53 protein-coding genes, 10 tRNA genes, 1 rRNA gene and 1 other annotated feature (1 of these 65 running past the window's edge) are annotated in these 57,671 nt (G+C 49.4%); of the genes, 58 read left to right on the top strand and 6 right to left on the bottom strand.

The window, feature by feature from the left end; translation table 11 throughout:
* Positions 1–533: the 3' portion of a 16S rRNA (cytidine(1402)-2'-O)-methyltransferase gene (gene rsmI, locus EDM52_RS00315; protein ID WP_122907051.1), read on the top strand. 340 nt of this gene lie to the left of the window's left edge; 533 of the gene's 873 nt are visible here — the last part of the coding sequence; its start codon lies off the left edge, out of view; the stop codon is at positions 531–533.
* A gap of 112 nt (positions 534–645) precedes the next feature.
* Here rsmI and EDM52_RS00310 read toward each other — a convergent pair whose 3' ends face one another.
* Entirely contained in the window at positions 646–894 is a 249-nt protein-coding gene (locus EDM52_RS00310) for an AbrB/MazE/SpoVT family DNA-binding domain-containing protein (protein WP_007719913.1), read from the bottom strand.
* A gap of 142 nt (positions 895–1,036) precedes the next feature.
* Between EDM52_RS00310 and EDM52_RS00305 the strand changes: the two genes are divergently transcribed.
* From EDM52_RS00305 to spoVG, 12 genes are all read left to right on the top strand, one after another.
* Positions 1,037–1,300, top strand: coding sequence for a hypothetical protein (locus tag EDM52_RS00305; protein WP_122907050.1), 264 nt, complete (start codon positions 1,037–1,039; stop codon positions 1,298–1,300).
* Positions 1,301–1,326: 26 nt separating this feature from the next.
* Positions 1,327–1,584: a binding site (T-box leader), on the top strand.
* Positions 1,585–1,637: 53 nt separating this feature from the next.
* The gene (metG, locus tag EDM52_RS00300) at positions 1,638–3,668 is read left to right on the top strand and encodes a methionine--tRNA ligase (RefSeq protein WP_122907049.1); all 2,031 of its coding nucleotides are present in this window, start codon (positions 1,638–1,640) and stop codon (positions 3,666–3,668) included.
* 26 nt (positions 3,669–3,694) lie between these two features.
* Positions 3,695–4,465 carry a TatD family hydrolase gene (locus EDM52_RS00295; protein WP_122907048.1) on the top strand — a complete coding sequence of 257 codons (771 nt, stop codon included), beginning with the start codon at positions 3,695–3,697 and terminating at the stop codon, positions 4,463–4,465.
* A 388-nt stretch (positions 4,466–4,853) separates the two neighbouring features.
* Positions 4,854–5,945 carry a 3D domain-containing protein gene (locus EDM52_RS00290; protein ID WP_122907047.1) on the top strand — a complete coding sequence of 364 codons (1,092 nt, stop codon included), beginning with the start codon at positions 4,854–4,856 and terminating at the stop codon, positions 5,943–5,945.
* A 183-nt stretch (positions 5,946–6,128) separates the two neighbouring features.
* Complete coding sequence (rnmV, locus tag EDM52_RS00285) at positions 6,129–6,683, top strand: ribonuclease M5 (RefSeq protein ID WP_122907046.1); 555 nt, start codon at positions 6,129–6,131, stop codon at positions 6,681–6,683.
* Complete coding sequence (rsmA, locus tag EDM52_RS00280) at positions 6,680–7,576, top strand: 16S rRNA (adenine(1518)-N(6)/adenine(1519)-N(6))-dimethyltransferase RsmA (protein WP_122907045.1); 897 nt, start codon at positions 6,680–6,682, stop codon at positions 7,574–7,576. Before rnmV ends, rsmA begins: the two co-directional genes overlap by 4 nt.
* 212 nt (positions 7,577–7,788) lie before the next feature.
* Positions 7,789–8,061 (top strand): biofilm formation stimulator Veg, encoded by a 273-nt coding sequence (gene veg, locus EDM52_RS00275; RefSeq protein WP_057134130.1) that lies wholly within the window; start codon positions 7,789–7,791, stop codon positions 8,059–8,061.
* 73 nt (positions 8,062–8,134) lie between these two features.
* On the top strand, positions 8,135–8,317 hold the full coding sequence (locus EDM52_RS00270; protein WP_122907044.1) for a small, acid-soluble spore protein, alpha/beta type: 183 nt from the start codon (positions 8,135–8,137) through the stop codon (positions 8,315–8,317).
* Positions 8,318–9,070: 753 nt separating this feature from the next.
* Positions 9,071–9,958: a 4-(cytidine 5'-diphospho)-2-C-methyl-D-erythritol kinase gene (gene ispE / locus EDM52_RS00265; RefSeq protein ID WP_276330088.1), complete on the top strand. Its 888-nt coding sequence runs from the start codon at positions 9,071–9,073 to the stop codon at positions 9,956–9,958.
* Between the two features lie 55 nt (positions 9,959–10,013).
* Positions 10,014–10,862 (top strand): pur operon repressor, encoded by an 849-nt coding sequence (gene purR, locus EDM52_RS00260; protein WP_122907042.1) that lies wholly within the window; start codon positions 10,014–10,016, stop codon positions 10,860–10,862.
* 1 nt (position 10,863) lies between these two features.
* Positions 10,864–11,250, top strand: a complete 387-nt coding sequence (locus EDM52_RS00255) for a RidA family protein (RefSeq protein WP_122907041.1) — start codon at positions 10,864–10,866, stop codon at positions 11,248–11,250.
* A 184-nt stretch (positions 11,251–11,434) separates the two neighbouring features.
* Positions 11,435–11,722 carry a septation regulator SpoVG gene (gene spoVG / locus EDM52_RS00250; RefSeq protein ID WP_023558909.1) on the top strand — a complete coding sequence of 96 codons (288 nt, stop codon included), beginning with the start codon at positions 11,435–11,437 and terminating at the stop codon, positions 11,720–11,722.
* An 83-nt stretch (positions 11,723–11,805) separates the two neighbouring features.
* Here spoVG and EDM52_RS00245 read toward each other — a convergent pair whose 3' ends face one another.
* Positions 11,806–12,819: a CobW family GTP-binding protein gene (locus EDM52_RS00245; RefSeq protein ID WP_122907040.1), complete on the bottom strand. Its 1,014-nt coding sequence runs from the start codon at positions 12,817–12,819 to the stop codon at positions 11,806–11,808.
* Between the two features lie 185 nt (positions 12,820–13,004).
* Here EDM52_RS00245 and glmU point away from each other — a divergent pair, with 185 nt between their 5' ends.
* The 12 genes from glmU (at position 13,005) to EDM52_RS00185 (ending at position 28,615) form a co-directional block, all read left to right on the top strand.
* A complete protein-coding gene (glmU, locus tag EDM52_RS00240; RefSeq protein WP_122907039.1) occupies positions 13,005–14,390 on the top strand; it encodes a bifunctional UDP-N-acetylglucosamine diphosphorylase/glucosamine-1-phosphate N-acetyltransferase GlmU in 1,386 nt (461 codons plus the stop codon).
* 21 nt (positions 14,391–14,411) lie between these two features.
* Positions 14,412–15,362: a ribose-phosphate diphosphokinase gene (locus EDM52_RS00235; RefSeq protein WP_122907038.1), complete on the top strand. Its 951-nt coding sequence runs from the start codon at positions 14,412–14,414 to the stop codon at positions 15,360–15,362.
* Positions 15,363–15,456: 94 nt separating this feature from the next.
* On the top strand, positions 15,457–16,077 hold the full coding sequence (locus EDM52_RS00230; RefSeq protein ID WP_122907037.1) for a 50S ribosomal protein L25: 621 nt from the start codon (positions 15,457–15,459) through the stop codon (positions 16,075–16,077).
* Positions 16,078–16,200: 123 nt separating this feature from the next.
* The gene (gene pth, locus EDM52_RS00225) at positions 16,201–16,767 is read left to right on the top strand and encodes an aminoacyl-tRNA hydrolase (protein WP_122907036.1); all 567 of its coding nucleotides are present in this window, start codon (positions 16,201–16,203) and stop codon (positions 16,765–16,767) included.
* 72 nt (positions 16,768–16,839) lie between these two features.
* A complete protein-coding gene (locus EDM52_RS00220; RefSeq protein WP_122907035.1) occupies positions 16,840–17,070 on the top strand; it encodes an anti-sigma-F factor Fin in 231 nt (76 codons plus the stop codon).
* 163 nt (positions 17,071–17,233) lie between these two features.
* Positions 17,234–20,782: a transcription-repair coupling factor gene (mfd, locus tag EDM52_RS00215; RefSeq protein ID WP_122907034.1), complete on the top strand. Its 3,549-nt coding sequence runs from the start codon at positions 17,234–17,236 to the stop codon at positions 20,780–20,782.
* 45 nt (positions 20,783–20,827) lie between these two features.
* Positions 20,828–21,910, top strand: coding sequence for a peptidylprolyl isomerase (locus EDM52_RS00210; protein ID WP_122907063.1), 1,083 nt, complete (start codon positions 20,828–20,830; stop codon positions 21,908–21,910).
* A 240-nt stretch (positions 21,911–22,150) separates the two neighbouring features.
* The gene (spoVT, locus tag EDM52_RS00205; protein ID WP_122907033.1) at positions 22,151–22,693 is read left to right on the top strand and encodes a stage V sporulation protein T; all 543 of its coding nucleotides are present in this window, start codon (positions 22,151–22,153) and stop codon (positions 22,691–22,693) included.
* Between the two features lie 227 nt (positions 22,694–22,920).
* The gene (locus tag EDM52_RS00200; protein ID WP_122907032.1) at positions 22,921–24,582 is read left to right on the top strand and encodes a putative polysaccharide biosynthesis protein; all 1,662 of its coding nucleotides are present in this window, start codon (positions 22,921–22,923) and stop codon (positions 24,580–24,582) included.
* A 19-nt stretch (positions 24,583–24,601) separates the two neighbouring features.
* On the top strand, positions 24,602–26,089 hold the full coding sequence (yabN, locus tag EDM52_RS00195) for a bifunctional methyltransferase/pyrophosphohydrolase YabN (protein WP_183184732.1): 1,488 nt from the start codon (positions 24,602–24,604) through the stop codon (positions 26,087–26,089).
* Positions 26,086–26,379, top strand: coding sequence for an RNA-binding S4 domain-containing protein (locus EDM52_RS00190; RefSeq protein WP_122907030.1), 294 nt, complete (start codon positions 26,086–26,088; stop codon positions 26,377–26,379). Before yabN ends, EDM52_RS00190 begins: the two co-directional genes overlap by 4 nt.
* A gap of 103 nt (positions 26,380–26,482) precedes the next feature.
* The gene (locus EDM52_RS00185) at positions 26,483–28,615 is read left to right on the top strand and encodes a GDYXXLXY domain-containing protein (protein ID WP_122907029.1); all 2,133 of its coding nucleotides are present in this window, start codon (positions 26,483–26,485) and stop codon (positions 28,613–28,615) included.
* A 70-nt stretch (positions 28,616–28,685) separates the two neighbouring features.
* Here EDM52_RS00185 and EDM52_RS00180 read toward each other — a convergent pair whose 3' ends face one another.
* The gene (locus tag EDM52_RS00180; protein WP_122907028.1) at positions 28,686–29,966 is read right to left on the bottom strand and encodes an MDR family MFS transporter; all 1,281 of its coding nucleotides are present in this window, start codon (positions 29,964–29,966) and stop codon (positions 28,686–28,688) included.
* Positions 29,967–30,093: 127 nt separating this feature from the next.
* On the opposite strand from EDM52_RS00180, the gene EDM52_RS00175 reads away from it, so the two are divergent.
* The 16 genes from EDM52_RS00175 (at position 30,094) to nadA (ending at position 47,541) form a co-directional block, all read left to right on the top strand.
* Positions 30,094–31,854 (top strand): SgrR family transcriptional regulator, encoded by a 1,761-nt coding sequence (locus tag EDM52_RS00175; RefSeq protein ID WP_245996391.1) that lies wholly within the window; start codon positions 30,094–30,096, stop codon positions 31,852–31,854.
* Positions 31,855–31,955: 101 nt separating this feature from the next.
* On the top strand, positions 31,956–33,998 hold the full coding sequence (locus EDM52_RS00170) for a copper amine oxidase N-terminal domain-containing protein (protein WP_122907026.1): 2,043 nt from the start codon (positions 31,956–31,958) through the stop codon (positions 33,996–33,998).
* A 160-nt stretch (positions 33,999–34,158) separates the two neighbouring features.
* Positions 34,159–34,443, top strand: a complete 285-nt coding sequence (gene yabP, locus EDM52_RS00165) for a sporulation protein YabP (protein ID WP_023558893.1) — start codon at positions 34,159–34,161, stop codon at positions 34,441–34,443.
* Positions 34,440–35,012, top strand: coding sequence for a spore cortex biosynthesis protein YabQ (gene yabQ / locus EDM52_RS00160; protein WP_122907025.1), 573 nt, complete (start codon positions 34,440–34,442; stop codon positions 35,010–35,012). Before yabP ends, yabQ begins: the two co-directional genes overlap by 4 nt.
* An 89-nt stretch (positions 35,013–35,101) precedes the next feature.
* Complete coding sequence (locus EDM52_RS24420) at positions 35,102–35,344, top strand: FtsB family cell division protein (protein WP_245996390.1); 243 nt, start codon at positions 35,102–35,104, stop codon at positions 35,342–35,344.
* 42 nt (positions 35,345–35,386) lie between these two features.
* On the top strand, positions 35,387–35,752 hold the full coding sequence (locus EDM52_RS24415; RefSeq protein ID WP_183184730.1) for a S1 RNA-binding domain-containing protein: 366 nt from the start codon (positions 35,387–35,389) through the stop codon (positions 35,750–35,752).
* A 374-nt stretch (positions 35,753–36,126) separates the two neighbouring features.
* Entirely contained in the window at positions 36,127–38,601 is a 2,475-nt protein-coding gene (spoIIE, locus tag EDM52_RS00150) for a stage II sporulation protein E (RefSeq protein WP_122907024.1), read from the top strand.
* Positions 38,602–38,667: 66 nt separating this feature from the next.
* Positions 38,668–39,426 (top strand): vWA domain-containing protein, encoded by a 759-nt coding sequence (locus tag EDM52_RS00145; protein WP_122907023.1) that lies wholly within the window; start codon positions 38,668–38,670, stop codon positions 39,424–39,426.
* Positions 39,416–40,351, top strand: a complete 936-nt coding sequence (locus tag EDM52_RS00140) for a serine/threonine protein kinase (RefSeq protein ID WP_122907022.1) — start codon at positions 39,416–39,418, stop codon at positions 40,349–40,351. The genes EDM52_RS00145 and EDM52_RS00140 overlap by 11 nt, the downstream gene beginning before the upstream one ends.
* 15 nt (positions 40,352–40,366) lie before the next feature.
* Positions 40,367–41,116: a threonine/serine exporter family protein gene (locus EDM52_RS00135; protein WP_122907021.1), complete on the top strand. Its 750-nt coding sequence runs from the start codon at positions 40,367–40,369 to the stop codon at positions 41,114–41,116.
* Between the two features lie 5 nt (positions 41,117–41,121).
* Entirely contained in the window at positions 41,122–41,574 is a 453-nt protein-coding gene (locus tag EDM52_RS00130) for a threonine/serine exporter family protein (protein ID WP_122907020.1), read from the top strand.
* The gene (gene tilS, locus EDM52_RS00125; RefSeq protein ID WP_122907019.1) at positions 41,546–42,976 is read left to right on the top strand and encodes a tRNA lysidine(34) synthetase TilS; all 1,431 of its coding nucleotides are present in this window, start codon (positions 41,546–41,548) and stop codon (positions 42,974–42,976) included. Before EDM52_RS00130 ends, tilS begins: the two co-directional genes overlap by 29 nt.
* Complete coding sequence (gene hpt, locus EDM52_RS00120; protein ID WP_122907018.1) at positions 42,973–43,512, top strand: hypoxanthine phosphoribosyltransferase; 540 nt, start codon at positions 42,973–42,975, stop codon at positions 43,510–43,512. The genes tilS and hpt overlap by 4 nt, the downstream gene beginning before the upstream one ends.
* A gap of 69 nt (positions 43,513–43,581) precedes the next feature.
* A complete protein-coding gene (ftsH, locus tag EDM52_RS00115; protein WP_122907017.1) occupies positions 43,582–45,558 on the top strand; it encodes an ATP-dependent zinc metalloprotease FtsH in 1,977 nt (658 codons plus the stop codon).
* A gap of 81 nt (positions 45,559–45,639) precedes the next feature.
* Positions 45,640–46,503, top strand: coding sequence for an HAD family hydrolase (locus EDM52_RS00110; protein WP_122907016.1), 864 nt, complete (start codon positions 45,640–45,642; stop codon positions 46,501–46,503).
* Between the two features lie 90 nt (positions 46,504–46,593).
* Positions 46,594–47,541, top strand: a complete 948-nt coding sequence (nadA, locus tag EDM52_RS00105; RefSeq protein ID WP_122907015.1) for a quinolinate synthase NadA — start codon at positions 46,594–46,596, stop codon at positions 47,539–47,541.
* Positions 47,542–47,589: 48 nt separating this feature from the next.
* On the opposite strand, the gene EDM52_RS00100 is transcribed toward nadA, so the two are convergent.
* From EDM52_RS00100 to EDM52_RS00090, 3 genes are all read right to left on the bottom strand, one after another.
* Positions 47,590–48,918, bottom strand: a complete 1,329-nt coding sequence (locus EDM52_RS00100; protein ID WP_183184729.1) for an FtsW/RodA/SpoVE family cell cycle protein — start codon at positions 48,916–48,918, stop codon at positions 47,590–47,592.
* Entirely contained in the window at positions 48,915–49,250 is a 336-nt protein-coding gene (locus EDM52_RS00095; RefSeq protein WP_122907013.1) for a PadR family transcriptional regulator, read from the bottom strand. Before EDM52_RS00095 ends, EDM52_RS00100 begins: the two co-directional genes overlap by 4 nt.
* A 170-nt stretch (positions 49,251–49,420) precedes the next feature.
* Positions 49,421–49,924, bottom strand: coding sequence for a PCYCGC motif-containing (lipo)protein (locus EDM52_RS00090; RefSeq protein WP_122907012.1), 504 nt, complete (start codon positions 49,922–49,924; stop codon positions 49,421–49,423).
* 179 nt (positions 49,925–50,103) lie between these two features.
* Between EDM52_RS00090 and EDM52_RS00085 the strand changes: the two genes are divergently transcribed.
* From EDM52_RS00085 to EDM52_RS00005, 17 genes are all read left to right on the top strand, one after another.
* Complete coding sequence (locus EDM52_RS00085; protein WP_122907011.1) at positions 50,104–51,120, top strand: metal ABC transporter substrate-binding protein; 1,017 nt, start codon at positions 50,104–50,106, stop codon at positions 51,118–51,120.
* 143 nt (positions 51,121–51,263) lie between these two features.
* Positions 51,264–52,034 carry a metal ABC transporter ATP-binding protein gene (locus tag EDM52_RS00080; protein WP_122907010.1) on the top strand — a complete coding sequence of 257 codons (771 nt, stop codon included), beginning with the start codon at positions 51,264–51,266 and terminating at the stop codon, positions 52,032–52,034.
* 31 nt (positions 52,035–52,065) lie between these two features.
* Positions 52,066–52,905, top strand: coding sequence for a metal ABC transporter permease (locus EDM52_RS00075; protein ID WP_122907009.1), 840 nt, complete (start codon positions 52,066–52,068; stop codon positions 52,903–52,905).
* 36 nt (positions 52,906–52,941) lie between these two features.
* Entirely contained in the window at positions 52,942–53,367 is a 426-nt protein-coding gene (locus tag EDM52_RS00070) for a Fur family transcriptional regulator (protein ID WP_122907008.1), read from the top strand.
* Positions 53,368–53,418: 51 nt separating this feature from the next.
* On the top strand, positions 53,419–54,264 hold the full coding sequence (gene nadC, locus EDM52_RS00065) for a carboxylating nicotinate-nucleotide diphosphorylase (protein WP_122907007.1): 846 nt from the start codon (positions 53,419–53,421) through the stop codon (positions 54,262–54,264).
* 13 nt (positions 54,265–54,277) lie between these two features.
* Positions 54,278–55,042 carry a type III pantothenate kinase gene (locus tag EDM52_RS00060; protein ID WP_122907006.1) on the top strand — a complete coding sequence of 255 codons (765 nt, stop codon included), beginning with the start codon at positions 54,278–54,280 and terminating at the stop codon, positions 55,040–55,042.
* 777 nt (positions 55,043–55,819) lie between these two features.
* Positions 55,820–55,912: transfer RNA gene (locus EDM52_RS00055), tRNA-Ser, on the top strand.
* An 18-nt stretch (positions 55,913–55,930) separates the two neighbouring features.
* Positions 55,931–56,007 (top strand) — tRNA-Glu (locus tag EDM52_RS00050).
* A 77-nt stretch (positions 56,008–56,084) separates the two neighbouring features.
* Positions 56,085–56,160: transfer RNA gene (locus tag EDM52_RS00045), tRNA-Val, on the top strand.
* Positions 56,161–56,296: 136 nt separating this feature from the next.
* Positions 56,297–56,373 (top strand) — tRNA-Met (locus EDM52_RS00040).
* A 73-nt stretch (positions 56,374–56,446) separates the two neighbouring features.
* Positions 56,447–56,523: transfer RNA gene (locus EDM52_RS00035), tRNA-Asp, on the top strand.
* Between the two features lie 34 nt (positions 56,524–56,557).
* Positions 56,558–56,633, top strand: a tRNA-Lys gene (locus tag EDM52_RS00030).
* Positions 56,634–56,693: 60 nt separating this feature from the next.
* A tRNA-Leu gene (locus EDM52_RS00025) sits at positions 56,694–56,780 on the top strand.
* Positions 56,781–56,861: 81 nt separating this feature from the next.
* A tRNA-Gly gene (locus EDM52_RS00020) sits at positions 56,862–56,937 on the top strand.
* An 8-nt stretch (positions 56,938–56,945) separates the two neighbouring features.
* Positions 56,946–57,022, top strand: a tRNA-Arg gene (locus tag EDM52_RS00015).
* Between the two features lie 33 nt (positions 57,023–57,055).
* Positions 57,056–57,132 (top strand) — tRNA-Pro (locus EDM52_RS00010).
* A gap of 271 nt (positions 57,133–57,403) precedes the next feature.
* Positions 57,404–57,671, top strand: a 16S ribosomal RNA gene (locus EDM52_RS00005); the annotation flags it as partial.

The raw sequence follows: 57,671 nt of genomic DNA, 5'->3' as shown, positions 1-57,671 counted from the left end.
GTTTTCCGGTCATTCCTGTTCCAGGAGCCAATGCAGGTTTGACGGCGTTGATCGCGTCTGGGCTGCCGACGGACCGCTTCGTCTTTTGCGGCTTTCTGGGGCGAGAGAACAAGGAAAGACGGGAAGAGCTGGAGAGGCTGAAGCATTATCCGGAGACCCTTATTTTTTACGAAGCTCCGCATCGAATCGGAAAGACGCTGACTGCCATTCGGAAGGTATGGGGCAATCGACGTGCAGTGCTCGCGCGGGAGCTGACCAAACGATATGAGGAATTTGTCCGTGGAACCTTGGATGAATTGATCGAATGGCTGGAAGCCGGAGAGGTACGGGGGGAATTTTGCCTGATTGTCGAAGGCTTTACCGGTACAGCGGAAGCAGCAGCCGCGCTGGCGTGGTGGCAAGACAGGAGCCTGGTGGAGCATGTTGATCAATATGTCGAACAAGGCTTGAACAAAAAGGAGGCCATCAAGAAAGCAGCCGAGGATCGTGGAGTCTCCAAGCGAGACGTCTACAACGAATACCATCGCGAATAGCAAGCAGTAGTGGAAGCTGACTATTATGTAGAGTCAGCTTTTTTTGCATGAAAAAAAGCCCCACCAGAAACGGAGGCGCACTGGAAGAGGCTTTGTATGCGTTAAGTATCAATTAGCGTTTTACAGGCATTTCTGTGAGGCAATCTTGGCAAACGATTTTGCCTTTAAAGTGAGATACTTTGTCTGCGTTTCCACAGAAAATACATGCAGGCTCATATTTTTTCAGGATGATACGCTCGCCATCCACGTAAATTTCCAGTGCGTCTTTTTCAGCGATCCCCAAAGTGCGGCGCAATTCAATCGGAATGACTACGCGACCCAGCTCGTCCACTTTGCGTACAATACCTGTTGATTTCATCATCGTATGATCTCCTCCTAAAATCTGGCGATGTCTTGTCGATGCTATTGTGAATGTAAACTATTAATCGTCAATATTCGACATTTTCTATTGCGTTTATCATACCAGCGATTCCCAAAGGTGTCAACATCATTTTGTAATTTTTTTGAAAAACAAAGTGTTTTTTGAAAATCAAAAGATTGATGTACCAGTGTTTTGTGAAGGTGCAGGATTAATCCGGAAAAATTTATGGATAAAAATTACTGGAAGAATTAATCTTGATTTACAGTCGTTTCATGTCGAATACAATCAGATGATTCGACAAAAATTCCTTTTTATAACACTGCTCGCTTATTTTGTGCTCCAATCATATTTGAATGAAAAGAAAGGCGAAGAGATGTTTACAAAATGGGTCGCTCGTGTAAAATAGAGGATAAATTGAGTTGGATATATTGAGAGCAGACGTTGAAGGGAAGAGTAGGCTGACACTCCTTATGACAGAGAGCCGGGGTAGCTGCAAACCGGTATAAGCGAGCAAGCTGAAGATGGCCCCCGAGTCTCGCATATGAACAAACAGCTTGGCTTTGTACCAGCTGTAGTAGTTTGCGACGAATGCCCACGTTACGGGTGGAGTCAACCTTGACTCCTCAAGTCCGTTTTCCGTGAGGGAGCGGAATATTTGGGTGGTACCGCGAGATCAAGCTCGTCCCAATCTGGGGCGGGCTTTTCCTTATTTATCAACGCTATTTTTGGAGGGGTATTGGGCTATGAAACCAACGTATTACATTACAACACCGATTTACTACCCTAGTAACAAGCTGCATATCGGGAATGCATACACGACCATCGCCTGTGATGCGCTAGCTCGTTACAAACGCCTGCGCGGGTACGATGTTTACTACCTGACAGGAACCGATGAGCATGGGCAAAAGCTGCAGGAGCGTGCGGCCGAAGAAGGCAAGCAGCCGCTCGAATTCATCGACCCCATCGTCGGCTGGATTCGCGATCTGTGGGACAGACTGGATATCTCCTATGATGACTTCATTCGCACCACCCAACCGCGTCACAAGGAAGTCGTCGAAAAGATCTTCCAACTCCTGCTGGATAAAGGTGATATTTATCTGGGGGAATACGAAGGCTACTACTGTGTACCGTGTGAAGCGTTCTGGACCGAAACCCAGAGCAAGACCGATACAGGGCACAACTGTCCAGACTGTGGTCGTGAAGTGAAAATGGTGAAAGAGCAGAACTATTTCTTCCGCATGTCGAAATACCAGGACCGCCTGCTCAAGCATATTGAGGAGCACCCGGAGTTTATTCAGCCTGAAAGCCGTCGCAACGAAATGATCAACAACTTCCTGAAGCCAGGCTTGCAAGACCTGTCCGTCTCCCGCAGCACTTTTGACTGGGGAGTCAAAGTACCTAGCGATCCAAAACATGTCATCTACGTCTGGATCGATGCTTTGGCTAACTACATCACAGCATTGGGCTACCTGACAGATGACGATAGCAAATATCGCCGCTACTGGCCGGCAGATGTACACATGGTCGGTAAGGACATCCTGCGCTTCCATACGATTTATTGGCCGATTGTCCTGATGGCGCTGGATCTCCCGTTGCCTAAACAGGTATTTGGACACGGCTGGCTGTTGATGCCGGATGGAAAAATGTCCAAATCCAAAGGGAACGTCATCGATCCGAAGCTGTTGATCGAGCGCTACGGCTCTGACAGTGTACGTTACTTCCTATTGCGTGAAATCAACTTTGGTCAAGACGGCGTATTTACGCCTGAGTCGTTTGTCCAACGTTTGAACTACGATCTGGCTAATGACATCGGCAACCTGCTGAGCCGTACCGCGACCATGATCGAAAAATACTACGATGGTACTGTCCCAGCCCCACAGGATGCAGGAGAACCAGATGAAGACCTGATCAGCCTGGCAGTCAAAACCAAAGGGCTGGTAGAGGGTCATGTCGAGGAAATGCGCTTCAGCAACGCTCTCGCTCATATTTGGGAGCTGGTGGGTCGAACCAACAAGTATATCGATGAGACTATGCCTTGGAACCTGGCTAAGTCTGAAGAGACGAAAGGCCGCTTGGCTACCGTCATGTACAATCTGGCAGAAAGCATCCGGATCAGCTCCATTTTGATCCAGCCATTTATGACGAAAGCACCGGCAAAAATCTGGGATCAGCTAGGCATTCTGGATAATGAAGAAGCGACAAGCTGGGAGTCGGCAGGAGTCTGGGGTGGCTTGCCAGCGGGCAGCATCGTCAGCCGCAAGGAAATTCTTTTCCCGCGTCTGGATGTACAGGCTGAGCTGGATTTCATCGACGAATCTACTGCTGAGGCACGCCGCCAGGCAGAGGAGAACAAGAAGAAGCAAGAAGGACAGGCAGGAGGTAATAGCGTGAGCGAAACAACCAATCCGGATACAGCGGCAGCATCCGCAGAAAAACAAGCAGACACCAAGGAAGCGATCGGTATTGACGACTTTGCCAAGGTAGAGCTGCGAGTCGCCCAGGTCATGGAGTGTACCAAGCATCCAAACGCTGACAAATTGCTGGTACTCCAGCTAGATCTCGGTTATGAGAAGCGTCAGGTCGTGTCTGGCATCGCCAAATACTATAGCCCGGAAGATTTGGTGGGCAAAAAGGTGATTGTGGTAGCCAACCTGAAGCCAGTCAAGCTGCGTGGGGAAATGTCGCAAGGAATGATTCTGGCAGCATCTGAGGGAGATCAATTGACTTTGGCAACGGTTGATCCAAGCATGCCGAACGGAGCTATCGTCAAGTAAGCTGGCTGGAAAGGAAGGGTCATACCGTGTTATTCGAGACACATGCGCATCTGAATGCGAAAGAATTTGATGAGGATCGTGCAGAGGTTATTGCGCGCGCCAGGGAAAATGGCGTGGACACCATCGTCAACATCGGCTTCAATGCCGAGACGATCCCCACCTGCATGGAGCTGGCCGACAACTACGATTTTATCTATGCAGTGGTAGGCTGGCATCCCCAGGACGCCAAGGACATGACAGATGAACATCTGGAGTGGATCGCAGAGCTGAGTCGGCACCCGAAAGTAGTCGGGCTTGGAGAAATGGGCCTGGATTACTATTGGGATACGTCGCCTCGTGAGGTGCAGGCGGAGGTTTTTCGCAAGCAGATTCGCCTTGCACGCAAGCTGGATATGCCGATCATCATTCACAATCGGGATGCTCATCAGGATGTCATCTCGATTCTCAAAGAAGAGAAGGCAGCCGATGTAGGCGGGATCATGCACTGCTTTTCCGGTAGCTGGGAAACGGCCAAACTAGCTCTGGATATGAATTTTTATATTTCCTTTGGCGGTCCATTGACGTTCAAAAACGCCAAGCAGCCGAAAGAAGTGGCTACCAAAGTACCGCTGGATCGATTGCTCATTGAAACGGACTGCCCCTACCTGACTCCGCATCCGTTTCGCGGCAAGCGCAACGAGAGTGGCTATGTGCGCTATGTTTGTGAGGAAATGGCCAACTTGCACGGACTGTCCTATGAGGAAATGGCGAAAATCACTTCCGAGAATGCGAAAAAGCTGTTCCGCCTCCAACCCTAAAATCTTTCTTACGTCAAAAAAACCGGGGAATCACGGATTTGTTCGTGGGTTTCCCGGTTTTTTCTATGAAAAGCGCCAAAAAATCAGTAGTTCTACTCCCTTTTTAAGAGGCATACCATGTACATGTGTCGAACGATTCTTCTCTTATCGACACATAGGCTCGACAGAAATCTGCTTCCATTCGCCAGACTGTTTTTGCTAGTCTGTTACCATCATCGCTTCAGCAGCCATTGAAGGGAATTTGACAAAGCCGAAAAAGTAACTTACAATCAAATCCGACCTTGTTCAGTATCGGCCACTTCCAGAATATTAGTGCAATTACATCGACCCTTACCTGGCTAGACGAAGGAAGGCCCTCGGGTTTTCCTAGTAAAAAGGAGTGTGGGAAATGGAATTACGCAGGATGTGGGAAAGGTATAAGAATCGGGGACTTGTCCTCTTTGGCACCCTAGCGCTTATATTGGTTCCCATGATTGGCTATTTCTCTGCCCAGGCTACCCAGCCAAAAATGGTCACTTTTACGTTAGACGGAAAGAGCCAGACGGTAGGTACAAAAGCAGACACCGTCGAGCAATTTCTAGCCGAACGAAATGTAACGGTAACGGAAAGGGATTCCCTTCAACCTACACCTGAGACGAAACTTACGAGCGGAATATACATTACTTTAGATACAAGCTGGACGATTCCTGTCCAGGTTGACGGGCAGAAAAAAATGATACATACACTGAGTCGTGATGTTGCTGGTGTGTTGAAGGACGGCAACATCGCGTTAGGTGAGCTGGACCGGGTAGAACCGGCCCTAGGAACCGCTCTCAGCAAAGAGTCTGCGATTCAAGTAAAGCGTGTTGCTGTGCAGATGGTTCAAGAGGAAGAGCGTGTCACCTTCCAGGAAATTCGCAAGAACGATTCCACCTTGACAAAGGGGAATACCAAAGTACTGCAGAATGGGCAAGAAGGTAAGGCAATTGCACACTACAAGCTGGTCACGGAGGATGGAGTGGAAGTCTCTCGTGAACTGGTGAAACGAGATGTCATTACAGTAAAGAAAGACCATGTTGTGGCGGTCGGTACAGCGGCAGTCGCGCGTCTGGATGATGGGTCACAACCAGTCATGGTCGCATCAGCGGGAATGGTCTCCCGCGGTGGAAAAGCATTTAGGCCGAAGAAAGTATTGAATGGGGTTACCTTGACCGCTTACTCCCCTGCTGGGGGAGGAAAGCCCGTGAACTCACCTGGCTATGGTCGAACGGCTACAGGTGTAAAAGCACAGGCAGGTCATACCATCGCAGTCGATCCTAAAGTCATTCCTTTGGGATGGTGGGTTTTCATCGATGGAGTTGGGTACCGTCGAGCAGAAGACGTGGGTGGAGCCGTACGCGGCAACAAGATTGACGTATTTGTCAGCACCAATGCAGAGGCGGTTCAATTTGGTCGCAAGCGCAACCGAACAGTCTATGTGATTGGACCACAAAAACCTTAAGGGCAGGAGCGAATAGCTCCTGTCTTCTTTTTCGGTTTGGTTCCGGGAAAGAAGTCGTGGTAAGCTATTACATTATAAGACGTGACCAGACAGGGAACGTTTCAGTCTTTTTCTGTCTTTTTGCATGGTTTTTCGAGCAAACTAGTCTCAAACTTGAAACTGTACGAAAGTGGGAGTTCGTCCATGAAAATCAGAGAACTCATCGTAGTCGAGGGCAGAGATGATACCGCGGCAATTAAGCGTGCCGTCAATGCCGATACGATCGAGACAGGTGGGTCAGCTATACATGAAAGGACCATCGGAAAAATTCGCCTGGCACAGGAAAAGCGCGGGGTAATCATCTTTACGGATCCCGATTATCAGGGGGAGCGTATACGCCGGATTATCAGCCGTGCTGTGCCTGGCTGTAAGCATGCGTTCATCACACAAGAGGACGGAACGAAAAAGGGCGACATCGGGGTAGAGAACGCCTCTCCGGAGGTCATCATCCGCGCGTTGTCTGAAGTGCGTACGGAGATGGTGGAGACAGCTGGAGAAATTACGTCTGATGATCTCTTGGCCTGTGGCTTGACGTCAGGGGCGGATTCCAAGGAACGGAGAATACTGCTGGGAGAGCGATTGGGGATCGGCTATGCCAACGCCAAGCAGATGCTGCAGCGTCTCAATGCCTTCCAGATCAGCCGCGAGGAATTTGAGGCAGCCATGAAAGCCATAGATGGAGAGGGGAATGTGGGATGACGCAGACAACGCGCAAGGATATCGCGACTCCAACACGAACAAAAGAAATTCTGGAAAAGTACGGATTTTCTTTTAAGAAGAGCCTGGGACAAAACTTTCTGATCGACACCAACATCCTGCACAATATTATAGCTGCCGCAGACCTGACAAAAGAAAAGGCTGCCATCGAGATTGGGCCAGGGATTGGTGCACTAACCGAACAGCTGGGACGAGCTGCCGGGAAGGTGATGGCGATTGAGATCGACCAACGGCTTTTGCCGATTTTGTCCGACACCCTCTCTCCTTATGACAATGTTGATGTCGTTCACGGGGATGTACTGGAGCTCAATCTGCAAGAATTAATAGAAGACAAGCTGGCTGGGTTTGAAAAAATCAGTGTAGTAGCCAATCTTCCCTACTACGTGACGACTCCCATCCTAATGAAGCTGTTGGAAGAACGGCTGCCCTTGGAAAATATCGTCGTCATGATTCAAAAGGAAGTAGCGGAGCGCATTGCAGCCAAGCCAGGGACGAAAGAGTACGGTTCTCTTAGTGTAGCGGCCCAATTCTATGCGGACACGCAGGTCGCGATGATTGTCCCTGCTAGTGTGTTTGTGCCCAGACCGAATGTAGATTCGGCCGTGATTCGCTTGAAGGTTCGTGATCGGCCGGCTGTAGAGGTGGATGACGAGGACGTGTTTTTCCGCGTGGTAAAGAGCTCGTTTGCCCTTCGCAGAAAGACCCTTTTGAACAACCTGATGAACGGTCTGTTTCCTAAAGCGCAAAAAGATGCAGTAGTACAGATGCTTGAAGAAATTGGAATTGATCCTACAAGACGTGGCGAGACACTCAATATGGGGGAGTTTGCTCGGCTGGCAAACGAGAGCATTCGTCGCGGATATATCAATAAATAGCTTTATTATCGCCTCATTTTTGGACGATTTTCGTCAAAAGTGGGGCGTTTTTGTACCTTCTGCCATTTAAGAATATGCAATTGACAAATATCTACGTAATTCATGAAAAAAAGGCCGTTGACAAAATCTCGGGTGGGTTGCTATAATTTTTTATTTCTTTGACAAAATAAGCGTATGCTGTTATAATAGAACCAAGCGAGGTGGATGGAACAATGGCAAGAAATGCGTTGCTTGACATTAAGCGTAGTTTAGACGGACACATTGGTGAGCGCATTATGCTCAAGGCTAATGGGGGTCGCCGAAAAACCGTCGAACGAAGTGGCATCCTCGAAGAAACATACCCTTCGGTGTTTGTTGTAAAGCTGGATGACGATCAGCTTTTCGAGCGGGTTTCTTACAGCTATGCCGACATCTTGACAGAAACAGTAGAATTGACGGTGTGCCGGGAGAACGAGCACATTCGCATCACATTTGTACAACAGTAGAACCTTAGGGTTCTGCTGTTTTATTTTTGCCTATTGCGTACATACTAGCATTGTCAACGAAAGGGAGGATGTCATGGGTCGCAGACGAGGCATTATGTCGGATGCATTCAAGATGGAGCTGGCCAAGGAACTGGGTTTTTACGATACGGTGAAAGCCGAGGGCTGGGGCGCCATCACGACACGCGACGCGGGCAACATGGTAAAACGTGCTGTTCAGATTGCCGAGGAAGCGTTGGCTAAAAGAAATGGTCAATAACCGTTTCTAGCGTTCGAAGTGAGAGCGATGGCTTAAACGTTCACGCTAAAACGCTCGCATCCCATTTATGAAAAACGCCAAAACGTTTTTCACTAAACACCACATCAAATCGTTGACAGGGCCGGGAGTTTCCCGGCTTTTTTTTGTACTGTCGGAAAGTTTAAGTGCGCTAAAGCGCTAAAAAGATTAGCGGAAGATAGTATAAGTGCAACTAAGGCTCCGCCAAAAGCTTGGCGTAGCCAAGTTTTCTAAACGTATAGGAATATATAAGCGTCAAGCCTATCAATTTTGGAGCGCCCAATGGAAAGAGACTCATTCCCCCGTGTATATCTTTTATGGCTGCAAGTGGCATGGAAGAGAATCCCTATGCTACAATAAGAAAACCTCTATATCTGAGGTAATTCAAGGATGGGCGACCGCGAATTAGCGGAAGGTTATTCTTGCAGAACCGGGATGACAAATCAAGAGAAGTTGATTCAGTCCGATTCTGTAAGAAAACCTCTATATCTGAGGTAATTCAAGGATGGGCGACCGCGAATTAGCGGAAGGTTATTCTTGCAGAACCGGGATGACAAATCAAGAGAAGTTGATTCAGTCCGATCCTGTAAGAAAACCTCTATATCTGAGGTAATTCAAGGATGGGCGACCGCGAATTAGCGGAAGTATATTCTTGTTGTTCCTGAAAGAGAAAATGATGTAAAGTATATACTTTCTGATACTAAAAGAACGAGTCATTTAAGATCGTAGGCAGAGGTGAAAAACGTGCGTATCTCGGTCAAAGCGCCGGCCAAAATTAATTTAACTCTCGACGTACTTGCCAAAAGGCCGGATGGTTATCATGAAGTGGAAATGGTGATGACCACCGTAGACTTGGCAGATCGTGTAGACCTAACTCTGCGCGAGGATGGCCAAATCACGCTGGACTGCTCTGCCAGCTTCGTACCTGATGATATCCGTAACCACGCGTACAAGGCTGCCGTGCTCCTGAAAGAGCGCTATCAGGTGAGCCAAGGCGTTCATTTGTATATCGACAAGCAAATCCCTGTGGCAGCCGGCTTGGCAGGTGGGAGCAGCGATGCTGCAGCGACACTGCGCGGTTTGAACCAGCTCTGGAGATTGCAGCTTTCACAAGACCAACTGGCTGAGCTAGGAGCGGAGATCGGCTCTGATGTACCGTTCTGTGTTTATGGAGGCACGGCACTGGCCAAAGGTCGGGGTGAACAGATTGTGCACCTGGGGACGCCTGCAGCATGTTGGGTGATCCTGGCCAAACCGCCTGTAGGAGTCTCTACCGCCGATGTATACGGTCAATTACGTGTTGATGAAATCGTTTCACATCCCCCGACCGGGCAGATGCTGAAGGCGATCGAGGAACAAAATTTCTCCTTGATGTGCCAATCGCTAGGCAACGTTCTGGAAAACGTAACCCTCGACATGCAGCCGCAAGTGCGCCAAATCAAAGATTTGATGGTAGCTTCGGGAGCGGACGGCGTCTTGATGTCCGGAAGCGGTCCGACGGTATTTGCGCTGGTACAAAAAGAAGCGAAGGTGCATCGAATCTACAATGCCCTGCGAGGTTTTGTAAAAGATGTATTCGTAGCCCGAATGTTAGGGGCACAAGATGGGGAAATGCTTGCATGAACACGTATAAAAGTGATACATTAGCACCATAATATTCGGTTTTGGAGGAAGAGCCATGAAGAAATTGCGTAGAAGTGCTCGTCTGGTGGATATGACGCAGCACTTGCTTGCCCATCCTCATACGCTGATTCCGCTCACTCTTTTTGCCGAACAGTATGGTGCGGCGAAATCATCCATCAGCGAAGACTTGTCGATCATCAAGGAAGCGTTTGAAGTCCAGGGTGTAGGCTTGTTGAAGACGGTGGCAGGAGCGGCTGGCGGAGTGAAGTATATCCCCCAAATGAAGACGGAGGATGCGCTTGACTTCATGCGCGTATTGATTGGTCAATTGGCAAATCCGGAACGTCTTTTGCCGGGTGGCTATTTGTACATGTCTGATATTCTCGGAAATCCATCCACGATGGCGCAGATCGGCAAACTGTTTGCGACAGCATACGCGGACAAGAACGTAGACGTGGTGATGACTGTAGAAACCAAGGGAATCCCACTGGCTTATGCGACAGCGACGTTTTTGAATGTACCTGTGGTGATAGTCAGACGTGACAACAAGGTGACAGAGGGATCGGTTGTAAGCATCAACTACGTGTCAGGTTCGAGCAAGCGAATCCAGACAATGTCACTGGCTAGACGCGGTCTGGCAGAACAATCTCGTGTTCTGATCGTAGATGATTTCATGAAAGCGGGAGGAACCTTGCGAGGGATGATTGATCTGCTCCAAGAGTTCCGTGCGACGGTGGTTGGCTGCGGTGTCCTGGTAGAAACGACGGCGGACGTCTCTGAGCGGTTGATCGACGACTACGTCTCTCTGGCCAAGCTGCAGGATGTAGATATTAAAGGCAAGCAGATTGAGATTGAGCTGGGCAGTTTTTTTGAAAGAGAAAACGGTATAGAGGGGAGCAATTAATATGGCAATCCAATTCTTATCGACGGACAAGGCTCCGGCGGCGATCGGTCCCTACAGCCAGATGGCAAAGGTAGGCCCTTTCTTGTTTGCATCTGGTCAAATTCCACTTCGCGCAGACGGAACCCTGGTAGAAGGAGACATTGTTGCCCAAACGGAGCAGGTTCTCGCTAATATCAAAGCCGTATTGGCTGAGGCAGGCGGCAGCTTGTCCAACATCGCGAAGACAACAGTCTTTATCAAGGACATGAACGACTTTGCGCAAATGAACGAGGTGTATGGCAAGCATTTTGGCGATCACAAGCCTGCCCGTTCCACAGTCGAAGTAGCTCGTTTGCCGCGCGATGTAAAGGTAGAGATTGAATTTGTGGCTTATTTTGAAGAGAAATAGTTGATAAGATACAGGAGAAACAGCCCGATGTACGATCGTGCATGGGGCTGTTTTTGCAAAAAAATGCATGTCTTGTGTTGAATAATATATTTTTTTGAAAAATTTAAATAAAGTTAGCAGGAATATTTACCCAGAGGGTGGAAATACTCCTAAACGTTTTTTATAGATAAAGGGAGTGAACTCGATGGAAGTTACAGACGTTAGACTTCGCCGCGTGAATACGGATGGTAGGATGAAAGCGATTGCGTCCATTACAATTGACCATGAATTCGTGGTTCATGATATCCGTGTCATCGATGGAAACAACGGCATGTTCGTGGCGATGCCAAGCAAGCGTACACCCGATGGCGAATTCCGCGATATTGCCCACCCCATTTCTTCGACAACCCGCGAAAAAATTCAAGCAGCTGTTTTGAATGAGTACGATCGCGTAGGACAAGAAGAAGAAAGCACCATCGAAGCTGGTGCATAAGAAATAACAAACAAGCACCCTGTCACTTGGCAGGGTGCTTCACTGTCTTTCCCACGTAGCCTGTCTTTCCCACGTAGCCTGTCTTATTCCACGTAGCATTTCTCCAGATCCTGCTTGATTTTTTCCTGATCCATTCCTTCCCCGATGAACACGGCCACCATTTTTGGACCAAAATTCTCAAAAGGGAACATAAGAACCTGATTGTCCGTATGCTGAAAGGAAATCAGTTCTTTTTTGCCGTGAAACAGCACATATCCCTTGGCCCTGTACACGTTCTTGGGCAGGTCGTACAGGAAGTCCTCAAACTTCTCGCCGTCTACAGGCGCAGTGAAAGGATAGGCAAAGGTTTCGATGCTATTGTAGAGTGAGGGCTGGCTTGTTTTTATACCAAGTGACTGCTTGATTTTGTCCATCGGAGAAAGACGTCCGATGCTTTTTTGTACCGAAACCGTCTGGGGCTGCTCTTCTCGCTCTGGCGGGGTGATTCGTTTGACTGACAAAAGAAGGTTCAGATCGACTTCACTACGTATCGTTTCGTACAGAGGAGCGTGAGGGTTCAATTCTCTCAGCTTCGCCTGGACCTTTTGGAGGACGTCAGGAGTGGTCAAATCAGTCTTGTTGACCAAAAGCAGATCGGCATACCTCACCTGATTGCGGATGGTCTTCACCAAAGAGCCAGTCGATTGAAAACGGGAGTTCAGGTCCAGGAAGCGCGAGGCATCGATGACACTGATCGTGCCTTTTAAATCCAGCCGGTCGTAAAGCTCGGGGTGTGTCAGGCCGTCGATGACATCGATTGGATCCGCTACACCTGTGGTCTCGATGAGAATTTTATCTGGTTTTAGAGAAGCAAGTATTTCCTTTAATCCTTCGGTGAGTTCACCGCGGATCGAACAACAGATGCAGCCATCGAGCATCTTTTTTACAGGAAAGCCAAATCCCTGAAGCTGTTCTCCGTCAATATCTTCCTCTCCCATTTCATTCATCAATACGACAACTTCGCCATCCTGTTCTCGCAAGGATCCAAGCAAATTATGCAAGAGAGTCGTTTTTCCACTCCCCAAATAGCCAGTCAGCAAGTATACGTGCGTACTCATCGAATCTTGCCTCCTCCCGCATTACCCGTGTTTTTCAACAATATATCATAGTTTTGTCCGAATATTAAATGTTGTCGGATGTATGTCAATCTCTAGATATTCGAGGATATCCTGTACCGATTGTCTTGAAATCCACATATGATTAAGATATAGTCATTGTGGAACTTCTACGATGGAGGGTTGACATGTCTAAGATCCATGCCGTGGTCCTGGCTGCAGGTCAGGGGACGCGGATGAAATCGAAACTGCACAAGGTATTGCATCCTGTGTGCGGGAAGCCGATGGTCCAGCATGTAGTGGATACGCTGGCTGCCATGCAGGTTGAGGATATCGTTGTCGTCGTAGGTCATGGTGCTGATGCCGTCCAAGCTGAGCTAGGCGATGGTGTCACATATGCACGACAAGAAAAACAGTTGGGCACGGCACATGCTGTCCAACAGGCGGCGCCGTTTTTACTAGATAAAGAAGGTACTACATTTCTTCTGTACGGAGATGTTCCGCTTCTGTCTGTGGAAACACTGACAGCACTGCGCAGCTATCACGAAGAGCAGCAGGCAGCAGCTACGGTTTTGACTGCTGTACTTCCGAACCCGACTGGCTACGGACGGATAGTTCGCAATGAGACGGGCGAAGTATTGCGAATCGTGGAACACAAGGACGCCAGCTCTGAGGAACGGGCGATCCAGGAAATTAATACAGGCATATACTGTTTTGACAATCTGAAATTGTGGAAAGCCTTGAAGGAAGTGAAAAATGACAACGTTCAAGGTGAATACTATCTAACAGATTGTGTCGGTATACTGCGGAATCAAGGGGAAAAAGTGGTTGGCTTTGCCGCTGACGATCCGGATGAGACGATGGGGATTAATGATCGCGTGCAATTGTCAGAAGCGGAAGCCTATTTGCGCCGTCGAATTGTGGTCGGGCATATGCGCAATGGCGTGACAATCATCGATCCAAGCTCCACGTATATTGAAACGGATGTCAGCATCGGCGCCGATACCATAATCCAACCGGGAACCTTTCTGCGGGGACGGACAACCATTGGTACAGATTGTGTCATTGGTCCGCAAGCAGATCTGACAGATGTAAAAGTTGAAGACAATGTAAGCATTACGTATGCAGTAATGGTAGAGGCGAGTGTCGCTGCACAGGCAACAGTCGGCCCTTATGCTTATGTACGTCCAGGCTCCGAGATCGGACCTGGTGTGAAGATCGGCGATTTTGTGGAATTGAAAAATGCGAAAATCGGGGAAGGTAGCAAAATTCCTCATCTCAGCTATGTAGGAGACGCCGAGATCGGAGCAGGTGTCAACATCGGCTGTGGAACGATTACGGTCAATTATGACGGCGCTGTCAAGCACAAGACGGTGGTAGACGACGGCGCGTTCGTGGGGTGCAACACCAATCTGGTCGCACCTGTGAAGGTAGGAAAGAATGCGTATGTAGCAGCGGGTTCGACTATTCACCAGGATGTGCCGGACGATGCGCTCGCTATCGCACGGGAGAGACAAGTCAACAAACTGGATTACGCCAACAGAATGCCTCGCAAGGGCAAAAAGCAATCATAACGGGAGGTTCTTGAGAAGATCATGGCTAACTACCGCGACCCAAAACTGAAGGTATTTACGTGCAACGCCAACCCAGAGCTGGCAAAGGAAATTGCTGAACACATTGGTGTACCGCTCGGAAATGCACAGGCTGTGCAATTTAGCGATGGAGAGTGCCAAATTAAACTGAATGAAAGCGTTCGCGGTTGTGACGTATTTGTCATTCAGCCGACATCTGCTCCCGTTAACGAGCATTTGATGGAGCTTCTGGTAATGGTGGACGCATTGAAGCGTGCTTCCGCCAAAAGCATCAACGTAGTGATTCCATACTACGGCTATGCACGTCAAGATCGCAAGGCTCGTGCTCGCGATCCGATCACAGCGAAACTGGTTGCCAACCTGATTGAGACAGCAGGGGCTCAACGTGTCATCACGATGGACCTCCATGCTACCCAAATCCAGGGCTTCTTCGACATCCCGGTTGATCACCTGTTGGGTGTTCCAATCCTGGCGAAGCACTTTGCTGAAAAAGGCCTTCAAGACATCGTGGTGGTGTCTCCCGATCATGGTGGAGTTACGCGTGCCCGTAAATTGGCAGAGCGCTTGGAAGCACCCATTGCGATTATCGACAAGCGCCGTCCTGAACCGAACGTAGCAGAAGTGATGAACATTGTCGGTCACATCGAGGGCAAAACAGCCATCATCATTGACGATATTATTGATACAGCTGGAACGATTACACTGGCGGCTAATGCGCTGGTGGAAGCAGGCGCGCGCGAAGTGTACGCATGCTGTACACATCCGGTTCTCTCTGGCCCTGCCATCGAACGGATTACGAATTCCAAGATCAAGGAACTGATCGTAACCAACTCGATTCCTCTGAAAGAAGAGAAAATCACAGATAAAATTACCGTTCTGTCCGTAGCGCCAATCATCGGCGAAGCAATTATTCGCGTACACGAAGAGCTGTCTGTAAGCAAATTGTTCGACTAAAAACGACATGCCCCCTTTGCTTGGGGAATGAAATTACCTCCAATGGACAAGCTAGTGAGGAAACTTTTACTAGCTGCCTTAAGGAGGTTTTTTTGTGGAAGCGATACAGGCTCAAGTGCGTGCCAAAGAATCAGGCAACTATGTCAGACAGCTTCGGCGCAACGGCTGGGTACCTGCTGTAGTATACGGCACAAATTTCAACAATCAGACGATCCAGATAAAAGGCCGGGAGCTGGATGCGGCATTGCGCAATCAGGCGACCAACAAACCGTTCCGTTTGGAAGTAGCTGGTCAGACACAAGATGTGATGGTGTACGAGTTGCAACGCCATCCCTTGTTTGGGAATATTTTGCATGCTGATTTTAAACGAATCAGCATGAATGAAAAAATCGACACGACGGTTCCTGTTCTGATGACGGGTGATCCTGAGCTAGGTGTGGCCACGCTGGTTCGTCACAGTGTGGAGGTGAGCTGTCTGCCTGGCAATATCCCAGCGTCCTTTACAGTCGATGTCGATGGGCTCAACATTGGAGACGTCATCCTCGTTCAGGATCTGGAAATACCGGCTGGAGTAGAAGTAGGGCTGGATGGTACGGAAGTGCTGATCAGCATTCTGCCAGTAAAAGCGGCATCGGAAGAGTCGCTCGAAGCGCAGGATGAAGCAGAGGCTGTAGCCGAGAAGGCTGGAACGACAGAAGAAGCGAAAAAAGTGTAGGTGAAGCACCCCGGTCTCGCCACCGGGGGTTTTTTGCTTCTCTTTTGCCAGGAACCGCTTTGTCCGAGGCTTGATAATCGGGCTTTTTCCGGTACAATGGGGAAAGAGTAGGAGGGAAACGGCGTGAAAGTAATCATCGGACTGGGTAACCCAGGGAAAAAATATGAGGAAACGAGACATAATGCTGGTTTTATGACCATAGATACAATTAGCGAGAAGTGGGGTATTCCCGTTACGCAGAACAAGTTTCGTGCGCTTGTGGGAGAAGGCCGACTGGAGGGAGAAAAGGTACTGCTTGTCAAACCGCAGACCTATATGAACCTCTCGGGTGAATCGGTCGCAGAGATCCTCCATTTTTATAAGCTGATTCCAGATGAACTGGTGGTTATTTTTGACGACCTGGATTTGCCTACTGGACAGCTGCGCCTGCGGGAAAAGGGCAGTGCAGGCGGTCACAACGGAATCAAATCGATGATTCAGCATCTGGGCACACAAGAGTTCAAACGCATCAAGGTAGGAATTGGACGACCGGAGCCAGGTAGAAGCGTGAGTGATTATGTGCTGCAAACCTTCCCTGCTGCCGAGCGAAAAGCGATTGACGAGGCGGTCAGCCTGGCTGCCGAAGCAGCTGCGATGTGGGTCAAAGAGCCCTTTCTCAAGGTGATGAACCATTACAATAGTTTGAAGTAGCGTGTGCCCTCTAGTATGATTTTCCACTCTCACGACCATACTATCGATAAATGGTGTGGGGGTGGCATATACATGAGCATACGCTACACGTGTCGTTGTTGCGGTATGAAAATTGCCGAATTTGATGAATCACAGGTAACGGAAAATCAGCTCGGGTTTGATTCCTTGACCGAAGAAGAACGGGCTCTTATAATATCGAGAGAACAAAGTGGAGATACGGTGGTCCGCATTACATGCGACTACTGCCGTGAAGCACTGAATTGGAACCCGGAGCTTTCACTCGTCGGAAATCCGCTGCAATAACCTGAGGCGGATGTACAGGGATAGGAAGAAGGCTTGCCATGAAGGCCTTAGCTTGGGGAGCTAAGGCTTCTTTTCGCATGGTTGATCCAAAGCCCCATCTCTTGTGATGGTTTAGAGGAATGAATACGCCGTACGACAGTAGAACTAGAGAGGGGATTAGTGAATGCAAGTCATCATTAACCCGATGAAACAGGACGTCAATGTCGGGACGATTGTGGCGGGTCTGGAACAAGGCTTGAATGAACAGCTTGTTTCAGGGCTGGCTGGCTCGGCTAGGCAGACGCTCATGGCCGCATTGAAGGAGATGACGAATCGTCCGGTTTGCGTCGTCACCCATAACATGTATCAAGCACAAAAAGTATACGAGGATTTGATTGAGCTGGTACCAGCCGATCAAGTGCTGCTGTATCCGGGCAACGAGCTGATCGGCTCAGAGCTTGCTGTCGCCAGTCCGGAAATGCTGGAGCAGCGCATCCATGTGTTCAACCGTCTGGCCCAGGGCTTTACGGGTTTTTTGGTTGCGCCATTTGCTGGTTTGCGCCGCTTGGTCGTTCCTCCATACATATGGAAAAATGCCCAGATCGAGCTAAACGTCGGAGAGGAATTGGACATTGATTCGTTCCTGCTCAAGTGCATCGAGCTCGGTTATGAGCGGGTGGATATGGTGGAGCGAAAGGGCGAGCTCAGCGTTCGCGGAGGAATCATCGACTTGTATCCGATCGATTCCGAGTGGCCGGTAAGGATTGAATTGTTTGACGTGGAGATCGATTCTATTCGTACCTTTGACATGGGGTCTCAGCGCTCTTTGACCTCTGTTCAGAAATATTTGCTTGGCCCAGCGAAGGAAATGATCGTCTCTACACCGCTCTTGCAGGAAGCCGCTGTCCGATTGGAGCAAAAGCTCGGAGAGACGGTAGCCAAGCTCAAGGACGGGGCTGCCAAGGAAAAAGTCGTAGAGCGGATTGGTTCTGACGTAGAACGCATGGCACAAGGGCAGCGCTTTGCCAATCTGTACGCCTACATCTCCGTGATCTACCCTACGCAGGACACGCTGCTGTCTTTCATGCCGTCGGACACTATTTTGATCATGGATGAGCCTTCCCGCGTGATGGATACTGCGGCACAATTGCAAAAAGAAGAAGGCGAATGGCTGACCGGGCGTATCATCCAAGGCGAGTACATGTCCAACCTGACGCTGTCTCGCACGTATGATGAGCTTCTTTCTGCAAAGAAACGACAGATGATTTACTTGTCGTTGTTCTTGAGGCAGTCTCCTAAGACACAGCCGCAAAATATCGTCAATCTGACCTGTCGCAGCATGCAAAATTTCCATGGGCAAATGAATGTGCTCAAAACAGAGCTGGCTCGCTGGAAAAAGTCCCAGGATCAGATCATTTTTGTCGCTGCCGACCAGGAGCGAGCGAAGCGTCTGGAGCGCGTTTTGCACGACTATGAGATGGAAGCGGATTTGCTGCTGGATTCTGTGGAAACGGTACCACCTGGACGTCCGACCATTATTCTGGGCAACCTGCAGTCTGGATTTGAACTGCCGCTCAACAAGCTTGTCGTCATAACCGAGGGTGAAGTCTTTACAGCCAAGCAGCGCAAAGCGCGCAAAGTGCAGTCGACGATGAGCAACGCAGAACGCATCAAAAACTACCTGGAGCTAAAGCCGGGTGATTACGTCGTTCACGTGAATCACGGGATCGGGAAGTATCTGGGGATCGAAACCAAGGAAATACTCGGAATTCATAAAGATTACTTGCATATTCAATACGCGGCTGGAGACAGCCTGTTTGTGCCGATCGACCAGATCGACCATGTGCAAAAGTACGTGGCGAGCGAGGAAGCACAACCGAAAATATACAGTCTGGGTGGAAATGAATGGAAGCGCGTCAAGAACAAGGTGCAGTCTTCGGTCAAGGATATTGCCGAGGATTTGATCAAGCTGTACGCTTCCCGCGAATCGGCAGTCGGTCATTCCTTTTCTGCGGATACCTTGGAGCAGCGTGAATTTGAAGCGATGTTCCCTTATCAGGAGACCGTCGACCAACTCAAAGCGATCAGTGAAGTCAAGGCAGACATGGAACGAAGAAGACCGATGGATCGTCTCGTATGTGGGGACGTTGGTTATGGAAAGACGGAGGTTGCGATTCGCGCTGCTTTCAAGGCCGTGATGGATGGAAAGCAGGTAGCGGTGCTTGTACCGACGACGATCCTGGCTCAGCAGCATTACGAGACGTTCCGGGAGCGCTTCGCCGACTATCCGATTCGCGTCGAGGTGCTGAGTCGCTTTCGTTCACGCAAGGAGCAAAATGCAAGCTTGAAGGGCTTGAAGGAAGGCACCGTAGACGTCGTAATCGGGACACATCGATTGCTCTCCAAAGATTTGACGTTCCGCGATCTGGGACTGCTGATAGTGGACGAGGAGCAGCGTTTTGGCGTCAGCCACAAGGAAAAGCTGAAACAAATGAAAACCAATGTAGACGTCATGACGTTGACGGCTACACCGATTCCAAGGACCTTGCACATGTCGATGCTTGGGGTGCGGGACCTTTCTGTTATTGAGACCCCGCCGGAAAATCGTTTTCCTGTCCAAACCTATGTCATGGATTACAGCCCGGCGCTGGTGCGTGAGGCCATCGAAAGAGAAATGGCACGAGACGGTCAGGTATTTTTCCTTTACAACCAGGTGCAAGGGATCGAGCAGATGGCAGAGCAGATTTCGATGCTGGTTCCAGATGCACGAATTGCCGTCGCGCACGGTCAGATGAACGAGAGTGAGCTGGAAGCGGTGATTCTCGATTTCCTGGAAGGGAATTACGACGTCCTGGTCAGCACGACGATTATCGAGACCGGGGTGGACATTCCCAACGTCAATACCTTGATTATCTACAATGCTGATAAAATGGGCTTGTCCCAGCTTTATCAGCTGCGTGGACGGGTAGGTCGCTCCAATCGGATCGCGTATGCCTATTTTACGTATCAGCGTGACAAGGTACTGACAGAAGTAGCAGAGAAGCGTCTGCAAGCGATCAAGGAATTTACAGAGCTTGGTTCCGGATTCAAGATCGCCATGCGCGACTTGTCCATCCGCGGAGCCGGTAATTTGTTGGGAGCGGAACAGCACGGCTTTATTAACTCTGTCGGTTTTGATCTGTATAGCCAGATGCTGAAGGAAGCGATTGACGAGCTGAAAGGTGAACCAAGGCAGGAGCTTGTGACGCCAGTCGAGATCAACCTGCAGCTGGATGCCTATATTCCTTCGCTCTACATTACCGACAGTCGACAAAAAATCGAGATGTACAAAAAATTCGTTGCCGTTTCTACTTTGGAGGATGTCGATGATCTGGCCGAAGAATTGCTGGATCGTTTTGGCCCCGTCCAAAAGCCTGTGGAGAACTTGCTGACGATATCCCGATTGCGTGTCTATGCCCTGAAGCACCACATCACCGAAATCAGTCAAAAAAATCCGGACGAGATCAAGCTGTACCTGCATACCAGTCAGAACGAGAACATCGATGGAGGAGCCTTGTTTGCGCTCACCAGTGGCTGGGGCAGAAGGGTTGGTCTCTCAGGTGGACAACAGATCGTCATTACTGTTAAAGTAAAAGGGTTGCAAGAAGATGAGGGCGTTCAGTTGGTTGAAAAACTGTTGCGGCAATTTCACCAGGTGCGCAAAGACACGGGTAAGGAAAGCCCAGTCTCCTGATGTGGTGACTGCGGGCTTCCCAGAAAGGGAGATCCACATATGAAAATGAAACGTTCTTTAGCGATTTTATCTTCTGTTACATTAGCAATGGCATTGCTGGCCGGATGCGGCAATGCCAAAGAAAACGAGCAGTCTAACGGACAAACACCGTCCAATCAGACCGAGGCTGGACAAAATGGGGAGCAGACACCTGCAGCTGATCCCAACGATCCTTTGGCTCAATTTCCAAAGCTTGACATGCCGTTTACCGTAGCAGCCGATGCGACGATTGTGGAATATCAAGGCGGTAAATTGACAGGAAAAGAGTTTGAAGAGTTCCTGCGTGCCATCAACTTCATGAATCCACAGCAGGGAAGCATGATCGAGATCGCCGACAAGGATGCGCTCAAAGCCTTTGCACGTGAGTACACGGCTACGAAAATTTTGTCTGGGCGTGCGGACGAAGCGATCAAAAAGGAATCGAAGGACATGGCAGAGCAAACCTTCGAGAAAATAAAAGGGCAGTATCTTGGATTCTTTGGCAAGGACGAAGCCAAGTTTGAGAAGTTCCTGGAAGGGCAAGCTGTATCCAAGGAGATGATCGTAGGTCAAATGGCGATCATCAACGATTCAATCAATGTCCTGAAGAAGGAAATTGGCGATGAAGATCTCAAGAAAGAATTCGATGCACTGGATAAGGCTAACCGGACTGTGGCATCTGTTCGCCACATCCTGATTTCTACAGAACAGCGCCCACAAGAGGAAGCGCTGAAACTGGCTCAGGATCTGGAAGCTCGCCTGAAAAAGGGTGAAGACTTCGCCAAGCTGGCAACTGAATTTACAGACGACCCAGGCAGCAAGGAAACGGGCGGTCTGTATGAGGATACTGTAGTGACGCAATGGGTTCCTGAATTTAAAGAAGCTGCGCTGACCCAACCAGTTGGCGAAGTGGGGCCGCCTGTCAAAACCGATTACGGCTACCACATCGTAAAAGTGGAAAAGCGCACAGAGAAGACTTTTGATGAGATGAAAGAGCAGCTTCGTGCGCAAGCTTTGGAGAAGGCTTACGATGCCTTCAGCAAGAATGATCTGGACAAGCTGATCAGCAATTACAATATTCCGGAGCCGAAGCAACCGGCGACGAAATAAGGATGAAAAAACAGGGGGTGGGAGCACTCCCTGTTTTTTCGTTTTCTCGCATATTCTTGAAACAGGAACAAATACTATAATCACTCGCTACCGCCCGGGGGAGAGTAATCAAGACGAGTTGGAAAAAGTTGCTGCCAATACGCATAGGTAAAATTAGAATTTCAGGAAAAAATACAGGTATCCAACCACCAAGCACCTATTCACTACCCAACTTCTTTAGGGAAAGCGAGGCAACAAGACATGAAAGCAACTGGTATCGTTCGTCGAATTGACGACCTCGGTAGGGTCGTGATTCCCAAGGAGATTCGCCGTACACTTCGCATTCGTGAGGGCGATCCGCTTGAGATTTTCGTAGACCGTGACGGAGAAGTTATTCTCAAGAAGTATTCGCCCATTGGAGAACTTGGTGATTTTGCAAAAGAATACGCTGACTCTCTGTATGAGAGCTTGAACCATACTGTGTTGATATCAGACCGAGACAGCGTAATCGCCGTAGCTGGAGCGTCCAAAAAGGAATACTTGGAAAAAGCGATTGGCAGTATCGTAGAGAAATGTCTTGAAGAGCGCAAAACGCGGTTGGAGAAAAATTCGGGAACGTACGAAATTTGTCGCGATGTGAATGAGACCTATGGTTCGTTCGTTGTCGCACCGATTGTCGCAGGCGGTGACCCGATTGGTTCGGTAATCTTGCTCAACAAAAACGAATCGACCAAGATGAGCGATTTGGAAATGAAGATGTCTGAGACAGCTGCAGGATTCTTGGCAAAACAGATGGAGCAATAGCGAGAGCAGGAAGGTGTTCGAAAAAGCAGCCACCACATCATGGGGCTGCTTTTTTGTACGTGTAAAAAAGTTAGTTTAATGGTTTTCGTACGTGCTCGACAATGATTCTCGCACCGCTGGAATGGATCAACCAGTCGAATAGGGGAGCATGTCCAGTTTTTCTAATACGCAAATGCCTGTGGTATAATGTACGAAGTTTCAGCTTGGAGAGGAGAACGTTCACGTATATGGCTCAAGAAAAGACATCTTTACTGTTTGTGAAAGGCGCCGCGATTCTCGGGGTAGCCGGTCTTGTCTCCAAACTTTTGGGAGCGGTATATCGTATTCCTTATCAAAACATCGCCGGTGACATCGGATTGTACGTATATATGCAAGTATACCCGTTGTATACCACACTGCTGATCTTGGCTACGGCTGGTTTTCCCATCGCGATTTCCAAGATCGTCTCAGAGCGCATGGCTATTGGGGATGTAGGAGGAGCACGAAAATCATTTCGTGTAGCCAGCATCGCCTTGCTCATTCTCGGGTTCTTTTTTTTCCTCGTCTTATATGGGGGAGCGCCTTTGATTGCGGGATTCATGGGTGACGATCATCTGACCACCCCATTGCGCGCAGTTGCCTTATCACTGCCGTTACTTCCGATGGTAGCGATTCTGCGCGGCTATTTCCAGGGTCACCAGAACATGATGCCGACAGGTGTCTCACAGGTCATCGAACAGTTTGTCCGCGTGATTTTCATCCTGATTGCCGCCTATGTGGCGATGTACATCTATGAAGATGCCTATATGGCCGGTACGGGAGCAGTATTTGCAGCATTTCCTGGCGGCGTGGCGGCTGCACTGGTCTTGTTGTGGTATTGGAGACGGGACAAGCAAAAAGGGGAAGCACAGGTAGCTGAGGTGGAGCAATCTGCCAGCATCAGCAACTGGAGCAATCGGCAAATCCTGAATAGCTTGTTGAAATACGCGCTGCCGATCTGTATTGGAGCTCTGGTGCTCCCGCTTATACCGTTGGTCGACTCTATTACAGTCATCAACATGCTGCAATGGAGCGGGCTGGAAGAGCATGCGGCCAAGCTGTTAAAAGGAGCTTTTGACCGCAGTCAGCCTTTGATCCAATTTGGGACGTTTTTTGCAACTTCACTCTCGCTTGCTTTGGTTCCAGCGATCAGTGAGGCAGCTGCCCAGCGTCAAAAGCAATTGATTGCCACCCGTTCCGAGATTGCGATTCGCCTTACTTTTTTGTTGGGTCTGCCAGCTTCCTTCGGACTCGCGCTTTTGGCTGAGCCGATCAATGTGATGCTGTATGGAGACAGCAACGGGACAGAAGCGATCGCCGTTCAATCCTTTACGATTCTGTTCGCTACGCTGAGTATCGCGAGCGCTGGGATCTTGCAAGGACTGGGGAGAGTTATGCGCCCTGCTCGCAACCTGACGATAGGGGTTATTGTAAAGCTCGTGTTCAATCTCTTGTTGGTTCCTTTTTGGGGGATTACAGGGGCAGCGGTGTCTACGGTGTTGGCCTATTTGGTGGCGATGGGCCTCAATGTCCTCGGAGTCAAAAAATATACGGGTGCACGAATTGGATTGCGTCAAACAGCACTTAAGCCTACGATCTCTGTGTTGATCATGGCGGTTGTTGTACTGGCTGTCGAGTGGGCGGGACTTGTTCTCTTCGGCGGAGTCATCCAGTCGGAGCGTCTCTTGCATACCTTGGTTGGTCTTTTGGCAGTGGGTTCAGGGGCGATCTTCTATCTGCTGGCGCTGCTGAAGACAGGTGGCTTGACCAAGAACGATATTCACTTTTTGCCAAAAGGAAAGCGTATTGCTTCCTTGCTCACCCGACTTCGCTTGCTGCCTCCGAGCAAGGATCATGTTGAGAACGCGTAAGGAGATGTGACGATTGGACATGAAGAAAAGCACGATTACCGTAGTAGGCTTGGGAGCCGGAGACCTGGATCAGCTGCCTTACGGGATTTATCGCAAGCTGACACAGGCGAGCCACCTTTTTCTGCGGACAAAGGAGCACCCTGTGGTTACGCAGTTGACTGCAGAAGGCATCGCGATGGAATCCTTCGATGAGGTTTATGAACAGCACGAGTCGTTTGCCGACGTGTATGCTGACATCGTCGAAAGACTGTTTACCGCGGCTGAAACAGAAGGAAATCTTGTCTACGCTGTACCTGGTCATCCGCTGGTGGCAGAGCGTACTGTACAGCTTCTGCTGGAACAGGGAGAAGCAAGAGGTGTTCAGATCGAGATCGGCGGGGGACAAAGCTTTATCGATCCTTTGTTTGCGAGACTGCAAATAGACCCGATCGAGGGCTTTTCCCTGCTGGACGGAACAGCACTCAAAGCACATGAGATCGCTGTGGGCCTGCACACGATTATTGCGCAGGTATACGATGCGTTTGTCGCATCTGATGTCAAGCTGACGCTCATGGAAGTCCTGCCGGATGACTATCAGGTGACTGTAGCGACAGCGGTTGGCGTAGCTGGCCAGGAGCGAATCGAGACCGTTCCTTTGTATGAGCTGGATCGCCTGGACCACTTCGGCAATCTGTCTTTGGTCTACGTACCGCCGACCAAAGAGGAGCGCATCTCGTATCGGCAGTTCTCCTACCTGAAAGAGATTGTTGAGATTCTTCGCAGTCCGGACGGATGTCCGTGGGACCGCGAGCAGACGCACCAGAGCATCCGTAAAAATCTGATTGAAGAGACGTATGAAGTCCTGGAGACGATCGATGATGAAGACCCGGATGCCATGTGCGAGGAGCTGGGCGACCTGCTGATGCAGATCATGCTTCATTCTCAGATGGCTGCTGAGGAAGGGTACTTTACAGTAGACGATGTCGTCGCCGGGTTAAACGAAAAGCTGGTGCGTCGTCACCCGCATGTGTTTGGTGAAAAAAGCGCGGATGATGCGACAGAGGCATTGGCCAATTGGCAGGAAATCAAAGCGCAGGAAAAAGCGGCAAAGGGCATTGACGTGGACAACCAATCCCATCTGGCTGGCATCCCGCGCGATCTACCTGCACTGATGTACGCTTACAAGCTCCAGAAAAAGGCGGCCCAGATCGGTTTTGACTGGGACGATGTGGCGGACGTCTACGGAAAAGTGGAGGAAGAGTACCGCGAGCTGCGTGAAGCTTCAGAAGGAGAGCGGGCAGGGGAATTGGGGGATCTGCTCTTCGCAGTGGTCAACCTGGCACGCTTCCTCAAGCTGGACCCGGAAGAAGCGCTCGCCATGACGAACAAAAAGTTCAAACGCCGTTTTTCCTATATAGAAGCAAAGCTGAAGGAAGCAGGTCGCTCTTTTGATGAGACCGATCTACAGGAGATGGACAAGTGGTGGGAGGAAGCCAAGCACCACGAACGAGGGGGAGATGGAAAATGAGATTGGACAAGTATCTGAAGGTATCCAGGTTGATCAAACGTCGTACGCTAGCCAAAGAGGTATGCGACAAAGCACGGGTGGAAATCAATGACCGTCCAGCCAAGGCATCCAGCAACGTCAAGATTGGCGATAAGCTGGCGATTCGCTTTGGTCAAAAGATCGTGACTGTGAAAGTCGAAGACATCAAGGAAAACCCGCGCAAGGAAGAAGCAGCATCCCTGTACAGTGTGCTTGGTGAAGTGCCGGTACCTCGCGATGAAAAGGAAGAGGACGCTTATTTGAAAGGCTAGGCTATCGATTCGTCAAAGAGGCTGCAAAAGCAGTCTCTTTTTTGTGGCAAAAAAAGGATATAATAGTGATGCCCGGATACAGATCAGAAGGGGTGTGTAAGAAATGAATAATGTCAATGTCGTACGACTTGGATATTTGTTAGGGATTTCTCTATTGCTCTCTGCTCTCTTGTATTTTTTTGCATCGAATTGGCCTGCCTTGGAACGTTGGGGAAAGATTGGGATTAGCATATCTGTGATGGTGCTTTTTTATCTGGCTTCGTACCTGGTGGCCCTGCTGTTAAAAAGGCAACCGTTTATCAGTAACTGGCTGTTGCTAGCGGGCTGTCTTTCATTCGGGGTCAGCATTGCCTTACTTGGGCAAATCTACAATTCCCACGCAGATAGCTACATGCTTTTTGTGGTCTGGTTCTTGCCAAGTATCCTGTTTGCCTTTTTGACGCGATATCAGCCCTTTTACGTTCTGAGCTATGTACTTGCACATCTGGCGCTCTGGTTCTTTCTCGATCCTTCCGTGGTTCAGGTTGTACGCACCGATGAGTGGTGGTATATGGTCTTCTGGATCATCGCGCTGCTGAATCTCATGATGTTCTGGCTTACTTCCACCAATCGCCTGCAGTCTTCGGCAATACGCTATTTGTCATTCTCTGTTTTTTCCGTGGCGCTATTTGCCTCTTCCTTTGTAGATGTCTACGGTCCCTTTCCAGAGCTTCTCTACATGCTGGTCGGAGCACTCCTGTTTTTTGCCTTTTTGAAATGGATGCCTAGCCGGGGTTTGCTGATTGCTACGTCAGCATTTCTTGCCTTGTTTTTACTGGCGAATTTCTTTTGGTATATGGCGGAGTACTTCTCGGAAGGATTCCTGGTCTTGAGCCTGTTGGCAGCAGCTGCTCTGGTATGGGGGGCTGTGGAGGCTGCGAAATGGCTGAAAAAAGCGTCGAGTCATCAGGATAAATTATGGATTCGCATCATTCAGGAAGCATTTATGGTACTGGTCACTACGGTGGCTTCGCTCATTGCTTCTGCCTCGATTACGGGACTGCTTTTTCTGATGATCGAGGACGACGTGGGATATGCGGTCTTTTTCCTGGCTATCCTAGGCTTTTTGATGCCTGTAGTGTTCTACATGGAGATGAATCCTACGATTCGCTACACGCTGCTGATGATGGGGTACCTGCTCGGCGCCTCCTCAGCACTATACTTGGACAATTGGTTGTGGATGCTCTTTTTGCTGATGGTCGTCGTGATTTGGATCATCCGGCCAAGCATACCTGGAAGATTATTGTCGCAATTGACTTTCCTTGTCGTCTTGTACATCAAACTGATCGATCGTATCGAAAATGAATGGATCTTGCTGCTGTTTTTCCTTTTTCAGATGGCGATGTACTTCTTTTTGCGGCATTCTCCGGTCTTGCGCAACAGTTCGCTATGCTACGCGATGCTTTTCCTCCTGATCCTGACGGAATCGACGTTCAATACGAGCTTTACGGTGGTCGTCAATCTCGGCTTTTTCGCACTTAGCACGTTTTTGGTGTACTGGACGTTGCATCGCGGGAGCCGATGGGAATTCGGCATCTCACTCGGGTTCTGGTTTGCTTTTATCGTCATGAAATACTACGACTTTTTCTGGAGTCTTTTGCACAAGTCTTTCAGTCTGCTGTTGTTGAGCGTCGTCTTCTTTGCAGTCAGCTACTGGCTGGATCGACGGAGTAAATTCGACGGGTCAACTGGCAGTTCAGCCATTTTTGCTGCCAAACAGCTGGTGCTTCTGCCTGTCATCGTACTTCAATTGGCTATACTGGGTTATCAGGTCTGGAGCAGTGAAACCATTTTGGCAGAAGGCACACTCGTCAAGCTGGAGCTGCAGCCAGTCGATCCTCGTTCCCTGCTGCAAGGGGATTACGTCCGACTGAGCTACACCATATCCAATTTGGGTGAGCACGATGTAGCACATGGCGAGAAGATACGAGTCGTCTTGAGAAAGCAACAAGATGATTTGTACGGTTTCAGCGGCTATTACGAGCTGAATGGCGTCTGGAACAAGGAATACCAGGCCATGCCTGAGGATGTGGTAATCAATGGTACGACTCTGGGCCGGGAAAGGGTCGAATACGGAATCGAAAGCTACTTTGTTCCGGAGGGCACCGGTCTGGAGGTAGAAAGGAATGCCAGGTTTGCTTTTGTGAAGGTCGGCAAAAAAGGAGACGCCATACTGGAAAGCCTGTCTGAGCATTAATAACATGGAATGGAAGATAGAAGAAGCTGCCAACGTGTAAGGGCAGCTTCTTCTTTATATAGGGAACCTTTTATCCATGCAGAGCAGGTGCCGAGGTAGTGTGACCAGACTGCTCCAGCTCACGAACGACGATTCGGACGAGCAAGAGACCACATACCCCCAAGCCTGCAAACAAGAGCGCCATCGCGTACGAGGGGAGAATTGCACCCAGGCTGATTCCAATCGCACCACTCAACTTGGCTCCTTGCAGAACGAGGCCATTGACGGCCATATACGAGCTGCGGGCATCGTCGCGAACAATCTCGGCCAGATAGGTTTGACGCGTCGGGATGTGCATCAGCTCCCCTACGGTTGCCAGGAACATGGTGAGAATAATGACCCAAAGCGTATTGCTGTAGGTCGTGATCGCATAGCCGCCAATATAGAGCAGTGCGCCCAGATACATGGCAGTCGCAGGGCGTGCCTTGCCGATCAACCGAGTGACGAATAAGGACAACCCTACAACGAGCAACGTATTTTCCAATTGGATGAGGCTGAATACCTTGATGCCTGTGATCTGGATAGAAAACCAGTCAAACAGATGCAGCGTTTGTGGAATAAATTCCTGGGACAGACGGACAGCGATGTAGTTGGAGGTTTGAAATTCTAGGGCAAAGATGAAGAGGCCTCCCAGCGAATAAAGCAAAAATCGGCGATCCCTCAACACCTGCCTGTAGCTGACCACCAGATCAGAAAGTAGCCTGCTGCCCTTGGGTAGCTCGCGCTGTGAGCAGGATGGCTGATAGGATTCCTGCATGAAGAATTGGGTAAGCGCCCATGTAAATACACCGATTAACGTGAGGATCAGCAGCAATTCAAAGCGATGGGTGGCGAAATACAGTCCGCCAAAGACAGAGCCGATGGCAATCGACAGGTTGGATGCCCAGTAACTGATGCTGTACATGAAGGTCCGATTTTCTTTGGTGCTGACATCGATCAGCATGGCGTCAGCAGCAGGGTTGATCAAGCCATTGCTCGCACTCTGTACAAGCATCATGGCAAATGTCAGCCAGGCAGAGTCCAGGAGTGGCGAGTTGGCGAGCGCCATGATTGAGAACGCGCCACATTGAATCAATTGCCCGTAAACCAACACCTTTTTTCTTCCCCAGCGATCGGCGATATACCCGCCGTAAAAGCTCGTCAGAATCTGCGCAATGATCGACATAAATAATAGAAAACCCGCCAAAGCCTGCCCGAGCTTGTCGGAAAAATAAATCGCCATAAACGGAAAGATCATCGTACCCACCACTCGGGTCAAAAAAGAAGTGACAATGCGGATGCGGATATTGGGATGCAGTTGAAAAAAGCCCATGTGCATTTCTCCTTTCTCTTTGGTATCATTTTTACGGAATAAAAGAGGAAGAAAAAGTGTAAGTTCACATGAGTAATTTCATCTTTTAAAAGGGCGGATCAGGAAAATGAAAAGCCACGAGCATTTCATGCAAATGTTATTGGGTCTTACCGATTGGGAGCGCGGACATGAGCAGGTTGTTGGGATTGAAGAGTTGTCCCAGCTGCTTTGCTGTACTCCCCGCAACGTGAAATTGATTCTGCGTAAGTGGGAAAAAGAGGGCTTGCTCAGGTGGAAGGCAGGCGTGGGGCGCGGTAACCATTCCACACTCACGATTTTGTGCGATACCACTGATTTTTTGATCGCACATTTTCGACGCTTGCTGACGGATGGAAAAGTGGGAGAAGCCATCGAATTGATCAGCCATCAACGTCTGCCCGCACAAGCCAAACGAATGCTCCAGGATGTATGGAACAATCAGTTTGGTTTCATTGCAGAAGAGACAGAGCAGGTGAGTACGGACGTACTGCGGATTCCAAGATCCCGAGCATTCAGTACGCTGGACCCGATCTTCGTTGCGGTAGCGGCTGAGAGCCATTTTGTCCAGCAAATCTGTCATCGGTTGATCGAATTTGACGTGGAGAAACAGCAATTCATTCCTCAACTCGCTCACGCTTGGGAGTGCAATGAGGAGATGGACACCTGGACCTTTTACCTGCGAAAAGGGGTTCGCTTTCATCACGGCCGTCTGCTTACAGTCAAGGATGTTGTCTATACCGTGGAACGGTTGCAACAGCAGGACTCGCCCTATCGCTGGCAGATGGAGGATGTGGTCCGAATGGAGCAGCATCATGACAGGAAAATCACTTTTCACCTGAGCCAGCCCAACGGTTTTTTTCTACATCTGGCAGGTTCGATTGCGATGTCCATCCTGCCGCATGATGTCCCTTTCTCGGAACGCTCCATGATCGGTACAGGACCGTTTCGGATGGCCGAATTTACCAGTGAGAGACTGGTTCTGGAAGCCTTTGAAGACTACTACCGGGAGAGAGCCTTATTGGATCGCGTGGAGATTTGGATAGTACCCGAATCGTCCTATCCCCACAAACGGTATCTGCTTCCCGAAGAAATCGGTTCATCTGCCAGTTCGTTGGGCAGGAGAGAAGGTGTGGAGTATCAGGAGGTAGGCTGTTATTACCTGGGCTTCAATTTCCGGCGTCCGGGTGTTCAGCATGACTATGCTTTTCGCAAGGCCATGCGTCTGATGATGGATCGCAAACAGTTTATAGCAGATAATCAGGCGCACCAGGAAAAGGAATACTCACCGGCAAGCAGCTTTTTGCCGGAGAAGAGCAAGACCATGAACTTTGCATCGACCTCATTGGAGGATGCCGCAGCCTGGCTGAAAAAGAGCGCCTATCAAGGAGAGATGCTCACCTTTTTTGTCAGCGAGGGCTATACGCATATGCTGGAGGCTAGATGGGTGCAGGAACGTTGTCGACAGATCGGTCTGCAGATCAAGATTGAAGTATTAAGAAAGGAAGAGTACCTGTCTCCAACCAATCGGATGGTTGAGGAGGCCGATATGGTGATGATGGGGGAAGTTCTGCAAAGAGATGTTGAATTGGGCTTATTCGAGGTCTATAAGAATACCTGCACGATGGTCCACCGCTTTATGGGTGATGAACAACGGGATTTTGTCGAGCGGAGCTTGTCCCAAGTGCTTCGCCTGCCAGATCGAGAGAAACGGATGCAGGCACTTGCCCTGATCGAGGATAAAATGAACGAAGAGCTGTGGCTTTTGTTTCATGTCCATATCAAGCGAACGGACAATGTTCATCCTGCCCTGCAAGGTGTGACGATGGACTCCTTTGGATGGGGGGACTTTGCGAAAATGTGGGTAAAATGACCTGATTTTCTCCGATTCCCCATTCGTTACCAGTCTGTAACCCTTTCCCGCAAGCTTTTCTTTATCATAGTGGAGATTGCAGGGAAAAGGAGGCGTTTATCTTGCGCAAAAGCTTAAAAACTGGAATGTCTGTACTGCTGGCAACATCTGTACTTGCCAGTCCAATCGTAGTGTTGCCCCAAGCCGCGTATGCTCTTGAAATTGAAGATGTATCGGCTGACGATACGGATACCGAAGAAGAAACTGAATATACGTTTGAATTTGAAATTGAAAAAGCACTCTCGTCCGGCGATGAAATCACCGTAAGATTCCCTTCTGGGTTTACAGTGGACAAGAATCTGAGAACGCGGGACGTATCCCTGGAAAATGATGACGGGGATGAAATTGAGATCGACGATGTAAGCGTAAGTGGTCGTAATGTGACGATCGAGCTGGGTGAAAGGATCAGCAAGAACACTGTACTGGTTCTGACCATCGACTACGTCACCAATCCGAAGAGCAAAGGCGATTACGATATCACCATCGTCACTTCGAGTGAGTCCAAAGGCGATACCGAAGAAATCACGATTGGAAAGTCGTCGAGTAGCAGTAGTAGCAGCAGCCGTTTTGACGTGTCCCTCGGCAAAACAACAGCTGGAGACAACACATCCGTAACACTCGGACAATTCAATCTAAGCTCCGCCCTAAAAGAAGGCAAATACATCTACGTGACCATGCCGGCCAAGGATATGCTGCCGAAGAGCATCAGTCGCTCGGATGTGAAAGTGAATGGAGAAAGAGCGGAGAGCGTATCCATATCAAGCAACACGATTCTGAGAATTGAAATCCCAGAAGATGTAGACGGCGACAAAAAGCTGAAGCTGGAGTTCTCCTCTTCTGCTGGCATCGAGAACCCGTCTTCCGCTGGCAAATCTTACACGTATGAAGTAGAGTACGACAAAAAGACATACAGATCGGAAACCTTTGAGATCAAGGATTCTTCCTCCTCTTCCAGCTCCTCCGCAACGTTTGATGTCGCGCTGTCCGACCGCAGTGCCGGAGCACGCACAAGCTATACGATGGATCTGGATCTATCCACCAAGCTCTATTCGGGTACAGATATCTCGGTAGAATTCCCGAGCATCGAGATGGTTCCGCCGGTCATTTCCAGCTACAACGTAACCGTGAATGGAGATCAGGTATCCGGCCTTGCTGTAAATGGAAACAGAGTCTCCTTCCGCACGCCAAGCGGTTTTTCCAGCACGAACTCTCTTACCATCAAATTTGCTCATGAAGCGTACCTGATCAACCCGCGTACAGCAGGTTCTTACGAAATGGTCGTCAAGGTGGATGGCAAAACCTATCGCTCCAAAAAGTTCGAGGTAGGTAATGCTAGCGTAGTTCCACCAGCGGTAGTGGACAACACGACTGCAACCATCGCACTGACCAGAGCGACCGCTTCTACGCCTGCTGGTCTGCAAGTAGGAATCAAGGGATTGGGCCTGCCGTTAACCAAAGGAAAAGACTTCATTGAGGTCGTCATGCCTGCCGGTTTCCGCGTACCTGCTTACATCCCGCAAAATGCTGTGACGGTGAATGGCGTGGCAGCCAATTACGTTGGCGTACGTGGACAAAACCTGGTCATCTTCCCAGCACAGGATATTCCGGCAAAGACAGCTGTAAATGTGAATGTTCTGGAGTCTGCAAGTATTGTGAATCCAGCGACGACCGGTGTGTACAGCATTTCGGTATACACCTCTGAGGAGCAAGGGTTGCTGTTTGCGCGTCCCATTAACATCGTGGCTCTGAATGGAGTAGGATTTAAAGCAAATGTGGCGTCCTTTACGAAAGACGGCAAGACGACTGCATTGGCGGTGGCACCGTATACGGTCAATGGACATACGCTGATGCCAGCTTCCTTCTACCGCGATGGACTGGGTCTGTCTGTGACTTGGAACAACACATCAGCTCGCATCGTAAGCGGAAATACCACCATGCAGTTTAAAGTAGGCTCCAATGTGGCGACTGTGAACAATCAAAACATTACATTGCCTACTGCCGTTCAACTGAAAAACAACATCCCGACGATTCCGCTGCGCTTTGTCATGGATCGTTCCGGCTATCAAATCGTGTATGTCAATGGAAACTACATTGTGTATAAATAATCGACAAAGGCAGTACTAAAGCTGCGGCCCGCAGGATGAACGCTTGTACCAAGTGCTCATCTCGCGGGTCTTTTCCTTTCTTTTTTGCAAATGAAAATCATAAAAGGACATCCCCTCCCATACGATGGTACAAGAAGGGTACGTTTAGGGGGGAGTTATCATGAACGAGCACATAAAACGACCTCGGCACGAAGTCGTGATGATCAATCGACGCAGTTTGGCGATTTCAGGAGTAAAAAACGTCGAAAGCTTTGACAGCGAGGAATTCCTCTTGGAGACGGAAGGCGGCTTTTTAACCATACGTGGCCAAAATCTGCACATGAAAAATTTAAGCCTAGAAACCGGAGAAGTGGCTATCGAGGGTCTCGTACACGAGATGGCCTATCTGGAGCAAGGACAGGTCGGGGATCGTTCGAGAGGATTCTTCGGCAAGCTGTTCAAGTGAGTATCGGTGTTCAGCTTCAGACGGTGATGGCCATGTTGACGTGTGGAGCATTGATGGGAATGGGGTTTGACACGTATCACGTTTTCAAGGGCAGAAGCAGGATGCCTGGTTGGATCGTATTTATTTTCGATCTCTTGTTTTGGGTCGGGAGTATGGCCCTAGTCTTCTTGATTTTAGTCAAAGTAAACGACGGACTCATCCGTTTCCCTATCTTTTTTGCCGTGATTATAGGCGCGTGGATGTATTTTTTACTAGGTAGTAAGAAGTATATTCATTTCCTGAACCGCATGATAAAATTTTCACAGTGGTTATATCGTACCACTGTACTTGTGATCGACACGATTGTAGTGCGGCCCATTCTGTTTTTCTATCGAGTGATCCTGATGCTGCTCGTGTTTCTCTATTCGGTGTTGCTGGCCATCATAGGTTTTGTGTGGAAGGTGACGCGATTTGTCACATCACCTTTTGCCAGATGGGGTCAACATTTGGGGAAAAAAATGTTCGGCAAAACAACAGGATTTTGGAAGAATTGGAAGAATTGGTTTCACTCGAAGAAAAAGCAGGATTAAGAAGTTCTGAGGTGAGCAAAGTGAGCAAAGCAGTTTCCTCTCCATCAAACAGAAAAGGACAGAAGCGTAGGATTCGGCTGTTTTTCTTTGTGATCCTATGTTGCTTCATCTGGACTGGCTATACGTTGTACCTCCAAAGCGGGGTGCTTGCCCAGAAGAAGTCAGAGTTGGAGACGCTGCAGCAGGAGACAGCAGTGCTTCAGCAAAAGCGGGAGGAGCTTACATACGAGGCGAGTCGGTTGAACGATCAGGATTACCTGGCCGAGCTGGCACGCAAACGTATTTACTTTACAAAACCAGGGGAAAGCATATACGTGATTCCAGAAGAATAGAGTGTGCATCGGATCTTCAAGCAGAGGGAGGCTTTCCAGCTCATGGGAGTCGAGATCGGGAGCAAACTTGAAGGAAAAGTGACGGGTATCACGAAATTCGGCGCATTTGTGGAACTGCCAGGGGGAGCAACCGGTCTGGTTCACATTAGCGAAATCGCAGACACGTTCGTCAAAGACATTCACCAGTTTCTGAAGGTAGGGGACGTGGTGACAGTCAAAGTGCTAAGTCTGCGTGAAGGAAAAATTGGTTTGTCGATCAAAAAAGCCAAGGAACAGGAGCGTCCTCCGCGCAGTCCGCGGGAGCGTGGAGAGGGCTTTGAAGATAAGCTGAACCGGTTTCTAAAAGAGAGCGAAGAACGTCAGTCAACGCGCAAAAAAAATACGGAGAAGCGAGGACGTCACCGTTAATAAATCTAAAAATTTTGACTTTTCTTTCTTTATAGATTATGTATTTTCTCTAATAAACGAGGAAGGTCATTTGATGGAAATGACGAATAGGTAATATAAGCCCGTTTCGCTAAGCGCGAATCACCTGTCAGCCGACGTTGTCCGCCATAACGTCGGCTTTTTTCTATTCTGAGATAGGAAGGCCTCAACCTCTTTCCCGTGTCTGCCAAGACCAGAGTCGCGCGCAAAGAGGTTTTTTCGTGCTTTCATGTCCAAACATGTCAATGTTTTTGTCGCACGATTCTAGGAATACGACTTGGTATTTTGACAAATTTTACATAACCCCCTTCGTATAATGAGAAAACCGAAATGAACAAGAACGGGGTGGTGCGCAAATGATCGCAAACAAGAATGTATCAGGAACGGGTCAGGTATGGACTCGTCAAGTATCCGAACAAGTGAATACAACAGCAACTACGTGGACTGAAAAAGTGGCCCAAACCGTACAGAAGTGGAATGTGCTTCCCTTGTTGATGGGATTTTTGTTGGGTCGTGCGTTGATCCTAGAAGAATTGACGCCGTTTGTCATTCCGTATTTTATGGTCATGTTCTACTTGCGTCGTGATTGTATGATGGCCACGGGGCTTGCCCTGATCGCAGGTGCGTTCACGCAATCCGTGCCAGTGGGTCTGCAGGCGACACTCGGTATCGTGCTGGCGTTGATTGCCTGCAAGCTAAGCGAGCGATTCAGGCAAAAGGACTTTTCCCGAACTCCCTTGCTCGTGATGGTGACCGTATTTATCAGCCATTTGCTCTATCAGGTGCTGACTAATCAGGTCAATACCTTTGAATTGGTGATGGTCGGGGTTGAAGCCGTACTGGGTTTTGTGCTGACCCTGATTTTCATCCAATCGCTGTCGATCATCTATATGGCCAAGCCTTATGAACCGCTGAAGACCGAGGAAATTGTCTCATTGGTTATTCTGCTGGCCTCTTTGATGACGGGCACAGTGGATTGGGTTATAGAAGGAATCTCGATGGAACACGTCTTGTCGCGGTACCTGTTGCTCCTCTTTGCATTCGTCGGTGGCGGCACGGTTGGGGCTGCAGTCGGTGTGGTGACCGGCCTCATTCTCAGTCTCGCGAATGTAGGAGCCTTGCAGCAGATCAATCTGCTTGCTTTCTCCGGGCTGTTGGCTGGGTTGCTGAAGGAAGGCGGAAAAGTCGGCGTATCGGCGGGGCTGCTGATCGGTACTGCGATTTTAGCTATATACGGAGGGGCAGAGGAAACCCTCTATCTTTCACTGGTAGAAACGTCACTGGCGATCGTCCTATTCATCCTGACGCCAGCAGTCCTATGGAAAAAAGTCGCCCGCTTTATTCCGGGCACTCCGGAAAATCAGCAGTCTCATCAGGAGTACATGCGCAGGGTGCGCGATGTGACGGCGGGGAAAATTCAGCAGTTCTCAGATCTGTTTACGCAGCTGTCACACAGCTTTGCCCAAACAGCTGATCCGGAGGAAACCGAAGAGCAGGCTGATGCTTTTCTCAGCAGAGTCACCGAGTTCACCTGCCAGAAGTGCTTTAAGAAGGAGCAGTGCTGGGAGAAGGACATGCAATCAACCTACGAGGGGATGCGTTGGCTGGCGGAAAAAGTACATGAAAACGGCACGCTGGCGGGGGTTACGCCACCTCGGGATTGGGAGCGCAAATGCGTCAAGACAGACAAGGTGTTCACTGTCATGGAGCAGGAATACGACCGTCAGCAATCGTTTGAGCTATTGAAAAAACAAGTGAAGGAGAGCCGCAAGCTGGTGGCAGATCAGCTTTCGGGTGTCTCCCGGGTGATGAGCGATTTTGCCCAGGAGATCCAGCGTGAAGGCATGGAGCTGAGCTTTCAGGAGAAACAGGTATCGAAGGCGCTGGAAGGGTTGGGACTCTCTGTGCGCCGCGTGGATATACACAGCTTGGAGGAAGGAAAGGTAGATATCGAGATCAGCCAGCCATCCTGCTACGGACGAGATGAATGCGCCAAAATTGTGGCCCCGATGCTGACAGAGATTCTGGGTGAGAACATCATCGTCCGGGAGCGGCATTGCGAAGCGCAGAAAGATGGTTCCTGCACGATGTGCCTGGCTTCAGCCAAAACGTTTGAAATCGACATAGGCATCGCTGGTGCGGCAAAGGATGGGAAGCTGCTTTCTGGAGACAGCTTCCGCACGATGGATCTGGGCAATGGCAAGATGGCCTTGGCAATCAGTGATGGCATGGGCAATGGTGAACGCGCTTTCCTCGAGAGCCAGTCCGCATTGGACATGCTGCAGCAGCTGCTGCGCTCCGGTATTGACGAGAAGCTCTCGATCAAGACCGTCAATTCGGTCCTTGCCCTTCGTTCTACGGACGAGATGTTCGCTACGGTGGACTTGGCCCTGATCGACCTGCAGACGGCGCATACACGCTTTGTGAAGATCGGTTCGACGCCCAGCTTTGTAAAGCGCGGACCGGATGTAATCACCATTACCGCGAACAATTTGCCGGTAGGGATCTTGGAGGAAATCGAGGTGGATGTCGTATCCCGCATGCTAAAGCCGGGAGATCTACTGATCATGATGTCGGATGGCATTTATGAGGCGCCGCGCCATATCGAAAATCGGCAGGCATGGATGAAGCGAATCATCGCAGAGCTGGAGACAGACAACCCCCAGGAGGTGGCGGACCTGCTTTTGGAAAAGGTCATCCGGCAGCATTCCGGACAGATCGTAGACGACATGACCGTGCTTGTGGCGCGCATCGATCGTTTTGTGCCACAATGGTCGGCTATCCAGGTTCACGGCATGCAAAAGCTGGAACGACCGAGGATTGTGAGTTAGGAAGGTATGTTTTCCCTTCTGCGCGTCGATACTGTTGCTAAAACAGGCAGAATGGGGAGATTATTTGTGAAAGAAGCGACACTTCGACAGATTCTGGTTGTAACAGATGGCTGCTCCAATTCCGGTATGAGTCCGGTGGCAGCTGCAGCGCTGGCGAGAGAACAGGGAATCACGGTGAATGTGATTGGCGTTATTGACAAAAGTGAGCTTGGTGAAAAGGGGGAAACGGAGATCCGCGACATTGCGGAAGCAGGGGGCGGATTATGTGATATCGTCTATCCGCAGCAGTTGGCCCAAACGGTGCAGATGCTGACGCGCAAAGCGATGACCCGAACGATTCATCAGGTCGTAAATAAAGAATTGCAAGAAATCCTCGGTGATTCAGGAATCGAAGAACTAGCGCCTTCCAAACGCGTACAGGTAGCCGGAATGGTGGACGAACTGGGCGAGAAAAGCAATCTGAATGTCGTGATGCTGGTGGATACCTCGGGGAGTATGAAGCCGAAAATATCCGCTGTACAGCAAGCCATTCACGATTTCAGCATCAGCCTTCGTTCGCGGAGTGGGCAAAGCCGTATGGCGGTCTGCTCATTTCCTGGGAAACATCAGCATCTCGATGTGCGAATTCCTTGGACGGATAAAGTCGAGCAGGCGCACCAGCTAACACCTGATTTGGCGATGAGCGGAATCACACCTACAGGCCCAGCGATTGTCGAAGCAATCACTTTATTCGAACACATCAAACTCCCTCAAGCACTATCTGAGCGTTATCGCGAGTCGAATGTTGAAGACGGTGAAGGAGATTTGCGTGACCATGTCTTTTAAAGTGGCCACACCCGACCTGCCCCGCCAATTTCATGGGAAGTGGAACAAAAACGTTTACCACGTTCTGCGGGAGTTGGGGCGTGGTGCAAACGGGGCTGTCTATTTGACCACACAAGGTGGCGTCAAGAGAGCGGTCAAGGTTGGTTTCGAGGGCATGGATATATTGATGGAAGTAAATGTGTTAAAAAGCTTGCAACAGGGGCGGGATTCCCGAGTGGGACCGCTCCTGTGTGACGTAGACGATCTCGTTTTAAACGGAAGACCGTGTACTTTTTACGCCATGGAGTACCTGGATGGCGATCAGCTGGATGACTATATCCAAAAGGCAGGGGTGGAGTGGGTTCCTGTACTGATCGTTCAGCTTTTGGCCCGCCTTGACATCCTTCATAAGCATGGTTGGACCTTTGGCGATTTGAAGCCAGAGAACGTGATCGTCACCCGCCAGGACAAGCAGGTAAGTCTGATCGACTTTGGTGGAGTGACCAAGCTCGGCAACGCTGTCCGCCAGTTTACGGAAGAGTATGACCGCGCTTATTGGCATGCCGGAGACAGACGTTCCGAGGTCAGCTACGATCTGTTTTCGACAGCAGTCATGATGGTCAGGCTCGTCGTGGATTCACAGACTTGGCACATGAGCTTGGGCGAACCGCGTCAGACCCAGATACTCTGTGATATAATACGAAAAAGTGACAGCTTGTACCCCTATCGAGTGCCTTTGATCAAGGCATTTCACGGGAAATATGCCACTGCCCATGAGATGAGGGCAGAAATGCTGGCTATTTTGCGTGAATCGACAGTAGCACCTGCTTCCCCAGCACCGACAAAGCAACAAGGATCGGGTACAGGAGGCAAGTGGATCAGCAGTTTGTTCGTTGCATCGATGCTGCTGCTGGCTGGCACACTTTACTATGCATGGTTTTTATGAAGGGTGTGACGATGAGTGTCCGCAGATTTGGTGATGGATACATGTCTGTTGGCAGGGACCATGATTTTGAAAAGCGGGGGAGAGACTTATCGAACGGAAGAGACGATGACTCGTATCGCGCAAGCGGCAGGGATGGACGACGTGAACAGCTCTGCTACGCCGACGAGTGTGATTCTTTCGTTTCGCTGCCAAGGACAGGACCATACACGCATGGTTCGCACTCCCAAGCGGACGACCAACCTGAACAAGATTACGTTGGTCAATGATGTTTCCCGACGTTTTGTCAGCGGAGGCATTACGTTGTCTGAAGCATATCGTACACTTCGCGAGATTGATCAAAAGAAGCCGGTCTATCCGAAGTGGATGCAGCATATGGCAGCCGCTACTGCCAGCGGCGCCTTTTCCATGCTGGCTGGAGGCACTTGGCTGGATCTTGGCCCTAGCGCCCTAGCCGGATTGACTGTGAATCTGAGCATGGAATATTTCGAAAGGTTTGTTCACATGAAATTTTTCACCGAGTTTTCAGCCGCCCTCTTGGGTGGTCTTGTTGCCTTATTATTTGTCACCTTTTTTCCTCAGCTGCACATGAGCATTCTGATCATTGGTGCCATGCTTCCTTTATTTCCAGGTATCGCGATCACAAATTCACTTCGCGATCTGATGGCGGGTGATTTGGTCGCTGGTGTATCGCGTGGAGTGGAGGCGATGCTGACTGCTGTCTCCGTAGCGGTGGCCACTGCGATTATTCTCTGGTTTATGAGGTGAGTACGATGTTAATAAAAGGATTGGCACTTAGCTTGATCTCTTCTACTGCCTGGTGCATTTTGTTTAATGTCCCAGTTCGGACGATTTTGGCAGGTGGTATGGCAGGAATGGTCGGATGGCTGGTCTTCTCGTTTCTCCCTATGCTTGGGGCAGAGGTGTTGCTCTCTACGCTGGTGTCAGCATCCGTCGTGTCGTTGCTGAGTCAGCTCCTTTCCGTCCTGCTTCGTGTACCTTCGACCAACTTCAGTGTAGCAGGCGTCATCCCCCTTGTTCCTGGATCGTTGGCTTACAAATCCATGCTTGCCTTTGTCAATAATGATTATGTGGGAGGCATCACGCTGGCTACACAAACCTTGCTGGTAGCAGGGGCGATTGCTTCGGGCTTGATATTTGGGATCTCGGTCCTGACGATCTGGAAAGGAGCCCGTTATGCTGGAAAGCGTACACAACGAGATTGAACAACACGCATTGCTCCTCCCAGGTGAGACGATTGTGACCGGATTGTCGGGGGGGAATGATTCGACAGCTCTCCTGCATATCTTGGTGACACTAAATCAAAACTATCAATACGGCTGGAAGCTGCATGCGGTTCATTTGAATCACGGCTTTCGAGGTGAAGAGGCCCGACAAGACGCTTTGTTTGCTGAAGAATTGTGTCATCAGCTGGGCGTTGCCTTTCATCTTTTTGAACGCGATGTCCCGGCTTACATGGAGGAGACGGGGATGGGCGCTCAGGAGGCGAGTCGAGAGCTCCGTTATCGCCTGTATCGGGAGGTTGCGGAGAAGGTCCACGCGACCAAAGTGGCGCTGGCCCACCATGCGGATGACCAGGTGGAGACGATCTTGTTTCGCATGATTCGCGGAACGCGGCTTCACGGACTTGCAGGCATGCCCAAAAAGCGTCCGATGGAAAGAACGAATCATGTCGAGCTAATCCGTCCTCTTTTGCATAAAACGAGGAAAGAACTGGAACGATATTGTCGGGATCATGGCTTGCAGCCACGAGAAGACAGCAGCAACCAATCCAGAAAGTACAAGCGAAACCTGCTTCGGTTGGAGGTCATGCCTCTTTTGGAGGAGGTCAACAGTCGTTACAGGGAGCATATTCTTCAGGCAGCCGAGGCGATTCGACAAGACGAATCGCTGCTGGAACGACTCGCCAAGGAACAGCTGAAACAGTTGATAATCGGGCAAAATTCGAATTGGATTGGAATCGACAACGACAAGTTTCAAAGTTGTGACGTTGCTTTACAAAGGAGAATGATTACTCTAATATTAAGTTATCTCTCAAAGCAAACCGAGTGGTCTTCGCAGCATGTGGAGACCGTTTTGTACATGTCAAGGGGGACGCGTCCTTCTTCGGAGCTGCATTTGCCTAAAAACCTAGTGGTAAAAAGGGTTTATGGACAAATTCATTTTCGGTGTAATGGACGTACAGAGGACATACATACTTATTGTTATAAGCTCGCTGTTCCGGGGGTTACTTGGATAGCGGAAGGAAAGGCTGCTGTACATACGTCTTACCTGAATGGTCCAGTGGACTGGAAGCTGCTTTTAGACAATGAAGCGATTTTTGATGCGGATTGTCTGCCTGATACGCTATATGTGCGCAACCGAAAACCGGGTGATCGTCTCTCGATGATGGGCTTTCAATCGGAGAAAAAGCTGAAAGAGCTGTTGATCGATGCCAAGGTTCCAAGAGACTGGCGCGACAAACTCCCTCTTTTGACTGCCGAAGATCAGGTTATTTGGGTGCCGGGTGTGCGTCGTTCCGCCGTAGCGCCGATACGAGAACAGACTAGGCGTTTTTTGCACGTGCGGGTAGAGTTTGGAGAAGATTGGCGGGAGGTTTTTGAATGAATCAAGACATCGAGAAGATTTTGCTTTCTGAGGAGCAGATCGCGGAAAAGGTAAAAGAACTGGGTGCAACACTGGCAGCAGAATACAGAGATAAAAACCCTCTGGTCATCTGCGTATTGAAAGGTGCCGTTGTATTCATGGCTGACCTGATCCGTCATATGGATATTCCATGTGAAATGGACTTTATGGCAGTTTCCAGCTACGGAAGCGGTACAGAGTCCTCGGGTATGGTAAAAATCCTGAAGGACCTGGATACCTCTGTGCAAAACAGGCATGTACTGGTTGTAGAAGACATCATGGACAGCGGTTTGACCTTGAGCCGACTGGTTGAGCTTTTGCGTCATCGCGAAGCGGCGTCAGTGAAAGTAGTTACACTGCTGAACAAGCCGGAGCGTCGCAAGGTGGATATCTCTCCGGATTACAGCGGCTACGATATTCCTGACGAATTCGTGGTGGGGTACGGTCTGGACTACTCCGAAAAGTATCGGAATCTGCCGTTCATTGGTGTGCTGAAGCCTGAGGTTTACACCAAGTAGCTTTGTTGTGAAGACCTTGCTTAATATGGTAAAATGTCAAAAGTGTCTGTTCGTGAGAGGAGGTAAGGAATGAATCGCTTTTTTCGTAATACCGGGTTCTACCTACTTATTTTTCTTGTCACGGTCGGGATCGTAAATTTCATCCTCTCCGGTACTGATAAGGTTGGGAAACTTACATATCAGGATTTCCGGGTGCATTTGAAAGCCGACAACATCACCGAGATGGCCATTCGTCCTGAGAATGGTACATACAGGGTAGATGGTGTTCTGGCCAATCCAGCCCCGGGACAGGAAAGTAACAAGTTTTTTACCAACGTTCCACTGACTCAATCCGATATTATCTCGTTGATCGAACAAAAGATCGATGAGCAAAAGGTGAAAATTGTAGAGGTCAATCCAGCCGAGGGCAACAGCATCTGGCTCACGTTCCTGACCTCGATCATTCCGTTCGTGATCATCTTCATCTTGTTCTTCTTCCTGTTGAACAACGCGCAGGGCGGAGGCAGCCGAGTGATGAACTTCGGCAAAAGCCGTGCGAAGCTGTACAACGAAGAGAAGAAACGCGTCACATTCGACGATGTGGCGGGTGCAGACGAAGAGAAAGCAGAACTGGAGGAAGTGGTTGACTTCCTGAAAGACCCACGCAAGTTCAATGCGGTGGGAGCCCGGATTCCAAAAGGGGTACTGCTTGTCGGACCTCCAGGTACAGGTAAAACCTTGCTGGCACGTGCTGTTGCGGGTGAGGCAGGAGTTCCATTCTTCAGTATCTCCGGTTCCGATTTCGTAGAGATGTTCGTCGGTGTGGGTGCTTCCCGCGTCCGCGATTTGTTCGAAAACGCGAAGAAAAATGCTCCGTGCATTATCTTCATTGACGAGATCGACGCAGTGGGTCGTCAGCGTGGAGCTGGACTCGGCGGCGGTCACGATGAGCGCGAGCAGACGTTGAACCAATTGCTCGTAGAGATGGACGGCTTTGGCGGAAACGAAGGTATCATCATGGTGGCTGCGACGAACCGCCCTGACATTCTCGATCCGGCATTGTTGCGCCCAGGTCGTTTTGACCGTCAAATTACAGTAGATCGCCCGGATATCAAGGGTCGCGAAGCGGTGCTCAAGGTTCATGCCCGCAACAAGCCGCTTGGTGACGACGTGAAGCTGGACGTGATTGCTCGCGGTACATCGGGCTTCACAGGTGCTGACTTGGAAAACCTGTTGAACGAAGCAGCGCTCATGACTGCGCGTAAAAACAAAAAGATGATCAATATGGTGGAAGTGGACGAAGCGATTGACCGTGTGATTGCCGGTCCGGCGAAAAAATCCCGCGTCGTCAGCGAGGACGAAAGACGTCTGGTTGCTTTCCACGAAGCTGGTCATACGATCATCGGCTACCACTTGAAAAATGCTGAGATGGTACATAAGGTCACTATTATTCCACGCGGCCAAGCAGGTGGATACACCGTGTTCTTGCCGAAGGAAGACCGTTTCTTTGCTACCAAAACAGACTTGCTTGACAAGATAACAGGTCTTTTGGGTGGGCGTGTGGCGGAAGAATTGGTTCTCGGTGATATCAGTACCGGTGCACACAACGACTTCCAACGTGCTACAGCTATTGCGCGTAGCATGATTACAGAGTACGGTATGAGTCGTCTAGGTCCGATGCAATTCGGTAAAGCCCAAGGTCAGGTCTTCCTGGGGCGTGACTACGGCACTGAACGTAACTACTCCGATAAGATCGCTTATGAGATCGACCAAGAGATGCAAAATATCATTAACGAGTGCTATGAGAAGTGTAGAGATTTGCTGACCAAGCACCGTGATCAGCTCGACCTGATTGCTACTACGTTGCTCCGTGTGGAAACACTGGACTCCGGGCAAATCAAACAACTGATCGAAACCGGTAAAATGGACAATGACCCAGCGAACAACCAAGACGTGGTCGTGAACATTCAACCGAAGAAAGATGAAGGAAAAGAAGAAGTGAAAGAAGCGACAGACGCTGCGGAAACCACAGTAGACGAAGCTAAAAACGATGAACCGAAACAATAAGGAGCGCCTCTGGTGCTCCTTTTCTTCTACTATTTGAATACGTCGCTTGCTGTACAAGATGCCTGTTAAGGGGGAAATAGGATGGGACTCAAACCTCGCCTTGCTGCTTTTGATATGGATGGAACTTTGTTGAACAAAGAATCCCAAATGACGGAGACTACCAAAAAGGCATGTCTGGAGCTGCAACAGCAGGGGTGCAAGCTGGTGCTTTCGACGGGACGTACCTTTGGATCAGCACAAATCCCGATTGATGCCTTTCCGTTTGACGGTTTTGTGTGCAGCAACGGAGCGACTGTATTTGAAAGCGACGGAAAGATGGTACACCAAACGCTTCTACCCAATGACCTGGTTGCCGATGCCATTCTTACGCTGCGTCAGGAGGTTCTTTACTACGAGCTTCACGACACCGCGAGCAATCGCTGGATGATTCAGGAGGATCGGGAACGTTTGGAGGCCATGTTGGAGGAGGATACTTCGCTGGAAGGGATCTCGATCCGCAAGTTCGCCTTTTACAAGCTAGCAAGAGTAATTCCTCTGCAAGAAATGCTAGAGATGCTGAGCAAGGCAGAAACCAAAATCGTTAAGCTGTTTATCTGGCATAGCAATCCTGAGCTGCTGGAATGGGTCAGGGAGAAGCTGGTGCCTTGGAACAGCCAGGTAAACATTACTTCATCCGGCAGACACAATGTAGAGATGCTGCCCCAAGGCGTGTCCAAGTGGGAAGGTCTTCTTTACTTTTGCAACAAATGGGGAATTCGTCCAGAGGAAGTCATGGTCTTTGGCGATGCAGAGAATGATCGGGAGGCTCTGAGTGCAGCGGGCTACGCTGTAGCAATGGAAAACGCGTCCCCGGAAATCAAGGAACTGGCGAAATACATCGCACCTCATCACGATGACGATGGCGTGGCTCAATTTATTCGCCAACAGATCACGGAATGCGAGTAGCTGTTTCATCCAGACTCCATTCATTGACATTGCTCGGTTATCCGCTTACAATGACCGTAAATTAAGACACCTAGTAGGGGGACTTTTCACATGGACGCTTTAGCGCTTGAAAAAAAAGCCCAGCGCAACGCTGAGTTACGTGAACGGTTGCTTCAACTGAAAAAAGAGAGAAACGCTATTATTCTTGCTCATTTTTATCAACGCCCTGAGATCCAGGAAGTGGCTGATTATATCGGAGATTCGTTCGGACTGGCGCAAAAAGCAAAGGAAACAGATGCAGATGTCATCCTCTTCTGCGGAGTTCACTTCATGGGAGAAAGTGCAAAAATTCTCAATCCCCAAAAAACCGTGATCATTCCGGATGAACGCGCTGGCTGTCCGATGGCGGACATGGTCAATGTGGACGGTCTGCGCAAGCTGAAAGCAGAGCATCCTAACGCAAAGGTCGTCGCCTATATCAACACGTCTGCTGATGTGAAGGCTGAGACGCATATTTGCTGTACGTCCTCCAATGCCAAGAGAGTCATTGAGTCGGTAGACAGTGATGAGATTATTTGGGTTCCAGATAAAAACCTGGGCCACTATGTATCGCAATTTACCGACAAGAAGATGATTATCTGGGAGGGCTACTGCAATACGCATGACCAGCTGTCTGTCGAAGATATCGTCACACTGAAGCAGCAGCATCCAAACGCTGTCGTGGTCGTACATCCGGAATGTCGCCCTGAGGTGGTCGCGCTCGCTGACTACGTCGGTTCAACTACCGGTATTCTCAAGTACTGCCGCGAGTCCGAGCACAAGGAATTCATCATCGGAACGGAAGATGGAACGCGCTACATGCTGGAAAAGGATAGCCCGGACAAAACGTTCATTTTCGCATCCAAATATCTGGTTTGTCCAAACATGAAGGTAAACAACCTAAAGAAGTGCGTAGAAGCGCTGGAGAACATGAAACCGGAAATTTACGTGCCAAAAGACGTGGCCGATGCCGCACGAGCTTCCTTGGAGCGCATGCTGGAAGTAGCGCCTGGTTCATAAAACGTAAAAGGAGTAGAGCCTGAGTGGGCTTTACTCCTTTTTTGCATACTAGCGGTTCTTGGTCAGGATACTTTTGTCTGTCCAGGGCTGAATGTCTTTGTTGCGGTAAATATTCAAAACAAGTCCCATGAGCAGCATTTGCAGAACGAATTGCACATTTCCATGACTGATGAATGGCAGGTTCACCGAAGTGATCGGCATAAGGCCAACGACCATCAGGATGTTCCAGAAGTACGGGATGAAGAAGAGTGTCATCAGCCCTGCCATCAGCATGAATCCATAAGAATCCCGCACACCCTTTACAGCTTTTAGAAGACGGATCAACAGGGCGATACCTAGAAGCAGGATGACTGAGCCGGTGACAATTCCAAAGCTATAAACGATGTAGGTGAAAATGAACTCCGACTCTACTGTAGGAAGGGAATCGACACGTGCTCCAAAGCCATTCCCCCAGAGTCCGGCTGACTGTACGAGCTTTAACGATTGAACGATCATATAGCCTGCTCCATTCGGATCGGCATAGGGATCGAGAAACGCAGCAATTCGGCCAGTCTGGTATGGCCTGATGAAGAGAAAGGCGAGACAAGCGATAGAACCAGTGATCAAACCAAACAGGGTAAAGGTCACCTTTTTCTTAGCAGATGATGTCATCATCAGGACAAAGAAGCCAGCAAACAACAGAAAAGCGGATTGCATATCAGGAGCCGACAAGATCATCAGAAACGGTGCGAAAAAGGCTGCGAAGGCTTTAACATATGTCCCACGACTTTCCCAATTCCACTCTGAAAACATTCCGGCAAGTGCGATGATGGTGAGCAGAGTAGTGATACCCATTACATCAAAGCGAAGGATTCCAAGATCTAGATAAGAAGCTGAACCGTTTACGGTTCCACCTTGAAACAATGCAAGAAACGTAATCAAAAGCGCGCCCAGATAGAGATGCTTGCTGTAGGGCTTCAACTTGCGATAATCACCAAAAAGAACGGCAATGAAAAGACTGAGCCCCAAGAGCGTTCCGATAACTTTATTTTCAAAGAAAGACCATCCAGATAAGTGATTGGCAGACTGAGTGCCGCTAAGCGAGTACATGACGAGAAGCCCAAAACCAATCAGGACGGCAACAATTGCGATGATGCTCCATTCCATACGCGGCTTGTGCGCGTGATGGAGCTGCTTACCCACTTGTTCGGGATCGCCCATATCGGCTATCGCCTGTTTGATCGCGTTCTCTTCGTCGTAGCCTTGCGATTCGTAATCCTCCATTTTGTCAGCCAGATGACATTCCAGCTCGAGTGAGATGGAGGCATGAACGTTCTTATTGCGAATATGACGGCATACTTGTTGTATGTATTCATCGATGCGATTTTGTCTGCTCATGCTTGCCCACCTCCCAAGACTTGATCGACAGCCGTGCGAAAGGAGACCCATTCCTGCTGTTTTTCTTTTAAATGTCCTTGCCCTTTTTTCGTGATCTGATAATATTTCCGTTTTCGCTCTCCTTCGCCTGTGCTCCAGTAAGATTCGACCATGCCTTCTGACTCCAATGTGTGCAGGATGGGGTAGAGCGTTCCTTCTTTCAGAGAAAGCACACCGTTTGAGCGATTTTCCATCTCTTTGCTCATTTCATAGCCATACATCGTCTTGCGATCCAGAAGGGTGAGGATCAGGATGACTGTGCTTCCCTTCATGAGCTCTTTGTTAATCTTCAAGTGGACTGGACCTCCTTTTACCTTGATAATCGATACATCGGATATCTATGTATAAATATAGTCATTAGCTCGTCAGTTTGCAAGTATGATTTACTATGGCAGGCAGGACGAGAAAAAAGCCTGGCAGGATGAACATGCCAGACTTCGAGCGGTATGTGATGTACTTTAGATTAGGAAGGCATCGGAGTAGGTGTAGGCTTTCCGTACCCTTCTTTATAGGCACTATCGATGTATTCGCGGATTTCCAACGGTGTTTTTCCTGCTTCTTTCAGCTTGGAAGAAATAACGGCGATCTCCATGCAAACGCCGCAGCGAGTTCCGTGATCATCCCAAACAATCGAACCGTCTTCCAGTTCTTCTTTGATAAAGCAGTTTCCGTTATGCAGATGACCTGCGCTTTCGCCACAGCCACAGAAGCATGGAATGGATTTGAGCAGCTCGCGGTTAGCACCTGCGATTTTGTAAGATTCGATAATGACCGGGTCCTGGTTGTCGAGGAAGCTCGGCAGAATATCGGCAGATGCTGTTGTTTCCTGCAAATCGCCATTTGGCGCGTGTTGGGTATGATCGTGACCCTCTGCGTCCGAGTTGGCGTTATCGGTAGAAGCGCAACCTGTGAGCAATGCTGCTGTAAGGAAAGCGATAGGCAACCATGATTTTCGATTCCATTTCATTTTCGGACTAACCCCCTCCCACCTATAGTAGCATAGAGGAATGAGCAGAAAAAAGAAGATGTGCAGTTATACCCAATAAATCGTAATAAATCCTATTTACAATCTGGGCAGCTGTCCGTATAATGGGTGACGGGAAGTAAATCGGAATGATTTTGAATTGGGATGGGAGATGAAATAGAATGAGAAAAAGCCTACTGGCTATGGTAAGTGTAGTAACGGCAGCAGCTTTGGCCGGATGCGGTGCAGCACCGACAGCAACGACGGGTACGCCGCAACCAGCCGAACAATCAGCGTCGGCGAGTGAAAAACCAAAAGTATTTACGACAATTTATCCGCTGGAGTATGTGACCAAGAGAATTGGCGGTGAACATGTGGAAGTGATCAACATCGTTCCGCCAGGTGTAGAACCACATGACTTCGAACCGACAGCGAAAAATATGGTTGCCTTGACTGAAGCAGACTTCTTCGTCTATAACGGAAGCGGTTTGGAGCTTTGGGTAGATAAAGCCGTGGAGAACCTCGATAAGAATCGTACCCAAATCATCAACACGACAGAAGGATTAAATTTGTTGAAGGCTGGCGAGCATGGGGATGACCACGCCGATGAGCATGCTGATGAGCATAAGGAAGAACATGCCGATGATCACGGGCACGATCATGATCACGATCATGGAGAATTTGACCCACATGTATGGCTTGATCCCACTCTGTTAAAGGAACAGGCTGACAAAGTAAAGCAGGCGTTGGTGTCAAAGGACCAGGCTCATGCAGCAGATTTTGAAAAGAATTATGAGCAGCTGGCAACTGATTTGGATCAGCTCGACAAGGAATTCAAAGAGATGGTTGCGCAAGCTTCGCGAAAGGAATTCATGGTTTCCCACAGTGCTTTTTACTACCTGGCACACCAGTATGGTCTGGAGCAGGTAGCGATTTCCGGGGTCAACCCAGCAGATGAACCGTCTCCGGCAGAAATGAAGAAGCTCGTGGAGCACGTAAAAGAGCATCAGCTCCCATACGTCTTGTTCGAAACACTCGTATCGCCAAAAGTAGCAGAAGTGATTGCCAAGGAAGCAGATGTGAAAACAGCTACCTTGAATCCACTGGAGGGTTTGACACAGGAAGATGTGCAGGCTGGTAAGGACTACATGTCGATCATGCGTGAGAATCTGGAAACGCTGCGTGAGGCGTTAAAATAGGAAATGCTAAGAGATGTCGCTTCCCATGTGCGGCATCTTTTTTTCAATGATTTTCGTATACTCCAGCCCTTGTGAAGTAGGCCAAATCGTAGTAGGATGGAGAATGACAAATCAGAACAAATCCGATTTAAAGGATGGTTAGGATGGAACACAAGATACAAGGAGAAGCCGTGGTGAAGCTCACGGACGTTTCCTTCCAATATGAAGACAAAGTGGTGCTCGATGGCGTCAACTTTGCCTTGGATCGCGGGGATTTTGTTGGCATCGTCGGCCCGAATGGATCTGGAAAATCGACGTTGATGAAGCTGATTCTTGGCTTGCTGACTCCGACCAAGGGTAAGGTTGAGCTGTTTGGTCAGCCATTGCAAAAATTTCGCGAATGGAACCGAATTGGCTATGTGGCACAGCAGGTCGCACACGGTGCGGGCGGTTTTCCCGCTACAGTAAGGGAAGTGGTGGCATCTGGCCTAGTGGGCAAGGTAGGGATGTTTAGACGATTGAAAGCCTATCACCATGTCAGTGTGCAAGAGGCCGTAGATCGAGTCGGGTTGACTGCTAAGCTGGATCAGCGGATCGGCAGTTTGTCAGGCGGTCAACTGCAGCGAGTATTCATTGCGCGTGCCCTCGTGGCCGAGCCGGAGCTGTTGATTCTGGATGAGCCGACCGTTGGGGTGGATCAGGAATCCATCGAGCAATTCTACAGTCTATTGCGTTCCCTGAAGGAAGAAAACAGTCTCACGATGATGATTGTCAGTCACGATGTAGGCGTCATGACACAGTGGGTGAACAAGGTAGCCTGTGTGCAGAAGAAAATTCACTTCCACGGAACAGCACATGATTTTGAGCATAACCAAGAACAAATTTTGCAGCAAATGTATGGTGGGTCGATGAAGCTTTTATCCCATCATCATTAAGCTGGCAAAAGGGTAAAGAGGGAGTATGAACATGCTTGCTGATTGGTGGCAGTATGACTTTTTGCGATATACCTTGTTTTCCGGTATATTGATTGGGCTGATTTGCCCGATTCTGGGTACGTTTTTGATTGTTCGTCGCTTGTCGATGATGGCGGATGGCTTGTCTCATGTGACCTTGTCCGGTGTGGCAGCAGGGATGCTGTTATCGAAGAAGGTGGCGTTTTTTGCTGCGATCAATCCTCTGTTTTTCGGTATGATCTTTTCGGTGATCGGTTCATTGTTTATTGAACGGCTTCGAAAGGTTTTTCGTTCACAGCAGGACTTGGCTATACCGATTATCTTATCAGGCGGTCTCGGTCTGTTTACGGTCCTGATCAGTATTGCTGATGGGTTTAATGCAGATCTGTACTCGTATCTCTTCGGTAAAATCGTGACGGTTACGATTGAAGATTTGTATGCCCTGGTAGGGGTAGCTGTTGTCGTACTGGGAACGGTATTGTTGATCTATAAAGAACTGTTCGCCGTTTCCTTTGACGAAGAGTTCGCGCGCGTATCCGGTGTCTCTCGCCGAGCGATTAATCTATGGTTCATGGTGCTGGTGGCACTGACGATTGCAGCTTCTATGCGGATCGTAGGGGTACTGCTGATCTCGGCACTGATTACCTTGCCCGTGGCAGCCAGTCTGCAGATTTCGGGTAGCTTTCGCCAGACGATACTCTATGCGATTGTGTTCGCCCAAACGTCCGTGCTCGGAGGACTTTATTTTGCCTATCTGCTAGACTGGGCATCTGGTGGTACAATTGTCTTGATGGCTGTTCTTATTCTGCTGGTGGTTTTGGGTGTGAAAAAGCTGAAAGTCCTTTTCCGATAACGAGGCGAAGAGACAAAAGGGAAGGAGTGTTTGACGATGAAAGTAGAAGAAGCGCTGCAAATCCTGAAGGAGCATGGATACAAGTACACCGGCAAACGGGAGGAGATGATTCGCATCTGCGCGGAAGAAAAGCGCTACCTCTCGGCGAAGGATATCATGGAACGCATTAAAGAATTATATCCCACTCTTAGCTTTGATACCGTTTATCGCAACATCTCCACTTTTGTACAGCTGGGGATTCTGGAAGAGACAGAGCTGGACGGCGAAGGGAAATTTCGACTCGCATGCTCGGCTGACGGACATCACCATCATCACGTGATCTGTACCGAGTGTGGGAAAACATCTTCATTGCCGGGCTGTCCCATGAATGTCATGGCGTCCGTGCCTGAGGATTTTCAAGTGACTGGTCATAAATTCGAGGTGTATGGCATGTGCAAGGAATGTGTCAGTCACGCCAATTAATGAGCATTCGAAGATTCAAACAGCAGTCGATGGGGAGCGTGGCTGGGAGCAATGTGGAATAGACATGAACTGCAAAGAAAAATAGAAGAATGGCTGCAAGAGGATGTAGGCTCGGGTGACGTAACGACGATGAGTACCATCCCAGCAGATGAGCACGGAGTCGGGATTCTTTACGCCAAGGAAAGTGGTGTGATCGCAGGTTTGTCCATCGCGCAGCAGGTTTTTGAGACGGTGGACCCCGCCTTGGTCTTTACCGCAAGTGTAGAAGAAGGGGCTCATGTGAAAAAAGGGGATCAGCTGGCAGAAGTGAGCGGCTCGGTCCGGTCGATCCTGAGCGGCGAGCGGCTGGCATTGAATCTGATGCAGCGGCTGTCGGGTATTGCTACACTGACGAACGCATATGTACAAGCTGTATCCAGTACCAAGGCTCGTGTCGTGGATACACGCAAAACCACACCAGGCCTGCGCTTTTTGGAAAAATACGCAGTTCGTGTGGGTGGCGGGCACAACCACCGTTTTGCCCTGTACGATGCGGTGATGATCAAGGACAACCACATTAAAGGAGCAGGCGGGATCGCTCAAGCGGTAGAGGCTGCACGGGCTCAAATTCCGCATACCATGACGATTGAAGTGGAGGCAGAGACTCTGGAGCAAGTGCAGGAGGCGCTGGATGCCGGTGCAGACATCATCATGCTGGACAACATGTCGAATGCGGATATGACCCAAGCTGTTGCGCTTATTCAGGGAAGGGCCATCGTAGAAGCTTCGGGTGGTGTCAATCTGGAGACGATTCGTTCTATTGCGATGACAGGCGTGGATGTCATTTCCGTAGGAGCCTTGACCCATTCGGTCAAGGCGTTTGACATCAGCCTTGATTTGAACACGCGTAAACGATAAGGAGCTGCTATGTATGATCGTGGTCATGAACATCGGAAATTCCAATATCGTCATGGGTGTGTATGAAGGGGAAAATCTGCGCTATCACTGGCGTTTTTCCACTGATCGCAACAAGACAGAAGACGAATATGGGATGATGGTAAAGAGTTTGTTTGACAGCGTTGGGCTTGCTCTGCATCAAGTGCGTGGGGTCATTTTTTCCTCGGTCGTCCCGCCGATGAACTTTACCATTGAACGCATGTGCGAAAAGTATCTGCATCGAAGAGCGCTCGTCGTGGGGCCCGGAATTAAAACGGGGCTCAATATCAAATATGAATACCCGCGCGAGGTAGGATCGGATCGGATTGTCAATGCTGTTGCAGCCATTCGCGATTACGGCACGCCGCTGATCGTAGTGGATTTTGGGACGGCGACGACGTTTTGCTATATTGATGAGCGGGGGCAGTACTGGGGGGGAGCGATTGCCCCTGGTATTCGCATTTCCACAGAAGCTTTGGTGAGCCGTACTGCTAAACTGCCACGCATCGAGATGGCCAAGCCAGCCAGTGTCGTGGGGCGTAATACGGTTGCCGCCATGCAGTCGGGCATTTACTACGGTTTTGTGGGTCAGGTCGAGGGAATCGTGCGCCGGATCATAGCGGAAAGTGGTGCGGAGCCACAGGTAGTGGCGACGGGTGGATTAGCTTCGTTGGTAGCCAATGAGACTGAATGTATCCACGTCGTTGACCCCGACCTGACTCTGAAAGGGCTTCGCTTGATTTATGAGCGCAATCAATGATTGGAATGGGGAGTCGCAGTGTTCCTTAGGGAGTACTGGGAACAAATAGACCTTCTTTCTTGTATGAAACAAACCAGCGTGATAAGATGGGTGTATAACAATTGCTGATTTCGACATACAAATAAAGGAGCCGCCGTTGCAGCGGCAGGCTCCCCGAGACAAGATAGCTGTGGAACACCCACGGCGCGCTTGATTAGAAAACCAGCGAATCCACCGTCGGGCGGTCAACCTTAGGCGGTGGGTTTTCGCTTGTTACGCCTTCTTTTCCATAAGCGGTATAGCTTTCTGCTGCTAAACCAAAGACTGAGCAAAGTTGCCAGTACTTTCAGGAAAAAGTAGAGCGTGCCGAGCGTGACCATCAGCGTCACCCCCTTTTTCAGGAGCTACGCCGTGGCCGACCACCGCCAATCTTGCCTTAAGGAAAAGTATACCATTCGCGGTGTGGTGCCTGCATTCTTTTTGTCTGATCCCTTTTACAGAAACAACTTTTCGTTTTGCTACTGTTGAAAAGCATGAAAGAGCCCTAGTTTAGCAGAGTGGTTAATTTTCTTTCGTTGGGAATTGATAATTGCGTAATTTGTTTCGAGATAATTTCATTCTTGATCTTGACATTATCCAATCAGGGCGCTAGAATGGCTATTGTGCCTGATGAACTTTGTGTTTTAGAATTAAACTTTTTCATCTTTACTAAAAAAACTATTGCGCTTTATGGTGAATCGTGATAGAATTTTGATTCTGCAGGGTAGTGATTGGGCATTGGCCCATAACTCGCATAATGGATGGATGTCCGAGCGGCCGAAGGAGCACGATTGGAAATCGTGTAGGCGGGGTCAACTCGTCTCGTGGGTTCAAATCCCACTCCATCCGCCATCATTTTCTTACATATATGGCCCGTTGGTGAAGCGGTTTAACACAGCAGCCTTTCACGCTGTCATACAGGGGTTCGAATCCCCTACGGGTCACCATATTACCTCACATAGTGAAGTGGATGCTTTGTAGCAACACCGAATACTTTGCGGGGGCCCCAACGATTTGGGGTTAGGGAGGCTTAGCTCAGCTGGGAGAGCATCTGCCTTACAAGCAGAGGGTCGGCGGTTCGATCCCGTCAGCCTCCACCATTTATAGGAACAAGAAAGGTCAGCTAAAAGCCCCACGTCTTTAGTGGGTCGGCTAAAAACGTCAACGTCCTGTTGACAACGCCGAGATTAGCACATCCTGTGCGTCGCAACGCTGACACTCAATCGTCCTGATTATCGCGGGATGGAGCAGCTCGGTAGCTCGTCGGGCTCATAACCCGAAGGTCGCAGGTTCAAATCCTGCTCCCGCAACCAATTACTCCTTCACATTTGATAGGTTCGCCCAGGAAAAGGAGAACCTGAGTGATTGTTGAGTTTAATTACATACGGAGCTGTGGTGAAGTTGGAGTTCACGCCGGTCTGTCACACCGGAGGTCGCGGGTTCGAGTCCCGTCAGCTCCGCCATTTCATTTATACAATGATTTGGTGTCTTATGTATGAGCCATTAGCTCAGTTGGTAGAGCATCTGACTTTTAATCAGAGGGTCGAAGGTTCGAGTCCTTCATGGCTCACCAGTATTTACCCACCAAAGAGTGAAGGAAGCGAAAAGCATCTGAAAGCTCAGAGGTAATCATGCGGTCGTGGCGGAATTGGCAGACGCGCTAGATTCAGGTTCTAGTGGTGGCAACACCGTGGAGGTTCAAGTCCTCTCGACCGCACCAAAAAACCCCAAAAAGTGAAGCGCCTCTTTGTAGCGAATTCCGAATACTTTTCGGGGACCCCCACAAAAAAACAAAAAACATGCGGATGTAGCTCAATTGGTAGAGCGTCGCCTTGCCAAGGCGAAGGTCGCGGGTTCGAGACCCGTCGTCCGCTCCATTATATATGTGCCCTTAGCTCAGCTGGATAGAGCGTTTGACTACGAATCAAAAGGTCGGGAGTTCGAATCTCTCAGGGCACGCCATTTCTTTTCTTCAAGAAAAGAATGTTAAAAAGTCGGGAAGTAGCTCAGCTTGGTAGAGTACTTGGCTTGGGACCAAGGGGTCGCAGGTTCGAATCCTGTCTTCCCGACCATTCGTTTTCTTACTCTGTTTTATTAGAGTGAAAAAATGGTTGTTGATTTAAGTAGAGTGAATATGGTACATTGTTATCCTGTCCTCTCATCAAGAGGTGCAGGCGATCGAAAAGTTAATGAAAATTACTGTTGACTCGATCGGCACGATGTGCTAAGATAAGATTCTGTCCGAGTTTAATAGGACTGAAAATGCTCTTTGAAAACTGAACAGCGAAAGCGTTGATGAGTCTATCATGAAATGATTTGCCAGCTTTGAACCAGTAACAAACTTTATTGGAGAGTTTGATCCTGGCTCAGGACGAACGCTGGCGGCGTGCCTAATACATGCAAGTCGAGCGAGTCTCTTCGGAGGCTAGCGGCGGACGGGTGAGTAACACGTAGGCAACCTGCCCATAAGACCGGGATAACATAGGGAAACTTATGCTAATACCGGATAGAGTCTTCTCCCGCATGAGAGAAGACGGAAAGGTGGCGCAAGCTACCACTTGTGGATGGGCCTGCGGCGCATTAGCTAGTTGGTGGGGTAACGGCCTACCAA

The sequence above is a fragment of the Brevibacillus invocatus genome, from assembly GCF_003710915.1.
In the GTDB taxonomy this organism is placed as follows: domain Bacteria; phylum Bacillota; class Bacilli; order Brevibacillales; family Brevibacillaceae; genus Brevibacillus; species Brevibacillus invocatus.
This window is presented reverse-complemented; position numbering and strand designations above follow the sequence as displayed.

Excerpts from the sequence above, each read along its gene's own strand:
- EDM52_RS00255 (WP_122907041.1), top strand. The coding sequence starts at position 10,864 with ATGGCAATCCAATTCTTATCGACGGACAAGGCTCCGGCGGCGATCGGT.
- glmU (WP_122907039.1), top strand. The coding sequence starts at position 13,005 with ATGTCTAAGATCCATGCCGTGGTCCTGGCTGCAGGTCAGGGGACGCGG.
- EDM52_RS00140 (WP_122907022.1), top strand. The coding sequence starts at position 39,416 with ATGTCTTTTAAAGTGGCCACACCCGACCTGCCCCGCCAATTTCATGGG.
- spoVG (WP_023558909.1), top strand. The coding sequence starts at position 11,435 with ATGGAAGTTACAGACGTTAGACTTCGCCGCGTGAATACGGATGGTAGG.
- mfd (WP_122907034.1), top strand. The coding sequence starts at position 17,234 with ATGCAAGTCATCATTAACCCGATGAAACAGGACGTCAATGTCGGGACG.
- metG (WP_122907049.1), top strand. The coding sequence starts at position 1,638 with ATGAAACCAACGTATTACATTACAACACCGATTTACTACCCTAGTAAC.
- EDM52_RS00175 (WP_245996391.1), top strand. The coding sequence starts at position 30,094 with ATGCAAATGTTATTGGGTCTTACCGATTGGGAGCGCGGACATGAGCAG.
- EDM52_RS00185 (WP_122907029.1), top strand. The coding sequence starts at position 26,483 with ATGAATAATGTCAATGTCGTACGACTTGGATATTTGTTAGGGATTTCT.
- EDM52_RS00270 (WP_122907044.1), top strand. The coding sequence starts at position 8,135 with ATGGGTCGCAGACGAGGCATTATGTCGGATGCATTCAAGATGGAGCTG.
- EDM52_RS00075 (WP_122907009.1), top strand. The coding sequence starts at position 52,066 with ATGCTTGCTGATTGGTGGCAGTATGACTTTTTGCGATATACCTTGTTT.
- hpt (WP_122907018.1), top strand. The coding sequence starts at position 42,973 with ATGAATCAAGACATCGAGAAGATTTTGCTTTCTGAGGAGCAGATCGCG.
- EDM52_RS00200 (WP_122907032.1), top strand. The coding sequence starts at position 22,921 with ATGGCTCAAGAAAAGACATCTTTACTGTTTGTGAAAGGCGCCGCGATT.
- EDM52_RS00070 (WP_122907008.1), top strand. The coding sequence starts at position 52,942 with ATGAAAGTAGAAGAAGCGCTGCAAATCCTGAAGGAGCATGGATACAAG.
- EDM52_RS24415 (WP_183184730.1), top strand. The coding sequence starts at position 35,387 with ATGGGAGTCGAGATCGGGAGCAAACTTGAAGGAAAAGTGACGGGTATC.
- spoVT (WP_122907033.1), top strand. The coding sequence starts at position 22,151 with ATGAAAGCAACTGGTATCGTTCGTCGAATTGACGACCTCGGTAGGGTC.
- EDM52_RS00085 (WP_122907011.1), top strand. The coding sequence starts at position 50,104 with ATGAGAAAAAGCCTACTGGCTATGGTAAGTGTAGTAACGGCAGCAGCT.
- yabP (WP_023558893.1), top strand. The coding sequence starts at position 34,159 with ATGAACGAGCACATAAAACGACCTCGGCACGAAGTCGTGATGATCAAT.
- EDM52_RS00235 (WP_122907038.1), top strand. The coding sequence starts at position 14,412 with ATGGCTAACTACCGCGACCCAAAACTGAAGGTATTTACGTGCAACGCC.
- EDM52_RS00090 (WP_122907012.1), bottom strand. The coding sequence starts at position 49,924 with ATGAAATGGAATCGAAAATCATGGTTGCCTATCGCTTTCCTTACAGCA.
- rsmA (WP_122907045.1), top strand. The coding sequence starts at position 6,680 with ATGACGCAGACAACGCGCAAGGATATCGCGACTCCAACACGAACAAAA.
- rnmV (WP_122907046.1), top strand. The coding sequence starts at position 6,129 with ATGAAAATCAGAGAACTCATCGTAGTCGAGGGCAGAGATGATACCGCG.
- EDM52_RS00290 (WP_122907047.1), top strand. The coding sequence starts at position 4,854 with ATGGAATTACGCAGGATGTGGGAAAGGTATAAGAATCGGGGACTTGTC.
- nadA (WP_122907015.1), top strand. The coding sequence starts at position 46,594 with ATGGACGCTTTAGCGCTTGAAAAAAAAGCCCAGCGCAACGCTGAGTTA.
- EDM52_RS00100 (WP_183184729.1), bottom strand. The coding sequence starts at position 48,918 with ATGAGCAGACAAAATCGCATCGATGAATACATACAACAAGTATGCCGT.
- EDM52_RS00060 (WP_122907006.1), top strand. The coding sequence starts at position 54,278 with ATGATCGTGGTCATGAACATCGGAAATTCCAATATCGTCATGGGTGTG.
- spoIIE (WP_122907024.1), top strand. The coding sequence starts at position 36,127 with ATGATCGCAAACAAGAATGTATCAGGAACGGGTCAGGTATGGACTCGT.
- purR (WP_122907042.1), top strand. The coding sequence starts at position 10,014 with ATGAAGAAATTGCGTAGAAGTGCTCGTCTGGTGGATATGACGCAGCAC.
- EDM52_RS00180 (WP_122907028.1), bottom strand. The coding sequence starts at position 29,966 with ATGGGCTTTTTTCAACTGCATCCCAATATCCGCATCCGCATTGTCACT.
- EDM52_RS00080 (WP_122907010.1), top strand. The coding sequence starts at position 51,264 with ATGGAACACAAGATACAAGGAGAAGCCGTGGTGAAGCTCACGGACGTT.
- EDM52_RS00245 (WP_122907040.1), bottom strand. The coding sequence starts at position 12,819 with ATGAGTACGCACGTATACTTGCTGACTGGCTATTTGGGGAGTGGAAAA.
- veg (WP_057134130.1), top strand. The coding sequence starts at position 7,789 with ATGGCAAGAAATGCGTTGCTTGACATTAAGCGTAGTTTAGACGGACAC.
- EDM52_RS00220 (WP_122907035.1), top strand. The coding sequence starts at position 16,840 with ATGAGCATACGCTACACGTGTCGTTGTTGCGGTATGAAAATTGCCGAA.
- EDM52_RS00190 (WP_122907030.1), top strand. The coding sequence starts at position 26,086 with ATGAGATTGGACAAGTATCTGAAGGTATCCAGGTTGATCAAACGTCGT.
- EDM52_RS00130 (WP_122907020.1), top strand. The coding sequence starts at position 41,122 with ATGTTAATAAAAGGATTGGCACTTAGCTTGATCTCTTCTACTGCCTGG.
- EDM52_RS00110 (WP_122907016.1), top strand. The coding sequence starts at position 45,640 with ATGGGACTCAAACCTCGCCTTGCTGCTTTTGATATGGATGGAACTTTG.
- nadC (WP_122907007.1), top strand. The coding sequence starts at position 53,419 with ATGTGGAATAGACATGAACTGCAAAGAAAAATAGAAGAATGGCTGCAA.
- EDM52_RS00310 (WP_007719913.1), bottom strand. The coding sequence starts at position 894 with ATGATGAAATCAACAGGTATTGTACGCAAAGTGGACGAGCTGGGTCGC.
- yabN (WP_183184732.1), top strand. The coding sequence starts at position 24,602 with ATGAAGAAAAGCACGATTACCGTAGTAGGCTTGGGAGCCGGAGACCTG.
- EDM52_RS00210 (WP_122907063.1), top strand. The coding sequence starts at position 20,828 with ATGAAACGTTCTTTAGCGATTTTATCTTCTGTTACATTAGCAATGGCA.
- ftsH (WP_122907017.1), top strand. The coding sequence starts at position 43,582 with ATGAATCGCTTTTTTCGTAATACCGGGTTCTACCTACTTATTTTTCTT.
- tilS (WP_122907019.1), top strand. The coding sequence starts at position 41,546 with ATGCTGGAAAGCGTACACAACGAGATTGAACAACACGCATTGCTCCTC.